Source organism: Microlunatus elymi, from assembly GCF_007362775.1.
Classification (GTDB): Bacteria; Actinomycetota; Actinomycetes; order Propionibacteriales; family Propionibacteriaceae; genus Microlunatus; species Microlunatus elymi.
Genome location: NZ_CP041692.1, coordinates 519,045 through 576,715 on the forward strand (window position 1 = coordinate 519,045; position 57,671 = coordinate 576,715).

Below are 57,671 nucleotides of genomic sequence, written 5' to 3' on the forward strand. Positions count from 1 at the left end.
CCGCCGGCGACCCGGTCGCCGGCGAGACTCGGCCCGGAATCGACGACGCCATCGATGCCTTGGCGGGCATCGAGTTCGACGAACGGGCCACGGCGTGGCGCTGAGTCTGTTCGCCCGATCACGATGAACTTCTTGGTCGACACCAGCGTCCTGACTCGGATGCGCGTCGAGCCGGTTCAGACCGCTCTGCGCGAGCTATCCGTCGCCGGGCGACTGGGGCGCTGCGCGATGACCGACCTCGAGTTGGGGTTCTCCGCCCGAAATGGCCACGAGTGGGACACGATTGTCCGTGCACTCGCCGCGTTCACCCGCGTCGAGGTGGCGGCCAGAGACTTTCGGCGGGCCGAGCAGGTCCAGCGGTCGTTGGCCGATGCCGGATTGAAGGGCCGCAAGGTGCCCGACCTGATCAGCGCCGCCGTCGCCGAGCGGCGCGGCTGGGAACTGGTCCACTACGACCATGACTTCGAACACATCACAGGGGCGACTGGGCAGCCACATCGTTGGATCGTCGCGGCCGGATCGATCGATTGAACCGTCGAGACGGCAGCTGCGAAGTCGCTGCCACGGCGTCCGCGTTCCGTCACCCGGTCGGGCCTTGACACAATCGCGCCATGCGAATGCGGTTCGACCCCAGCACCGGCGCAGACGAGGCCGCGTTCTACGCCGCCAGGGACGCACTGCTGGACGAGTTCGAAGGATGGCGAGCCGGACGGGGCGATCCCGACAGCGGGATGGTGGTGTCCGACGCGGCCCTGTTCCTGGACTGGCGGTACAACTATTCGACCGGCGTGCTCGACGACTACGACGGGCAGGATCTCGACGAATTCCTGCTCGGCTGGTGCCCGCGGAAGTTGACCGCGCCGCCCGACATGGCGCCCCAACTGTGTCGCGACGTGGGCCAGTTGATCAACTTCCTGGCCGCAACCGGCAGGCTCGTGGGTGGAAGTCGTCGGGCCACCGCGCTGACTGCGTACGCCAATGAGCTCGCCCCTCGGGTCCGCCGGGCCATGGACGATCCGTCCAACTTCGGGATGGCGAAGTCGATCTTCGCCGGCGTCGATCTCGATGCCATGCCGAGCGTCGACGACCCGGAGGCGATGCAGCAGTTCCTCGATCAGAAGATGGCCGAGTTGAACGCGCTACCGTACGAGGAGCGAAAGGCGCTCACCGATCCGGATATCTCGGATGATCTTGGAACCGCGCCGGCGCCGTATCTGCACATCTCGCCAACGACTGCCGAGCTCGAGCGGGCCGCCGTTGCCGCGCCGATCACGGGCAAGATCGAGGCGCTGCGGGACTATCTCGGAGCCGAGGGCAAGGCGCTGACCAATACCGGCAATCTCAAACTGGTAGACGGCAAGGCGCTGGTCGACCTGCTGGACACCGGTGATCAGGTCGACCCGGCGATCGGTGACCGGACCTTCAAGACAACCTCGTCTGCCGACCTGCGCCGGTTGCGGTTGATCGTCGAACTCGCCAAGTCCGCGGGAGCGGTACGGGTGTACCGGCGACGACTCGTGCCCGTCAAAGGGTGGTCCAGGCGGGATCCGACCGATCGGGCTTCCGGCGTCGTCACCGCAGCGGCGGTGGAAGGCCCGTTATGGCTGTCGTTCGGCGGCGCGCGCGTTGAGAGTCTGTTGATGGAGTACGTCGATGACGCTCTGCCGCATTGGCTCACCATGCTGCTCCCGAGCGACGTGCTGCCGTTTGACGAGGTCGCCGACGTTCTCGGCAACCTGATCTCCGACGAGGTTGAACCCAGGCCGCCGTATTGGACGGCGGAGCGGATCGTCCAATCAGTCGCCGACAATCTTGCTCGCTCGATCGAGGTGCTGGAACTGGTCGGCGCGATCCGCTGGAACGATCGCGAACAGGTCACCTCCGAGTTCGGACAGATCCGCCAACGTGGCGGGGCCTTGTCGCTGACCGCTCTCGGACGACACGTCGTCTCCAGGATCGCGAGCGAGGTCGGATATCCGATTCAGAGAGTTGATCTTGCTGATGCGGAGCCGAGTGAGCTGTTTGCCGCCATCGAACAGGTGAATGAAGCGGACCTGCCGGGCTTGATTGCTTCCTGGCAACCGAACCTGGCGCCGAAGGATCGTGCTCGGCGAATTGCCGAGGCGGTCGCTCGCGCCGCGATGCCGCGGGAGCGGCTGGCTGGAATGGCTGTGCTGGATGAGATCGGGACCGAGGCATCCGAACCGTACGTGCGTCAACTACTTGACGGTCCGCTGGCGGGCCACGCGGCATCGTGGTTGCTGGCCCACGATCTTGCAGACGTGGACGAGGTCGGCGACTACATCGACGCCGGCTTCGTCATCGACCTCTTGGCGACCTGCCAGGACGACCCTGAAGAGCTGTGCGCACTCTTCCTGCACGAGTCGCCGGCCGGCGGGCCGGACGAGTTGCTGGACCAGATGTGGCAACACGACGCACCGGAGACGGAAGTCGTGCTGGAGGTGCTAGGGCAGCACCTCACCGATCGGCGACTGGCCAAGGCGGCCCGCAAGGCGCTGTTCAAGCACCGCAGCCGGGCCGCCCAACACTGACCTCGTTCTGTGACGGTCGGTCATTTGCTTAGCTGTGAACCAGGTCCGCCCAGGCGATCACGTTGGCGTCGTAGTAGTGCGCTGCGGCGGAGTAGTTGCCGCCGCAGGTGATCAACACCAGTTCCGGTTGATCACTGTGCCGATACACCTGTTCGGTGGGGAAGTGGTTCTTCGGAAAGGTCGCCAGACGGCGTACGGCAAAGACCGCGGTGCTGCCGTCCTTTCGGTTGATCTTGATCCGGTCACCGTGCTTCAGATCGGCGAGTTCGAAGAACGCGCCCTCGGCACCGTTCCAGGTGACGTGCCCGGCCACCACGGCAACTCCGGGCCCGCCGGGCGGGTAGCCGCCGGTGAACCAGCCGACCTGATCCGGATCGGACGGGGTCGCCAGCTCTCCCTTGCTGGTCAGGCCTAGCGGTACGAAGTCCGCATGCACGCCGATCGCCGGGATGTTGATCTTGGTCGGTTCGGAGTCGGTTGCTCGGCTTGGGGACAACGAGCTTCTGTTCGGCTGCTTGTCCGGGCCGACGGAGCTACGAGCAGAAGTGTGCGGACGGGCCGAAGCTCGCGTCGAGCGGCCGGGAGTGGCCGGACGCACGGACGAAGCTGCTGCCGTTGGGGTGGAGTCGCCGAATCCGGCTGCCTGCGGTGGTGCAGGGCGATCGGTGAGTACGGCCGCGGTCACCGCGGTTCCGCCGCCGAGCGCGCAGACGACGGCCGCGATGCCGAGCGCGAGACGCCGTCGGACGAGTGCTCCGCGGACCGACTGGTCGTCGGATCGTCGATCGGTCATCGGTGCCTCACTTGGTTGGATGGTGATCACGGGGTCGGAACTGACGGGTGCCGGTCGCGACGTTCCGCCGGACGATGGCGTTCCTGATCGAAGGCCGTGAGCCGATACGCGCCCGCCCTGAATTTCGGTGTGGTGAGTGCGTATCGGCTCGGCCGTCACCAGGGCCCGGACCCGCGCGCGGTCACCCCGGTCGCCGCGCAGCCGTCCGAACCCCCGCAGATTTCACCGGACGGCCCGGTCCTGGTGCGTCGATGGCGACGTTCAGCGGTTGCTGGACGTCGTGCTGCGGCGGCGGATGACCAGCAGGCCGCCGGCGGCTATCAAGCCGGCGATCCCGGCACCGATGACGAACGGATGATCAACTCCGGCGGTGCTGGCACCACCGGTGTCCACGCTGCCGACCGGCATGATCATTCCGCAGGTGGCGCCGTCGGTGGCCTCCTCCGGAATGCCCTTCAGCCCGGCGGACTTGGCGAAGGTCGACTCGCCCAGTCCCTTCAGGTCGTACTTGTCGTTCCCGTTGGCGTCCACACCGTGCTGCACGATGTGCAGGTCGGTGAGATGGGACAGTGTGCCCGGGGGCAGCTGGGACGGCTTCAACGTGCGCTGATAGTTGAGATCGCCGTTCGCGTCGGCGACGGGCATCCGGTCCACCGCCAGCGCACTCTTCATTGAGGTATCTCCCTTGGTGGTCAGGGAAATGTGGATGTTGCCGTACATCGGAAGGCCCTCTTCGATGCTGATGAAACCGTCGCCGTTCTTGTCAGCGGCGTCCGTCGGGCAGGTGAAGTGCTTTCCGCTGGTGTCGCCGTGGATGTGCTGCGCGTGCGGCATGTTGGGCACCAGGCCGGTGTCGTGGATGGAGACCTTGAGGCCGCCGTTGCCGGTCGGTGTCAGCGTCGCGGTGCCCGAGGCATCGCTGCCCTTGAGCGGATCGAGCCGGACCGACAGGGGGCCGCTGACGGGCTGAGCGCTGGCCGGAGCCGTACCGGCCGCGAGGGCCAGTGGTACCGACAGCGCTGCTGCGGCGGCGATCCGGCGCGTGATGGGATGACGCATGATTCTCCTCTTCGAGGCGGTTGTCGTCCTCGATTCGGAGTCGGCGTACAGATCGGATTGGTGCCGATCAAGATCAATTCCAGACTGGTTGTTCAGAGCGTCTGGACCGCGAACGGATCGGTGGTCGGTTTCGGCGAACCGCCGTCGGGTTCGACGGTGACGCCCAGCGCGGCCGCCGACCGGACGTCGCCGGTCAACACGATCGGCCCGTCCGCCTGATCAAAAGTGCGATCGGGTACGAAATCCTTCGCACCGGCAGACACCCGTACCGTCCACAACTGATAGGTGTGGTCACGGCCCGGCCCCGGTACGTCTTCGGGCACCGCAAGCGCCCCGTTGCGTTTCTCCGAGACGACATAGGTCACCTGCATGCCGTTGGGCGCGACCTGATGATAGATCTTGGCGTCCGGGGCGCCGAGCACTCGAGATATCGCGGCATGGTAGTCCTGTTGTTCCCGATCCAGCTGATGACGCCCGTATGCCCAGCCGCCGAGCGCGACCGCGGCAACCAGGGCAGCGGCGCCGATCACCGCCGCGGCGACCTGGACGACCCGTCGACGGCGGGCCGGCATCCGCACGACGGTGGCATCGGGCGCGTCCTGGCGGACCCGGCCGATCGCGGCCATGACGTGGCCGCGCAACTGCGGCGGCGGAGGTGTTGCGTCGGGCGCGGACAGTTCGGCCACGGTAGGCGCGAAGTCGGTCAGGTCCCGTCGGCAATCCGCACAGGTCTCCAGGTGTGCCTCGAACTGCGCCCGCTCGTCGGCATCCAAAGCATCCAGGGCGTAGGCGGCCAGCAACTGATGCGGATCACTCATCGCTGCACCCCCAACGCGTCCCGGAGCTTGATCAAACCGTCCCTCATTCTCGTCTTCACCGTGCCCAGCGGAATCTGCAACAGGCCGGCGATCTGGGATTGGGTGTAGCCGCCGAAGTAGGCCAGGGTCACCGTTTCACGCTGCAACTCGGTCAGCTGGGCCAACCCGGCGTGCACCCGATCGGCATCCCACTTCCGCTCGGCCGACTCGGCGACCTCGTCGTGCGGCCGCTCGACCTCGCGCCGGCCATAGCGCTGCTCCCGATCCGTCCGGCTCTGCACGGACCGGACCCGATCCACCGCGCGGCGGTGGGCGATAGTCACCATCCAGGCGAGCACGCCACCGCGGTCCTCCCGATAGCGGGTGCAGGTCCGCCAGATCTCGACAAACACCTCTTGGGTCACCTCGGCAGCCAGGTCTGCCGACCGCAGGACCCGCAGGACAATGCCGTACAGCCGCGGCGAGGTGAGGTCGTACAGCTCGGCAAAGGCGTCCTCGTGTCCCAGGCCGCAGCGACGGACCAGCTCATGGAGCCGGTCCTCATCCATACGACCTCCCGATCCCGGCGGACCCGAGCTTTGGCTAGCAGCGTCGTCGGGCACCACGAACAGATTCATCGCCGCCACGTCCCGCTCGGGCCGGGCGGCGGCGTCCACGCACGGGCCGACTCCACCGCGGTGCTGTCCGCAGCCACGATCCAGCACGGTGGGTACCCGGTTGAGGGCTCAGCCGAACGCTGCGATGGTACGCAACGACAGCCGGCCGCACCGGCATCCGATGCGGCGACGTACCACTTCGCAGCTGACACGGACTCCTCGTTCCGGTCGAAGTTGTAGCTGCGATTCGTCGCGGCGACCGGATCGGATTGGTACGTCCGGTCCGCGGTTCCAACTTCACGGGTCAGAACTTGTAGCTGTCCCGACCGGGCACGTACTCGGCGACGGCGAGGGTGGTGTCGCTCTGGCCGTAGTAGGCCAGCCAGCGATCCTTGAACCAGACCAGGCCTTCGACGAAGGTGACGTTGGAGACGAGACCCTCGAGTTCCTCGTCGGTCTGCGGGCGCAGCCACGGCCGGGTCATCTTCGCGATCACTTGGGTCGGCTCGTTCAGGGCGACGGCGATCTGGCCGCAGCGGTAATCCACCCGGGTCGTCTCGCCGGGCTGGGCGCCGTTGATCATGAAGATCATCAGGCCGTCGTCGCTGAGCACCGGCGGTGCGCCGATCTCGACCAGCGACTGATCCCATTCGCCCGGGGTGGGGGCGTGGATCGGTTGATCATTCGGGCACGGCGTCCAGTGGATCAGATCGTCGGAGGTGGCGTAGAAGATCGCGCCCTCGCCGAAATACATGAAGTACGTGCCGTTGATCTTCTCCGGGTAGATCACCCCGGCCTTGCTCCAGGTCCGGCCGGTGTGCCCGGTCACCGGGCCGAACGTGTCGAAACCCTGCGGCAGGATCGGCCCGTACTTGGTCCAGGTGTGCAGATCGGTCGAGGTGGCCAGGCACAGCTGCGCGGTGACCCCGTCGTAGCCGGTGTAGGTGAGGTAGTAGGTCCCGTTGATCTTGGTCACCCGCGGGTCCTCGCAGCCGTGACTCTCGTAGTCATGCTCGGGCGACAGGATCGGCTGATCCTCCCGCTCGAAGTGGTAGCCGTCGCTGCTGGACGCCAAGCCGACGTGGGACACGATGTCGTCGGCGTGCGCCCGGTACAGCAGCAGCACCCGGTCGTCCTCGACGATCGCCGCCGGGTTGTAGAGATTGCCCGACTCCCAACTCTCGCCACGCGGGCGCAGGATCGGGTTTTCCGCGTACGGGGTGAACGGGCCGAGCGGGAACCGCGGAGCTGACACGGAGGGGCCTCACTACGTGCGTGGTCATGATCAACTGGTCCGCGGAATCTTATCGCTGCCGCCCGCGCCGGGATACCGTGAAAATCGAAACATGAGAGTTGCAATTTTCAAGGTATTGTAGGCGAATGATCGGCAGACCCGAGGACGAAGCTCGGCTCCAATCGGCCCTTGGTCGGTCGCCTGTCGTTGTGCTCTCTGGCCCACGGCAAGTCGGAAAGTCAACGCTGGCACGGATGGTCGTCGATCCGCCACGAGCAAACACCTTTGATCTCGAGGACCCGCGAGATCTGTCTCGCCTGGGCGATCCGACGCTTACTCTCAGCGGCCTCGAAGGCACGGTCGTGATCGACGAGGCGCAGCACAGGGGCGATCTGTTCCCGATATTGCGAGTGTTGGTTGACGAGGACCGTCGTCCCGGCCGGTTTCTGGTGCTGGGAAGCGCGTCCCCAGATCTGATTGGCCTGGCTTCGGAGTCGCTTGCGGGCAGGGTGACTGTGCTGGAGCTACCCGGGCTCCGGCTCGACGACGTCGGGGTGTCCCACCTTGATCAGTTGTGGCTTCGCGGCGGTTTGCCGCTGTCCTATCTGGCCGCTTCCGATCAGTTGTCCGCTCAGTGGCGTGATGATTACGTTGCGACGTTCCTGGAACGCGACCTCGGGAACCTCGGCGTTCGAGTGCCGGCAACCACGATGCGCAGGTTCTGGACGATGATCGCGCACTACCACGGACAGTACTGGAATGCCTCCGAACTGGCCCGCTCGCTGGGTGTCAGTCGTCCGACAATCGATCGCTACCTGGATGCACTGACAGATGCCCTGGTGGTTCGGCAACTGCAACCCTGGTACGCAAACCTTGCCAAGCGACAGGTCCGGGCTCCGAAGGTGTACGTCCGTGATCCCGGCTTGCTGCACAGGTTGCTGCAGATCACGGATCGAGAGGATCTGCTCGGTCACCCCAAAGCCGGCGCCAGTTGGGAAGGCTTCATTATCGAGCAGTTCCTCGCTGCCGCTGGCGTAGCCGATCCCCACTTCTGGGCAACCCACAGTGGTGCCGAGATCGATCTTGTCTTCAGCCGGAAGCATCAACGGATCGGGCTCGAGGTAAAGCTCAGTGACCATCCGCGGATGACGCCGTCGATCCGCAACGCGATCGCAGACCTCGAACTGGACCTGGTGCTCGTTGTGCATGCCGGCGCTGACACCTATCCGCTGGCCGATCGTGTCACGGCTGTTGCCGCTGCAGATCTGCTGTCCGGCTCGATGGCTGACTTCTGACCCGCCGCCGTCTGGGATCAGCTCGGTCTTGATCATTCCGTGCTGGTCATCGCCTCCGCTCGGGTCTGGATCTCTTGTACGACCGAAGGATCGGCCAGGGTGGTGGTGTCGCCCAGCTCGCGGTTCTCGGCGACGTCGCGCAGCAGCCGGCGCATGATCTTGCCCGACCTGGTCTTCGGCAGCTCCGGAGTGAACACGATGTTGGCGGGCTTGGCGATCGCGCCGATCACCTTGGCCACGTGATCACGCAGCTCGGTCGCCTTCTGCTGCGAACCTTCCGCGCCGCCCTTCAGCGTCACGTAGGCGACGACGGCCTGCCCGGTCAGCGCATCCTGCCGGCTGGTCACCGCCGCCTCGGCCACCTCGGGATGATCAACCAGCGCACTCTCGATCTCGATCGTGGACAGTCGGTGCCCGGACACGTTCATCACGTCGTCGATCCGGCCCATCAGCCAGTAGTCGCCGTCGGCGTCCACCCGGCAGCCGTCGCCGGCCAGATACACCCCCGGGAATTTGCTCCAGTAGACCTGCCGATATCGGTCGTCGTCGTGATACAGCCCGCGCAGCATCGCCGGCCACGGGTTCTTGATCACCAAGTAGCCGGCCGTGGTGCCCGGTTCGATCTCGGTCCCGTTCTCGTCCACCACCGCTGCTCGGATTCCCGGGAACGGCCGGGAAGCCGAACCGGGCTTGAGAGTTGACACTCCGGGCAGCGGAGTGATCAACACCATCCCGGTCTCGGTCTGCCACCAGGTGTCGACCACCGGCGTCTTTCCGCCACCGATGTGATCGCGATACCAGATCCATGCCTCCGGGTTGATCGGCTCGCCCACCGAACCGAGCAGACGCAGCGACGACAGGTCGTGCCGTTCGGCATACTCCGGGCCCCACTTCATGTGCGAGCGCACCGCGGTCGGTGCGGTGTAGAGCACCGACACCCGGTAGCGCTCGACGATGTCCCACCAGCGATCCTTGTCCGGGAAGTCCGGCGTGCCCTCGTACATCACCGAGGTGGTGCCGTTCACCAGCGGGCCGAACACGATGTAGCTGTGCCCGGTGATCCAGCCGATGTCGGCCGCGCACCAGTACACCGTGTCCGGTTTGAGGTCGAAGATGTAGTAGTGCGTTGCCGCGGTCCCGGTCAGGTAGCCGGCCGTCGTGTGCACGACGCCCTTCGGTTTGCCGGTGGTCCCGCTGGAGTACATCAGGAACAGCAGGTCCTCGGAATCCATTGCCTCACAAGGACATTGGGCCGGATCTCCCGGCTGGTTGTCGGTCACGTCGTGCCACCAGACGTCGCGGCCCTCGGTCATGGTGACCTCGTTGCCGCCGCGCTTGAGCACGACGCAGGTGCGTACCGACGGTGCCTGTGCCATCGCGGTGTCCGCGGTGGACTTGAGGTCGATGATCTTGCCTCTTCGCCAGGCGCTGTCCTGGGTGATCAAATACTCGCACTGCATGTCGACCAGCCGGCCGGACAACGAGTCCGCGCTGAATCCGCCGAACACCAACGTGAACGGCGCCCCGATCCGTGCCAGGGCGAGCATGGTCACGACCGCCTCGGGCACCATGCCGAGGTAGACCCCGACATGGCTGCCCTTGGCGATCCCCAGCTCGCGGAACCCGTTCGCTGCCTGCACCACCAGACGTTGCAGCTCGGCGTACGTGATCACGCGGCGTTCCCCGACCGGCTCACCTTCCCAGTAGTAGGCGACCTTGTCGCCGTGACCGGACTCGACGTGGCGATCAACGCAGTTGTAGCAGGCGTTCAGCTGCCCGCCGACGTACCACTTCGCGTACGGGAGGTCCCACTCGCGCAGGCTGCTGAATGGTGTCGACCAGCTCAGCCGTTCCCGCCCTTCTCTTTCCCAGAAGGCATCCGGGTCCAGCTGGTAGATGTCGGGCTGGGCGTTCGCGTCCTTGATCAACTTCTCGGGCGGCGGATAGCGGCGGTCCTCGGTGAGCAGCGCATCGATGTTCTGGTTGTTCTGGTCGGGCATGGTGTCTTCCTGTGTGAAAGATGATCTTGGAACGGGATCGGGCACAGCACGAGGGTCAGGTCGCGTGCGCCTCGCGACCGGGCGCTGCGGTTGCGCCGGGGGAGTGCGGATGGTCGGTCCACAACGGTTTGCCCACCGGCAGCACGGTGTGGTCGGTCATGGTTCCGATCACCACGGCCGCCGACGCGTACCAGGCGATCAGCGCATCGAGGATCCCTGCGTAGCCGCCGATCTTGGTGATCAACGCGATGCCGGTGAAGTAGCCGATCGCCAACAGGATCTCGGTGATCTCCAGCACCAGGAAGACACCGAAGACCGCGACGTTGACCCGCAGACTCCAGAACATCATGTACGTGTTGAAGATTGCGAACGCGACCACGTACCAGCCGAGGTCGGTGGTGACATCCCCGGCCGGGATCTTGCCGAACAGATCCAGCAGCACGAAGAACGCCAGACTCATCCAGAACGCGCCGTAACTGCCGAAGGCAGCCGCGCCGAAGGTGTTCCGATTGCGGAATTCCCACATGCCGGCGGTGAACTGGGCGATCCCGCCGTAGAAGAACGCCAGCCCGAGCCAGGTGAGATCGGGTGCCCAGCCGGCGTTGTGCACACTCAGGACGAACGTGGTCAGGGCGAAACCGCCCAGACCCAGGGCGGCCGGATCAGCCGGCGCCGGCAGACGGACCAACGTGCCTTCGGTGTCTGCAGCCATGATGCAAACTTCCCTCCGTGGCTCGGCGCAATCCCTCGCAGCCGTGATCGGGCACGGACTGCACCGAATGTGGACAGCTGGACAGGTGACCTCCCCCCTGCGGCTCGCGTCCGACGGGGGCAATCGGTGGCAGGGGGCGCGGCGCGGAAGTCACCGCAGGGCGTCGATGCCTGTCGCTGTGCTCTCGCAAGACGTGCGAGTGCTCGCTCTTCTCGTTATAGATCGGTCCGGTTGGGTTTGCAACCTCGGCCGACGCGTCGGCGGGCTGTTCACAGCCTCGCTGCGGTGACGATCGACCGGTACGTCAGCACAAGCCTGCCCGGTGCGCAAGGATGAGCCCAGGAGGGATCTCGTGACCGACTACTTCGACCTCGGCAGCTACTCGCGTCCGGTCTCGACCCGGTCGCCGGCCGCGCAGACCTGGTTCGATCGCGGCCTGATGTGGATCTACGCGTTCAACCACGGCGAGGCGATCAAGTGCTTTCAGCGAGCCCTCCAGGAAGATCGGCGGCTGGCGATGGCGTGGTGGGGCATCGCGTACGCGCTGGGTCCGAACTACAACAAGCCGTGGGAAGCATTCGGTGACGATGAACTCGACGGCACCGTCCGCGAGGTGTTCTCCGCCACCGCTTCGGCGGTCGAGTTGGCCGACGGTGCGAGTCCGGTGGAGCGGGCGTTGATCGAGGCCCTGCGTACCCGGTATCCGTCACCGGCGGTGATTGATGATCTTGCTGCGTGGAACGCCGGTTTCGCCGAGGCGATGGCAGCGGTGTACGAGCGGTTCGGTGATGATCTCGAGGTGGCGGTGCTGTACGCCGATGCGCTGATGAACCTGACCCCGTGGGCGCTGTGGGATGTCTGCAGCGGCCGGCCGGCCCCGGGATCGCAAGCCCTGTTGATCAAACAGGTGCTGGATCGGGCGCTGACGCTGCCTGGCGGCCAAGATCATCCCGGCGTGTTGCATCTCTACATCCATCTGATGGAGATGTCCGGTTCGCCGGAGTCGGCGTTGCCGGTGGCCGATCGGCTGCGCGGACTGGTGCCGGACGCCGGCCACCTGGAGCACATGCCGACCCATCTGGACGTGCTGGTCGGCGACTACCGCAGGGTGATCAGCTCGAACACCGACGCGATCGCCGCCGATGATCGTTTCGTCGCCCGCGAGGGAGCGATGAACTTCTACACCCTCTACCGCTGTCACGATCTGCACTTCCGGCTCTACGGCGCGCTCTTCGCCGGCAAGAGCGAGGTGGCGTTGCAGACCGCGGCCGCGATCGAGCGCGCGGTGCCGGAAGACCTGCTCCGGCAGCAGAATCCGCCGATGGCCGACTGGGCCGAGGGACTGTTGGCGATGCGGGTGCATGTGCTGGTCCGGTTCGGTCGCTGGCCGGAGATCCTGGCGCTGCCGTTCCCCGACGATCAAGATCTCTACTGCACCAGCACGGCGATGCTGCACTACGCCCGCGGCATCTCGTACGCGATCACCAGCGATCATGATCATGCACTGATCGAGCAACAACGCTTCGGTGATGCGGTCGCCCGCGTGCCCGAAACCCGTACCTTGTTCAACAACACCTGCCAGGACATCCTGGCCATCGCCTCGGCCATGCTGGACGGAGAGATCGCCTACCGCTCCGGTGACATCGAGTCCGGATTTTCTCACCTGCGCAGGGCGATCGAGCTCGACGACACCTTGCCCTACGACGAACCCTGGGGCTGGATGCAGCCCACCCGGCATGCCTACGGTGCGCTGCTGCTGGAACAGGATCGAGTCGCCGAAGCCGAGGCGGTCTACCGTGCTGATCTTGGTTTCGACCCGTCGGTTCCGCGGTCGCAGCAGCATCCCAACAACGTCTGGGCGCTGCACGGCTACCACGAATGTCTGCAACGGCTGGGCAAACACGAACAGGCCATGATCATCAAGCAACAACTCGACTTCGCCCTGGCGCAGGCCGACGTACCGATCGCATCGTCCTGCTTCTGCCGGCTCGACGTCGGTGATCACTGCGCGCCCGGTTGTACGTGTCGGCACTGCGCCGCCGAGTAACCGGAGCCTCACCGAACACCCGCACCACCTGCAGCCAGCCGCACCGGGTGCAGCCGGTGCGGCTGGCGGTAGGTGGTGCGGGAGTGGGGTAGGCGACCTACACGCGCAGCACGCGGGGGCCTTCGGCGCTGTAACGCTGGGCGGTGGTGCGGGAGAGCCGGGTGCCGGTGACGATCCAGGTCAGCTCGGACACATCGGCGAACTTCGCGAACGCGGTGACGCCGAAGCGGGTGTGCTCGCACAGCAGCGCCGACTGCCGGGCCGCAACCATGGCGGCCGCCTTCGCCTGGGCGACCGCCGGATCCGGCGTGGTCAGCCCGCGCTCCAGGGAGACGCCGTTCGCGCCCATGATCGCCAGATCGACGTTCAACTCGGCGAGCATGTCGGTGGCCCACCGGTCGACCGTGCCCATCGTCGTCGGGCGGAGCCGTCCGCCGACAACGATCACATCGTGATCAGTCTGCCGACCGAGTTCGGCAGCAACGGTCAACGATCTGGTCACCACCGTGAGCCGCTGCAGCTTGCCCATCGGCGCGACCAGATCCTCCGGCAACGCTCCCTCGTCGAGGAACACCGTCTCGACGTCGGCCATCAAGGAGACAGCGGCCTCGGCGATCGCCAACCGCTCCTCGGTTCTCGCCTTGCGCCGATGAATCACCGGTGTCTCGTGACGGCCGATGTCGGTCGGGTAGAACGCGCCGTAGGAGCGAACGATCAGCCGCTGCGCCTCGAGCGTGCGAAGATCACGCCGCAGCGTCGCCGGTGAGATGGCGAACAGGTCGGCGATCTCCGAGACGACGGCGCGACCCTCACTGCGTACGTGATGGAGGATCCGCTGCTGCCGGTCGAACGCACGACCCCGATACGAGCTGGACATCTTCGGTGATTTTTCCACAGGGTGGCCAAGCGTGCGAGAAATGATCACCGTTTGGCCGGTCTCTGACCATCGTCCGATCTCAGAACGCCCCTAGATTGATCCGCGTCCTCGTCATCTTGATGCAGATGGGTGGTAGCCGGTGAGCAGCGGAGCAACCGACCTCGGATCGATCACAGCGACAGCCGGCGACCCGGCGAGGGGAACCGACCAGCTCGCCACCACCAGCGCCGATCGGCGCCCGGGTGCCATCCGCCGGAGGCGCCGCAGCTACCTGCTGTTCGCCGCGTTCGCCTTCCCGAATCTGATCCTGATCGCGGTCTTCGCCTACTGGCCGATCATCGAGAACATCTACCTCAGCTTCACCAGCTGGGACTTCATCTCCCCCAAGGCCGAATGGGTCGGCCTGCTGAACTACACCGGTCTGTTCACCAGTTGGTCCTTCCCGGCGACCCTGCTGCGGACGCTGATCTGGGTTGTCGCCGTGGTGGTCATCACCATGGTCATCGGACTGGCACTGGCGCTGCTGTTCTCCTTGCGGATCCGCGGCACGACGGCGGTTCAGACCCTGGCGTTCTCGCCGCACGTGCTGTCCGGCGCGGCGATCGCCACCATCTGGCTGTTGATCTTCGATCCGAACACCGGGCTCAGCCGGCTGATCTTCAACGCCTTCGGCGCCGACTCGCCGGCCTGGATCACCGACTCCTCCTGGGCGTTACCCGCCTTGATCATCGTGTCGATCTGGAAGGGCCTGGGTTTCGTTGCGATCGTCTACCTGGTTGGCATCCAGCAGATCCCTAACGAGGTTCTGGAGGCGGCCCGGATCGACGGAGCCGGTCGATGGTCGACGCTGACGCAGGTCATCTTCCCGCTGTTGTCGCCGACCACCTTCTTCTTGATCATCACGCAGACGATCTCGGCCTTCCAGGCCTTCGACGTGATCGCGATGATGACCAGCGGTGGACCGGCCGGCGCGACCACCACGCTGAGCTGGTTCATCTACGACGAGGCGTTCAACCGGACCAACGTCGGTGTCTCCAGCGCCGCTTCCATGATCATGTTCGTGATTCTGATGGCGATCACCGCGCTGCAATTTCGATTCGTCGAGCGGAGGGTGCACTACTGATGACTGCGATGCCGACGACGGCGATGACGCCCACCAAGCAGACTCAGGACGCGCAAGTGCGGTCGTCAACCCGGCGGCGTACTCCGTGGTGGGGTGTGGTTGCCCTGGTGGTCGGGGCCTTGGTCTTCTTGATTCCGCTGTACCTCTTCGTCAGTACGGCGTTCAAGACGAACGCCGACATCAACAGTTGGCCGCTACGGCTGATCCCCAGATCACTCACCCTGGAGAACTTCGTCAACGCCTGGGAGCTGGCGCCGTTCGGCCAGTTCTTGATCAACTCGGTGGTGGTCGCGGTGATCGGGATGGCGCTGAAGGTGTTGCTGGCGATCTTCACCGCGTACGCGTTCGCCTACCTGCCGTTCCCGAAGAAGAACTGGCTCTTCCTCTTCATGCTGGGCGCACTGATGGTGCCCGGCCACGTCACCCTGCTGGTCAACTACATCACCGTCGGTCACCTGCACCTGGTCAACACCTACGCCGGTTTGATCCTGCCCGGCATCGCCTCCGCGTTCGGCACCTTCCTGCTCCGGCAGTACTTCCTGTCGATTCCGGCGGAGGTGCTGGAGGCAGCACAGTTGGACGGCGCCGGACATCTGCGCACAATCGGCTCGTTTATCGTGCCGATGGCGCGGCCGGCGATCATCACCGTCGGGCTGATCGCGTTGATCGACGAGTGGAACGGATTCGTCTGGCCGTTGATCGTGACCAACTCGGTGAACATGCGGACGTTGCCGATCGGATTGCTGTACCTGAAGGAGAACGACGGCATCAACGACTGGGGTGCGCTGATGGCCGGCACGCTCTTCGTGGTGCTGCCGATGGCGATCGTGCTGCTGCTGGCTCAGCGCTACATCGTGGCCGGACTGGCCGGAAGTGCGGTCCGCCGATGATCACCGCGTGCCGCCGACTCGAACCGATCCGAAGGGAGTCCGTGTGAACGGCATCAAGCTGAACCGTCGCCGGTTGCTGACCGGCGCGGCCGCGGCAACCGCAGGACTGGCGCTGTCCGGCTGCGTCGGCCGCAGTCTCGGCGACTACTCCCAGGTCAGCGGCCAGGTGCCGCCGAAGTTCGCCCGCCGCGATCGGGTGGTGGTGTGGAGCGCCTTCACCTCGCACAACGCAGAGATCCTGCAGGCCATCGTCGACGGCTTCAACGCTTCCCAGCAAGACATCTTCTGCGAGATCCAACTCTTCCCCGGCTACGACGCCCTGGACTCCAAGCTTGCGGCGAGCCTGACCTCGGAGCAGATCCCCGACATCGTCACGTTGAGCGACGTCTCCTGGAATCGCTACTTCCTGGCCGAGACGCTGGAGCCGTTGAGCGGCTACTTCGACGCAGCGTTCACGCCCGACGAGTTTCATCCGCGGTTCCTGGCCGAAGGCACGATCCGGGATGAGATCTACTGGCTGCCGTGGGCCCGTTCGACGCCACTCTTCTATTACAACAAGGACATCTTCGCCGCGGCCGGACTGCCCGATCGCGGCCCGGAGACCTTCACCGAACTGCGCGAGTGGGGCAAGCAACTCAAGGGCTTCACGTACAAGGGCGCCAAGGTCAAGATGCGCGGCTACACCGGGGCCGACGACTGGTACTTCCAGGGTTCGTCCTGGGCGTTCGGCGGTGGCTACTCCGACGGCATGATTCCGAAGCTCGATTCGGAGGAGACCATCTCCTCGCTCGAATTCGATCGTGCCTTCATCCACGATGATCAGATGGCCTACCTGGCCAGCAGCATCAACGGCGACTTCGCCGCCGGAGTGACGGCGACGATCTGCAACTCCACCGGCGCCCTGACCTCACTGCTGGCCGCGGCCGAGTTCGACGTCGGTGCTGCTTTCCTGCCCGTACAGGAAAAACCGGGCGTGCCGACCGGCGGCAGCGGTCTGGCGGTGCTGCGTAACTCCACCAGCGCTCGGAAGAAGACTGCCTGGGAAGTGATCAAATACCTCGCGGACAAGGGTGCACCGGACTGGAGCCTCGGAACCGGCTATCTGCCCGTCACCAAGAGCGCGATCAACTCGCCCAAGATCAAAGCCCGCAACGCCAAGACCCCCGCCTATCAAGTGGCCCAAGATCAACTCGACCGGGCCCGTACACCCGACATCATGCGCCGCTACGTGAACGAGACGATTGCCGAGATGCAGATCGCCCTGCAGAAGGTGTACGCGTCCGATGCCGACCCGGGTGACGTGCTGCATGAAGTCGTACGAGTATTGGAACCGGCGATCAAGCAGACGCTGCCGAAGTATCAACGACTCGTCGCCGGCTGACGCGTCGAACCAGGATTGTCGAGAACCGAGTCCCCACCAGCAGGGCCCCTTGAGGAAAGGATGATTGTGACGTTCGCCGTCGTCGGGCACCGAGGCGCCATGGCCGAAGCCCCCGAGAACACCGTTGCCTCCTACCGCCGCGCCGAGGACATCGGCGTCGAGGAGGTGGAAACCGATGTGCGGATCAGCGCCGACGGACAACTCTTCATGCTGCACGACGCGACGTTGGACCGGGTCGCGGCAACACCCGCCGGGCGTGATCTTGGTCCGGTCGCCGACCTGGAGTGGTCGGTGATTCGCTCGGTCGATGTCGGCGACGGTGAGCGGGTGCCAACCCTGGAAGAGATGTATCAGGTCACCACCCGGACGATCCAGCTCGAGATCAAGGCACTGGAAGCGATCGACGCGCTGCCGGACTTCTTCGGTGAACATCGGGACTACGCCGCGCGGACGATCTTGACCGGCTTCTCGATCGAGGCGATGGCAGCGGTCGCCGAGAAGTTGCCGGAGATTCCACGCGGCATCATCACCTTCAGTTGGAACGAGGCCGACCAGCATCCTGGCGGCTACCAGGCGCTGATCAAGGAAACCGGATCAAGCCGGATCCATTGCGGTTGGGAAGGACTGACTGCGGAGGTCGTCGAAAGGCTGCACGAGGAGGGCTTCCCGGTGCATGTCTGGCCGACCCGCGAGCAGGACGACCTGCGCCGTGCGTTGGAGCTGGGAGTTGACGGGACGACCAGCGACGATCCCCGTACGTTGTTGAGCTGGCTCGCCGCCCTGCAAGAGAGCTGACGTGAGTCGGCCCCAGGTCGAGGCTTCGCAGCAGCAGGCGCCGGAAGCGGTTCTGTTCGACATGGACGGGACGTTGTTCGACAGCGAACGACTGTGGGACGTGAGCCTGGACGAGTTGGCGATCATGCTCGGTGGAACTCTGTCGGGCCGGACGCGCCGGCAGGTGGTCGGCGGCGACCTGCTGGACACCGTTCGGATCATTCACCGAGACCTCGGCGTCGAGGCCGACGAAGATCATTCCGCCCGCTGGCTGTTGGAGCGGACCCGGCAGCTGTTCGCCGGCGGCGTCCGGTGGCGTCCTGGTGCCCGGGCCGTGGTGGAAGCAGTCAAGGCGGCGGGCATTCCGCGGGCGCTGGTCACCTCCAGCCGGCGTGTGCTGGTCGATGCGGTGCTGGCCCAGCTGGAGCCCGGCCTGTTCGAGGTCGTGGTCTGCGGCGACGAGGTGACCCGGCCGAAACCCGATCCGGAGGGCTACCTGACCGCTGCGTCCCGGCTCGGCGTGGAGGCAGCGAACTGTGTCGTGCTGGAGGATTCGCCACGTGGCATCGCCGCCGCTCGCGCCGCCGGCTGCGTGGTGGTGGCGGTCCCCGAAAGCGGGCAGACTTGCCCCACAGCTGATTGCACGGATGCCGATCGAACCGGCGATCATCAAATGATCATCACCTCGATCGAAACGATCACTGTTGACCAACTGGCGGCTTGGGTGAGGAGCAGGACGTGAGCGAGGACCCGGCCAACGGTGCTGCCGCAGATCCGACGTTCCCGCTGCTGCATCCCCGGCCCGAGCACGGCTGGCTGAATGATCCCAACGGGGTCTGCAAGTTCGACGGTCGCTGGCATCTGTTCTTCCAGTGGAATCCCGAGTCGACCCGGCACGAGCGGATCCATTGGGGACATATCTCGTCGGCGGACCTGCTCACCTGGCGGGTCGAGCCGGTGGCGCTCGTGCCGCGTCCGGGACAGCCCGACTCCGCCGGCTGCTGGACCGGCTGTGTGGTCGACGATGCGGGCACTCCGACCTCCGTCTACTCCGCGGTCAGCGACCACTCCGGACGGGCCGACGTGCTGCTGGCGCGCAGCGACCGCCGGCTGCTGCAGTGGGAGCAGACCGAGCATCCGGTGCTGCCGATGCCGGACGATCCTCGCTTCACCGACGTACGCGATCCGTACCTGTTCGAGCATGCGGGACATCGGTGGGCGGTGATCGGCGCCGGCCATCGGGACGGCGACCCGGCGGTGCTGGTCTATCGGGTCGATGAGCTGACCGACTGGATCCCCGCTGGAACCTTGTTCGACCACAGCGATCCGGTAGCGGCCGAACTCTCGGCTGCGAACGTGTGGGAGTGCCCCAACCTGTTCCGGCTGGGCGATCGGTGGGTCTTGATCATTTCGCTGTGGACGGCCGGTGCCGGGAGCCATCCGGAGGTCAGTTGTCTGGTCGGTGATCTCGAGCTGTCCGACGACCTGCAGTTGCGTTTCCGTCCGCGGTCGGCCGGCCGGCTCGACGACGGACCGGCGTTCTACGCACCGCAGGCGATGACCGACGGCGACCGGGTCCTGCTCTGGGGTTGGGTCTGCGAACAACGCGACCAAGATCAACTCGCCGCGGCCGGCTGGGCCGGCTGCCTGACCCTGCCGCGCGAACTGGCGTTGGCCGGTGATCGGGTGAGCAGCCGACCGGCGGCTGAGCTGTCGGCGGCCATCGGGAACGAGATCGCGGCCGATCGGCCGATCACCGCGTCGGCCTTTGTGGCCCGATTCGATCGCCCGGGATCGCTGTCGCTGGACGGTGTCGATGTGATCGCGCTGGATCGATCCGGCGAGATCTGGGTCGACGGGTCGGTTGTCGAGGTGTACCCGGCCGGCGCGGCCCCGTACACCACCCGGGCGTATCCCGGCGCCGGTTCGGCCTGGACCGTCGACGGACCGGCCCGGGTGTACGCGATGACGATTTCGGCGACTGCGTCGTCGGCTCTATAGAGTCGGGCGAGCTCCGCGCCCGCTGCCTCCGCGCCGGCGTCGTCGGCACCCGCCAGTTCGACGGTTGATCGGCTCGCACGTATCCCGCCCCGGGCGGTAAGAATGTCGGAGCAGATGCGTCGAACCCCCGGATTCGCCGGGGTTGGTGCCGTCTGCTCCGACGTTTTACCCGGTCTGTTCGAAGGAGTGGCTCCATGCGCGCAGCGTTTCTGCCCGGCAATCGGCAGGTGCAACTGAAGGACATCGACGATCCGCGGCCCGGCCACGGCCAGGTGGTGGTGGCGATGCGGGCCTCGACGATCTGCGGCAGCGATCTACGTGCGATCTATCGCGAGCATCTCGGGGAGGGGCCGGAGGCCTACCAGGACGTGGTGGCCGGTCACGAGCCCGCCGGCCGCGTGGTCGAGGTCGGCGACGGCGTCGATCGGATCAAGGTTGGCGACCGGGTGGTGGTCTATCACATCAGCGGGTGCGGACAGTGCGACGACTGTCGGCGCGGCTATCAGATCAGCTGCACGTCGCCGAAGCGGGCGGCGTACGGCTGGCAGCGCAACGGCGGGCACGCCGACCTGCTGCTGGCAGAGGAACGCGACCTGCTGGTGCTCCCCGACGAGCTCAGCTTTGTCGACGGCGCCTGCGTCGCTTGCGGATTCGGTACGGCCTACGAGGCGCTGTGCCGGGTGGATGTCTCCGGCCGAGATCGGGTGCTGATCGTCGGGCTCGGCCCGGTCGGCAACGCCGCCGGACTGATGGCCAAGGCGATGGGCGCCAGCACCGTGGTCGGCGTCGACGTCAGCGGCGACCGCCGCCGCCTTGCTGTTGATCTTGGTGCGGTGGACCTGACGGTGCCGGCCGGCGACGATGATCAACTCCGCGAGATCCTTGGTGACGGTGCCGAGGTGTCGATCGACTGCAGCGGCAACGGCATCGGGCAGCTGGCGGCACTCAAACACACCCGCCGCTGGGGTAGGGCAGCGTTGGTGGGTGAGGGCGGACAGCTCAGCGTCGATGTCAGTGAGGTGCTGATTCATCGGCAGCTGACCGTGCACGGATCCTGGGTGACCTCGACGGTCCGGATGGCCGAGTTGCTGGAGCGCCTCGTCCGTTGGGACCTGCACCCCGAGCGTGTGGTCAGCGACACCTTTGCGCTGGCCGACGCGGCAACCGCGTACGAGGTTGCCGACGCCGGCGCCAGCGGAAAGATCGGCATCGTCTGGGACGATTGATTCGATCCGTGTGACGCCGCTGCCCATGTCTTGGGGCCGGAGCGCCACAACCGGGACTTTGGTCCTGACCTGCTCGTGATTCCTCAGGGCTGCTCCGGTGGGGCAGATCGTGGCCCTGCCCGCGGCCTATCGTGATCGGATGGATTCGCCGTTCGTCGGGCGCGAGTCCGAACTCCAGCGCATGCAGGATTTGTTGAGTCCTGCGATGCTGCAGCGCGGCCATGTGCTGATCGTTCGCGGTGAGGCGGGCATCGGCAAGACCAGGCTGACCGAGGAGTTCGCCCGTCTCGCTGCCGGTTCCGGAGTGCAGGTGATCCGCGGGCAGGCGTTGGACGACCCGGGGATGCCGGTGCTGTGGCCGTGGCGGCAACCGCTCTCCGATCTGGGCGGTGCCGAACTGATCGAGGACGCGCCGTCGATCGAACTGACCGACTCCTCGGACGCGGCGAACGCCCGCTTCCGGTTCTTCTCCCGGATCACCGATCTGCTCTTGCGGAGGGCGCAAGCGCCGCGGCTGCTGGTGATGGAGGATCTGCACTGGGCCGACGAACTCAGCCTCGCGTTGCTGCGGCATGTGGTCGCCGCGGTCCGCAACTCGCCGATGATCTTGGTGCTGACCGTACGAGATCTCGGACCCCGGCCGTGGGCGCAGCCCGTCGAGCAGACCCTGACCGATCTGCTGGCGCTCCCGGCAACCCACGTCATCCGGCTGCCCGGGTTGCCCCGTGATCAGGTACGACGCTGGCTGGCCGGACTGCACGGCGTCCCGGCCGAGGTGGCCGGTCGGGTCGCCGAGAGCATCACCGATGCCGACGGCGCCAATCCGCTGCATGTCCGGCTGCTGAGCGAAGCGCTGATCCGCCGACCGGACGCAAGTGAGCCGGACGCGCCAGACCTGCGCCGACTCGTCCTGGCGCAGCTGGCGGACCTGCCGGTACGGGTGCAACGAACGATCCGCGCCGCGTCCATCTTCAACGACCGCGTCCGGCCGGACCTGTTGGCCAAGATCGTCCAGCTGCCGCTGGCAGACGTGCTCGATGATCTTGATCACGCGGTCCGTGCCGGAGTGCTCCGCCGGAACCGCGATGACCTCAATTGCGAATTCATGCACGTGCTGGTGCGTGACGCCGTACGAGTTGATCTTGGTCCGGACGAGCGGGAACAACTGCATCACCGGACCGCCATGACGCTTGCGGAGTTGACCTGCGCGGACAAGTTCGCCGGCCTGATCGCTCGGCACTGGTTGCTGAGCGGACGGCGCGAGGCCGATCGGGAGGCGCTGCACTGGTTGCGCCGGGCAGCGACCGTTGCCTCGGCCGGCCAGGATCTGATCACAGCGGTCGATGTCTGGGGTCAGGCGCTGGCCGCCGCCGAACGACTCGGCTGGGACGAGGTCCGCGGCTGGCTGCACATCGACCGGGCGCGAGCGCGTTACTGTGCCGGCCGGATCAACGAGTCGTTGGCCGACTGCGCCGCGGCGGTTGATCTTGCCGGCACTGTGAAAAGCCCGGAGATGGCGGCGCGGGCCGCGCTGGTGGTGGCGGGCGTGGGCAGCGAAACCACCGCCGCGACGATCGAATCCCTGTGTACACAGGCATTGTCGATGATGCCGCAGCAGCCCGACCGGACGCAGCGGCTGCTCACGGCCCGGACGCTCGCGCGTCGAGCTCACGCCCTCGCGTATCGAGACCTGCCCGCCGCCCGCGGTCTGAGCAGAACGGCGGTGGAACTGGTCGATGACGGCTGCGCGGACGCGGTGCTGGATGCGGTGGCGGCGCGCCACCTGACCCTGTGCGACGCGCAGCACGTGGAGCCGCGGATCGCGCTGGCCGAGCGCGCCATCGCCGTCGGGCCGGCGGCTCATCAGCCGCTCGGCCGGGCCTGGGGCCACATCTGGATGTACGAGGCCGCCATGCAACGCGGTGACCTCGGTCGCGTCGACGGCGAGTTGGCGGCGCTGAGTCGTGTGGTGAACGCGGACGGCTGGCCGATGACGCGCTGGCATCTGCTGCGCGCGACGGTCTGTCGAGCAGTGTTGGTCGGTGATTTCGGCACCGCCGAACGGGTGGCGGCCGACGCCGGACGGCTCGCGATCGAACTGGGCGACCCGAGTATTCCCAACCTGCCCGGGGAAATCAGCGCGGAGCTGGGCATCCTCCGCGGCGGCATGTCGGCCCAAACGCTGGGCCGGACACTGGAGCAGCTCGGCGCCAGGAGGTCCGACGGACCGGCCGCCGAACTGCTGATGGTGCGGCTGCTGCTCGCTGCGGCCGACCATGATCAAGCGATCGCCGCCTATCGTGGCTGGCGCCAGTTGATCATGAACGACGTCGAGCCGGCGGACCGGCCGGGTCGCCAGGGCCAGCTGCTGGCGCATGCGCAGATCGCCACCGAGCTGGGCGATCAACGGCTGGCGCAGCGGCTGTATCCGTTGGTCTTGGCCGAGCGGGGCCCGTATCGCGGTGACGGTTCGCCGCTGATCTTCTCGACCGGGTCGCTGGCTCGGCACGCGGCTGAGCTGGCGGCCGTACTGGGCCGCACGGATGAGGCGATTTCCCTGCACCAGCAGGGAATCCGGGAGAACCTGCTGATCGGCGCGACCCCGTTCGTCGCCCTCGGCCGACTCGGGCTGGCCCGCGTGCTGCTGTCGGCACCGGGACGGGAACGACCCGACAACGGTGAAGTACGCGGGCTGCTGGCCGCGGCCGCTGCGACCTTCGACGAGCTGGGAATGACCGGCCGGCTGGACGAGATCCGTCGCCTGCAAGGGCATCCGCTGCCCAGGACCGTGATCGGTTTGACCCCGCGTGAAGTGGAGGTGGCGCGCATGGTGGCCGAGGCACAGACCAATCGCGACATCGCCCAGCGCCTGGTGTTGTCGGAGCGAACGGTGGAAAGTCACGTCCGCAATGCGCTGGCCAAGATCGGTGCGGACAGCCGAACCGGTCTGGCCACCTGGATGCTTCGGCACCACTCCTGACCTTCGCATCCGTTCCCGCGCACCGCCGGCACTCCCGCGCACCGCCGGCACTCCCGCGCGCCGCCGGCACTCCCGCGCAGGTACGTCACCTTCGGTCGCGCTCCCGCGCACCCTCGGTACTCCCGCGTAGGTACGAACTTGCGCTGGAGCACCGCGGGTGCGCGGGAACGTAGTGCCGACCGAGCGGGAAGTGCGGCGGGCGGGAAGTGCGGCGGGCGGGAAGTGCGGCCGGAGAGGCTGGCGGGCGAGCGATCGCGAGCGATCGGAGCGGCGTCAGGTTCCGTACTAGCACTGAGGATTCCCGTTGCCGAGCGCATTAGCGTGAGATCACGACCGGGTGGGGGACCCGGCGTTGGGGGAAGGAACGCATCATGCGAATGGTGTATCGGGTGCTGGCCCTTGTGGTCTGCGCCGTTGTTGCCTTTCAGGCCGCGGTGATCGTGTGGGCGGTCGCCGGGCTGGGCAGCTATCTCGACGGGGGAGGGGTGCTGGACAAGGCCAAGACCGAGTCGGCGATCGAGACCGGCACGAATCTGCCGTTTCCCGAAATGCAGGGCCTGCTGCTGCACGGGATGACCGGGATGATGATCGTGCCGATCATCGCCTTGTTGTTCTTGATCAGCTCGTTCTTCGCCAAGGCCGCTCATGCGCGGGTGATGGCGCTGATCGTGGTCGGATTGGTCGCGCTGCAGATGTATCTCGGGCTCGAGCTGCATGAGGTCGCCGGGGTCGGCGTCCTGCACGGCGTCAACGCGCTGCTCTTGTTCGCCGCCGCGTTGGTCGCCTTCCGCTTCGGTGGCGAGCCGATCGTCAAGTCGTCGGAGCCGATCGAGCGGATCGGTCAGCCGGACTCGAACGTCGCCAGCGAGGTCTGAGCAGCTGGTCAGGGCGTGACGATGCGTGTGAGGGCAGTGCTCGCGCTGCTCGGCACCGGGATCCTGCTGGCCGTCATCGGCTGGTTCTGGGCAGGCAGCTTCGCACCGGACGATCTGTCGGCCGCCGACATGGGGGACGTCGACGGTGGCGGCGGTACTGTCCGTGCCGAACGCGACCGCTCCGGGTCGACGGGGATGACCGGCGGCGGTGATCACCACGATCATCACGGCGGAAATGGTAGGGACGCCGGCGGGCACAACGCAGGTGGCGTGGTGTCCGTCGACCGTCTCGTCGCTCGGTCGGGGCCGGCCGACCGACACTTCGTCCTGCGCGCACAGCAGGCCGGCCCACATCGCTACCTGATCAACGGCCGTACGCCCGGTCCGGTGCTGCGGGTGCGACAAGGTGATCTTGTCGAAGTGAAGTTGATCAACGAGTCGGTGCCGAACGGCGTGACCCTGCACTGGCACGGTGTCGACGTGCCGAATGCGGCCGACGGTGTCGCCGGGGTGACCCAGGACGCGGTCAAGATCGGGCAGGAGTACGTCTACCGCTTCGTAGCCGACCGCGCAGGCACCTTCTGGTATCACTCGCATCAGCTGTCTCATGAACAGGTGCTGGGCGGGCTGTTGGGTGCGTTGGTGGTCGAACCACGCAGGTCGACAGCCGAGTCCGATGCAGTGGCCCTGATCCACCTCTATCAAGGCAAACGCACCGTGAACGGATCAGCGGCCCGGCTCAAGATCAACATTCGCGACGGGCAGCGGCTGCGGGTGATCAACACCGACAACGGGCCGGTGACGCTGCAGGTCGCCGGCGCCGGCTACCGGGTGCTCGCCACCGACGGCAGCGACGTCGTCGGACCCACCGAGGTCAGGGACCGCGAAGTGACGGTCACCGCCGGCGGCCGAGTTGATCTTGGATTGGACGCGATCCCTGCCACGGTGGAGATTTCCGGCGTCGGCTGGGTGGACGTCAACGGCGGTGCGCCGACAACCGCAGGTACGCAGCCGGAGCTCGATCTGCTGCGCTACGGACGGCACGTGCCGGTGGATCTGCAAACGGCCACACCGGATCGCACGTTCCGCTACGACCTCGGCCGGCGACCCGGCTTCGTACGAGGAAAGCCCGGGCTGTGGTGGACGATCAACGGCAAGATGTGGCCGAAGGTGCCGATGTTCATGGTCAGCGAAGGCGACGTGGTCCGGATGACGATCACCAACCACAGCGGCGATGTGCACCCGATGCATCTGCACGGGCACCGGGTGCTGATCTTGTCCCGCAACGGTGAGCCGTCGACCGGCAGTCCGTGGTGGCTGGACTCGATCAACGTCCGCGACGGTGACACGTACGTGATCGCGTTCCGAGCCGACAATCCGGGCATCTGGATGGATCACTGCCACAACCTGCCGCACGCCGCGCAGGGCCTGATCGCCCACCTGATGTATCAGGGCGTCACCACCCCGTACCGACTGAACGACACCAACGAACCCGAGTGATCACATCCAGGCTCAGTCAGGAGGTGCGGGACTGCAGGCGTTTCAAGATCGTCTGGGTGAGCTCGCGATCGTACGGAAGGTCGGTGCCGTCGAGGTTGATCACCGGGGTGATCTGCTGGCCGCTGGACACCGACCACAGTCCGTCGACCTGGTCGAGCTCGGACCGCCGTACGTAGCGGTAGTCGGTGCCGAAGCCGAGCGACGCGACGATGCCGAACAGCGCCGCCTGAGTGGTGCCCTCGAGGATGCCTTGATCGGTACGCGGCGTGACGAAGACGTCGCCGACCTTCATGATCACGGTCGAGGTCGGACCCTCCAGCACGTAGCCGTCGGTGCTGACGAAGATCACGTCCTCGGCGCCGCGCCGATGCGCCTCCCGCAACGCCGCCTTGTTGACCGCGTAGGAAAGGGTCTTGGCTCCCTGCAGCAACCAGGGCGAGGTCTTGGCGATGTCCCGCGGATAACCGCGATCCAGCGTGACCACCTTCATCCCGTGATGCTGGCGGTGGCTGTAGTCGTCGCCGACGAACGCGTACGCCCAGGCCGTCGGCTGCTCGAGGCCCTCGATGCCGCGGGTGATGATCAACTTCACCAGCACGTCGTCGCGTTCGTGCAGCCGAGCGGCCAGTCGGACCGCCTGTTCGATCGCGTCAAGATCAAGTTCCGGCAGCTCCAGCATCCGCGCCGAGCGCTGCAACCGCTGCAGATGCGGCTGCACCGCCTGCACGTCGCCACCGACCACGCCGAAGGTCTCGAAGATCCCATCACCGCGGGTCACCCCGAGGTCGGTGACGTTGATCTGCGGCTGCTGCGGATCCAGCACCCGCAGCCGATCCTCGGGGGCAGCGGTGCCGGCCGGCAGCGGGGTCGCCGGGTCAATGATCACCAAGGTTGCGTCGGTCACCGGTCGTTCCTTCTCGCTGGGCACACCCGGGAGGGCGTGTCTGTTGAATGGCGCGGGGCTGCGCGGCACGCCCCAGCGATTGAATCACGCCGTCACCTCAACTTCGCAACCGCGCAGGACCATCCCACGCGACCGCCCGAGCTCAGCGTCGGCGCTTACTGGCCAGGTGGTCCTGCCAGCGATCCAGCATTCCGTCCAGCTCGCGGTTCATGAACGCGAGGAACTCTGCCGTCTCGGCCAAGCGCCGCCCGGCCTCGGTGTCCTCGCCGGCAGCCGCGACACCGGCCTCCAGTTCTCGTTGCCAGTGGCTCAGATAGGTGTCCCGCCTGGTGATGGACTCGTAGAGGGCGTTGTGCTGAATGCGGTAGCGGTCGCGACGGGTGCCCGGCTCGCGTTCCCGGCTGATCATCCGCACCTGCGCCAGATAGCGGATCGCCCCGGACACCGCGGCCGGACTGATCTGCAGCCGGCGGGACAGCTCGGCCGCGGTCATGGTGCCGGTCTGGGTGGTCATCAGACACGCCATTACCCGAGAGGCCATCCGCGGCATGCCGGCCTCGACCATCGCCGAGGCGAACTGCTCGATGAAGCGCTCGACGCCGGCCGGGTCGTGGTAGGCCGCGGGCTCGTCGGGCGGGGAGGTCGCCTTGCCGCGGTGGTCAACTGTGGTCATCGGCACCGATCCTAGCGGACTGCGTTTTAACACTTCCTTAACTTTACAAGATTGTGAAGATTGCGTACGTTGGTTGGCATGTCAACAGCGATTGCAGCCGATCAGCTGCGCAAGTCGTTCGGGCGCACCGTCGCCCTCAATGGTCTCGACCTACAGGTGGAGACCGGGGAAGTGCACGGCTTCCTCGGACCCAACGGAGCCGGCAAGTCGACCACGATCCGGATCCTGCTCGGACTGCTCCGGTCGGACTCCGGCACCGTGGAGCTGCTGGGGCAGGATCCCTGGCGTCACGCCGTCACGTTGCACCGCCGGCTGGCCTACGTACCCGGCGACGTGGAGTTGTGGCCGAACCTGACCGGCGGGGAGGCGATCGACCTGCTCGGTCGGTTGCGCGGTGGCATCGATCCGGCCCGCCGGGCCGACCTGATCGAGCGATTTGATCTTGATCCGACGAAGAAGGGCCGGGCCTACTCCAAGGGCAACCGGCAGAAGGTGGCGATCGTGGCCGCGCTGGCCTCCGACGCCGAGCTGCTGCTGCTGGACGAGCCGACCGCCGGCCTGGACCCGCTGATGGAGGTCGTCTTCTCCGACGTGATCTTTGCGGCCAAGGATGCCGGCAAGACCGTCCTGCTGTCCTCCCACATCCTTGCCCAGGTTGAGAAGTTGGCCGATCGGGTCAGCATTATCCGGCAGGGCGAGATCGTTCAGACCGGCAGCCTGAGCCAGATGCGGCACCTGACCCGGACCGAGATCAACGCCGAGTTGGCCGAGGCGCCGACCGGTCTGGATCAGCTGCCCGGAGTCCACGATCTGCAGACCGATCGGGCCGATGGCCTGATCAAGATCAAACTCAACGCCGACGGTGAGCACCTGGACACCATCTTCGATCAACTGGCCCGACACCGGATCCGTAGCCTGATCAGCCATCCGCCGACCCTGGAGGAGTTGATGCTGCGGCACTACGAGGCGGAGCTGAAGGGCAACGGCGGCGCTGCCGACGAGCCTCGTTCCGAGGGACGGCACGTGAAGGCGGTTCGGCGATGAGCGCGCTGGCGACGTCGCGGCTGTCCGCGGCCACACCTCGTACCGACGCCGGCAATCACCCACTCGGCGGCGCCGGGATCATGATCAGATTCGCGTTGCGACGGGAGCGGATCCGTACGCCGGCCTGGCTGGTGATCATCGTCGGCAGCACCATGATGGTGGCCGCCGCATTCACCAACCTGTACGGCGATGCAGCCGAACGCGCACGCACGGCGGCCTCGCTCGGCACACCCGCCGGACTGGCGATGACCGGACCGCGTGAGTACATGAAGAACTACACCCTCGGCGCGATGATGAGCCAGCAGATGATCGGCTGGGTCGCGGTCGTGGTCGCGCTGCTCAGCATCCTGATCGTCGTCCGCAACACCCGGACCGAGGAGGAGACCGGGCGAGCCGAGCTGGTCCGTTCGATGCCGGTCGGCCGGCATGCCCAGTTGTTTGCGGCGATCGTGGTTGCGGTGCTGGCCAATGTCGTACTGGCGCTGGCGCTCGGTTTCGGGCTGGCGGCGTTGAAGATCGACTCGATGGATCTGGCCGGTTCTCTGCTCTACGGGTTCGCCCATGCCGCGGTCGGCATCGTGTTCGTCGGGATCACCGCGATCACCGTGCAGATCACCGCCCATGCGCGCGGTGCGATCGGCATGTCGCTGGCGATCGTCGGTCTGGCGTACGTGTTGCGCGCGGCCGGCGACAGTGGTGATCATGACGTGCTGTCCTGGTTGTCGCCGATCGGCTGGGCGCAGCGCACCTACGCCTACGTGGACGATCGCTGGTGGCCGTTGCTGCTGGCACTCGGTCTCGCGGTGATCACGGCAGCGATCGGTTTCTGGCTGAGCACTCGTCGCGACGTCGGCGCCGGCCTGCGGGCTGCCCGGTTGGGCCGAGGGACCGCGTCGGCCTTCCTGCAGACGCCAATCGGTGCTGCGGTCCGGTTGCATCGCGGCATGATCATCGGCTTCGCCATCGGCGCGTTCGTGCTCGGCGCGATGTACGGTTCGGTGCTCGGATCGATCAAGGGCATGCTGTCCGGCGTCGAGCCACTTGATCAAGCCCTGAAGGAAACCGGCGGTTCGTTGACCGACGCATTCGCCGCGATGATCTTGGTCGTGCTGGCCATGATCGCAGCGGTGTTCGCGGTGATCGCAGCCCTGCGACCGCGGGCCGAGGAGTCCGGCGGACGCGCCGAAGGACTGCTGGCAACGGGCTTGTCCCGGGCCGGCTGGCTGCTCAGCCACGTGGTGGTGGCGATGCTCGGCGGGGCTGTGGTGCTGGCGGCCGCCGGCTTCGGCTTCGGTGTCGCCGGTGCCGGTGCGACCGGTGATCAAGGTCTGATCGGCACCCTCACCCTGTCGGCGTTGGCCTACGCGCCGGCCGTCTGGGTGACCGCGGGCGTTGCGGTTGCCCTGTACGGCTGGCTGCCGCGGTTGGCGCCGGTGGCCTGGGCGCTGGTGGTCTACTCGTTCTTCGTCGGCTACCTCGGCCAGATCCTGCAACTGCCCGATTGGATGAACAAGCTGCAGCCCTTCGGCTACGTCGCCAAGGTGCCGGTGCACGACGTCACCTGGTTGCCCGAGATCGTGCTGACCGCGATCGCGGCGGCGTTGGTGATCATCGGCATCGCCGGCCTGCGCCGCCGTGATCTTGACCTGAAGTAGCGCTCACGGGGTGGCTCGCCCGACTCCCGGGACGGGACTTTCCGACTCGTGCTGGATTTCTGGGCCCGGGATTGGTGGGAATAGGAAATCTCCAACTCGTGCTGAGTTTTCCGGGCCCGGGTCGGCGCGGATTTTCCAGCACGTGTGGGATTTTCGGGGCTCGCAGCGGCTTGGAGTGCGGATTTTCCAGCACGTGTGGGGTTCTCGGGAGTCTCGGGCTGCGTGGGGTTCGATTTTCCGGCACGTGCTGGATTTTCGGCGCGTCCGAACCCAACTCCGGGTGGATAACGAACGCCCCGGGAACAGGTGGGCCGACGGAACTCAGCTCTGGGTGGAAAACGAACGGTCCTGGCGCCCGACGGCCCGACCGAACCCATCCCCGGGTGGGAAACGAACGCCCGGGACGTGAACGGTCCGCCCGAACCCAACACCGGGTGGAAAAGGTGAGCGGGGACCTGGAATTTCCGGCACGTGCGGGATTTTCGGGCATGGACTCCGGCGATGGGAAGGCGCCGGGCGACTGCAGTCATCGCGGCCGTTCGGGTGGGGCGACGGTCACGCCAGACCGGTACGCATCCAGCGGTCGGTCCGAGCCCGCAGCACCAACGTGATCATCCGGGCCAGGATGAACACCCCGTACGCGATCCACAGCCAGACCAAACCGGCGCCGAAACCGTGCACCAGCAGGGCAAGCGGCACGTACGACGCCATCGCGATCAGGCCGGCGAGGGCGAGATAGCGGCCGTCGCCGGCACCGATCAGCACCCCGTCCAGGACGAACACCACACCCGCCAGCGGGGTGATGCAGGCGATCACCAGCAACACCTGGCGAAGCAGCTCCTGCACCGCCGGATCCGGTGAGAAGAGTTGATCAACCCACGGCCGGGCGAGGGTGACGACCAGCCCGAAGATCACCCCGGCCAGCACGCCCCAGCCGATCATCCGCCGGGTCAATCGACGCACCAGGTCGACGTCTCCGGCCCCCAGATAGCGGCCGATCACTGCCTGGGCAGCGATGGCCAGCGCATCCAGCGCGAAGGCGAGAAACGTCCACAGGCTGTTGGCAACCTGGTGGGTGGCCAACGCGATCGCACCCATGCCGGCCGCAACCGCGGTGGTGACGGTGATCGACAACTGCAGCGTGGCGGTCCGGATCACCAGCCAGAAGCCGGATCGGGCTGCCGCGAGGACGCCCCGCGGATGGAAGCTGATCTTGGTGTGATTGCGTCGGGCGCCGCGCAACACCACGGTGGCCAGCAGCACCGCGCTGCCGGTCTGCGCGATCAGGCTGCCGGTGGCTGAGCCGGCGATGCCAAGCCCGAACCCGTACACGAAAAGGAAGTTCAGCCCGATGTTGATCACGTTGCAGCTGATCGCCACGAACAACGGAGTCCTGGTGTCCTGCAGGCCGCGCAGCACCCCGGTGGAGGCCAAGATCAACAACAGCGACGGCAGCCCGCAGGCCGCGATCCGCAGGTAGGACCGAGCTGCAGACGCCACCTCCGGCCCGACTCCGTACCAGCCGATCACCGTCGGCATCAGCAGTTGCAACAGCCCGCACAGGACGGCGCCCAGCAGCACGGCCAGCACCATCCCGTCGAGTCCGCCGGCCAACGCGAAGCGAAGATCGCCGGCGCCGAGCCGACGGGCCACCGTGCCCGTGGTTCCGTAAGCCAGGAAGATGCTCAGCCCGGTCAGGATGCCGAGCAGGTTGCCGGCGATGCCCAGCCCGGCCAGCTCGGTGGTGCCGAGGTGTCCGATGATCGCCGAATCGGCCAGCAGCAGCGCCGGTTCGGAGACCAGCGTCGCGAAGGTCGGCACCGCGAGCAGGAAGATCTCGCGGTCCAGGGCACGAACCGAGGCGCGGGAGGACGAGGTGGCGGACATCGCCGCCTATCCTGCACTGTCGGTGGGCAGCGGCAGGATTCGGCTATGACAGCTCGACCGGATCCCGATCGGCCCCATGATCACGAGATTCCGCTCGCCGGCGGGTTCGTGAACGACGTCGTTCGCGTCGGCGACACCGTACGGCGCACGAGCGGGCCCTGGACCCCGGCCGTGCACGCTTTGCTGCGTCACCTGGAAGAGGTCGGCTTCGCCGAGTCGCCGCGAGTCCTCGGCATCGACGATCTCGGCCGGGAGGTGCTCAGCTATTTGCCGGGCGAAACGATGCCGTGGACCAACTGGCCGCGAGTGCTTTGCGACGACGACGGCGTCGCGCAGCTCGGCCGGCTGTTGCGCCGCTACCACGACGCGGTCAGCGACTTCCGGCCGCCGCCGGGCGCGGTGTGGCGCAACCCGTTGGCCGGTCCGGGCGAGATCATCCGGCACGGCGACTTCAGCCCGTTCAACACGACCTGGGTCGACGACACGGTGGTCGGGCTGATCGACTGGGACTTCGCCCGGCCGGGCCGTCGCATCGACGACCTCGCCTACCTGGCCTGGCAGCTCGTACCGCTGCAGCCCGAGGGCCGGCGCAAGGAGTACGGCCTGGATTCGCGGCTCGATCTACCTGGGCGACTGAGCGTGCTCTGCGACGCGTACGGAGGTGACTACTCGCCCGCCGAAGTGGTCGCAGCAGCAATCGACGTCATCGAAGCCGAGCGCGGGGACACCGCTGAACTCGCCACTTGGGGCCTGCAACCGTGGGTCAGATTCGCCGACGACGGAAGCCTGCAAGCCTTCGCCGCCGAAGCCCGATGGCTTCGCCGAACGCGGGATTTCTGGGCCGGCAACGGCGGTGAGGTGCCTTGCCCGGATTGACCAGACGCTTCCGCGGAAGCGTCCCCAGGAAGGTTCCCTGCCGATCAGGACATCCCGGCAGCCACTACGTTGTCGTTCGTGACGTCAGACGACTCTGCGATGACGGTGACTACACCCGGCGGCGACTCGAGCCAGCCATGGGCCGGACTCGCTTCCGGCTACGAGCGGGCGCGCGCCAGGGAGGATTCGCTGGATCGGATCGTCGAATGGCCGGCGCAGAGGGAGCTGTTGGGTGAGGTCACGGGGCGATCGGTGCTCGACCTGGGCTGCGGCAACGGCGGCAAGCTTGCGGCGTTGATCCGAGACGGAGCGGCCAGCGGCGTGGGCGTCGACATCAGCGGCAACTTCATCGTCGATCCGCCGCCCGGGTTGGAGCTCATCCGCGCCGATATCTCGGGCCTGGAATCGGTGCCCGGACTCGCCGGTCGCAGGTTCGACCGAATCCTGTTCCTGCAGTCCTTCGGCTATGCGGAGGATCCGGTCCGCACCCTGCAGTCGGCGCGGGCGATGCTGGCCGAGGACGGCTTCATCCTGTTGACCCGGACTCAGCCGATCCGGTACGCCGTCGAACGGGCCGAACAGAACGGCACTTCGCTGGGCGAGGAGTACTTCGCCACGGACTCGTTCTCCTATCGCCACGGCAGCTGGAACGATCAGATCAGTCTGACCAAACGGCCCTACACGATGGCCGACCTGCTGAACGTGTTCAGCGCGGCCGGGCTGTGGATCGAGACCACGGTCGAGCCGCAGCTGTCCGAGGAAGCCCGGCAACGCTTCCCACACAAACAGGCGTGGATGAACAAGTATCTGGGCATTCTGATGTTCAAGCTCCGGCCGTTACCCGGTGCTTCCGCGGCGGGGCGCTGACCGGGATCCTCAGCGCGGCGCCATCCGAATCGCGCCGTCCAGCCTGATGGTTTCGCCGTTCAGCATCGGGTTGCGAATGATCGACTCGGCCAGCTGGGCGTACTCCTCCGGACGGCCGAGCCGACTCGGATGCGGCACCTGGTGTCCGAGCGACTCCTGCGCCTCGGCAGGCAGTCCGGCCATCATCGGGGTGTTGAAGATGCCGGGCGCGATCGACATCACCCGGATCTGGTGTTGAGCAAGATCACGAGCGATCGGCAGGGTCATGCCGACAATGCCGCCCTTCGACGCGGAGTACGCGGCCTGCCCGATCTGGCCGTCGAAGGCGGCGACCGAGGCGGTGTTGATGATCACGCCGCGCTCCTCACCGATCGGCTCCGCCTGCAGCATCCGTTCGGCGGCCAGCCGGATCACGTTGAACGTGCCGATCAGGTTGACCTCGACGGTGCGGCGGAATTTGTCGTACGGGAACGGGCCCTTCTTGCCCACCACCCGGAACACGTCGGCGGCGATGCCAGCGCAGTTGATCACGAACCGAAGCTCACCCAGCTCCGCCGCAACGTCCAACGCGGCAGTGACCTGTTCGGCGTCGGTCACATCCGCGGGGACGAATCGGGCTGTGCCGTTGATCTTGTCGGCCGCGGAATCCCCTGGCGAGGAAGGAAGATCGACCAGTACGACCGGTGCTCCCGCGGCCGCCAGCCGGGTCGCGGTGGCGAAGCCGAGCCCGGACGCACCGCCGGTGATCAGTGCGACGCTGCGATCATTGATGTCCATGACTTCCTCTCGACGGCGTGAGAATGCCCTTGCAGGGTGGCGAATCCGGAATGACGAAGGCGTCAGTCGAGGCGCTCGATGATCATGGCGTTGGCCATTCCGCCGCCCTCGCACATGGTCTGCAGGCCGTAGCGGCCACCGGTCCGATCAAGGTAGCTGACCAGGCTGGTCAGCAGCTTGGCTCCGGTGGCGCCGAGTGGATGGCCGAGTGCGATCGCGCCGCCGCGCGGATTCAGCTTCTGCGGGTCGGCGTTGAATTCGCGCTGCCAGGCCAACGGGACCGGTGCGAACGCCTCGTTGACCTCGTACGCGTCAAGATCATCAATGCTCAAACCCGAACGCTCCAACAGTTTTCGGGTCGCCGGGATGATGCCGGTCAACATCAACAACGGGTCGCTGCCGGTGACGGCGAAGGACACGAATCGCGCACGCGGGGTCAGCCCGAGCTGGGCAGCGCGTTCCTCGCTCATGATCAACACGGCGGCGGCGCCGTCGGTCAGCGGGGAGGAGTTGCCGGCGGTGATCGTCCAGTCGATCTCGTCGAACCGTTCACCGATCGCCGGATCGTAGAAGGCAGGCTTCAGCTGGGCGAGCCCCTCGGCGGTGGTGCCGGGCCGGATGGTCTCATCGGTTTCATGATCATCAATGGCGATGATCTCGTCGGCGAAGGTGCCGTCCTGCGTCGCCTGCGCGGCGCGGCGATGAGATTCGGCGGCGAACGCGTCCAGGGTCGGCCGATCGAGTTTCCAGTGCGCACTGATCAGCTCCGCGCTGATTCCTTGCTGCACCAGCCCGTCCGGGTAGCGGGACTGCAGCGGTTCGTACGGGTTCTTGCCGGCAAAGGTGGAGAACATCGGCACCCGGCTCATCGACTCGACGCCGCAGGCAAGCACCACGTCGTACGCCCCGGCGATCACACCCTGGGCGGCGAAGTGAGCGGCCTGTTGGCTGGATCCACACTGCCGGTCGATCGTGGTGCCCGGTACCGATTCGGGAAGCCCGGCTGCTAACGCCGCGGTGCGTCCGATGTTCATCGCCTGTTCGCCGCCCTGGCTGACGCAGCCGCAGAGCACGTCCTCGATCAGTTCCGGGTCGATTCCGGTGCGCTCGACCAGGCCGCGGATCACCCGGGCCAACAGGTCGGCGGGGTGGATGTCGGACAGCGCACCGCCCGGTTTCCCCTTGCCGGTCGGAGTGCGCAGGACGTCGACGATGACCGCGGTTCGCATGCCGGACACGTTACTCGCCGGTAGCCATCCGCAGTGTGGGCCCTGAGCTTGTCGAAGGACCGGGAAATCGACCCTTCGACAGGCTCAGGGATCCGTGGCGGGTGTGCTCAGGCGGCGCGGCCGGCCTTCAGGGCGCCCGCAATCTCGACGGCGCGACGAGCCTGGTAGCGCAGGCCGTCCAGGGTGACCTCGCTCGGCTCGCTGACGGCGATGTGCGAGGTGCCGTACGGGTTGCCGGTCTGGAACTGGATCGGGTCGGTGTAGCCAGGGGCAACCACGATTCCGCCCCAGTGGTAGAGCGTGGTGTAGAGCGACAGCAGCGTGGACTCCTGGCCACCGTGCGCGGTCTGGGTGCTGGTGAAGGCGGTGTAGACCTTGTCGGCCAGCTTGCCCTGCAGCCACAGCGGGTTCGTGGTGTCGATGAACTGCTGCAGCTGGCTGGGGATGTTGCCGTAGCGGGTGGGGGCGCCGAAGATCACGACGTCGGCCCAGTCCAGGTCGTCGAGCTCGGCCACCGGGATGTCGGCCGTCGCGGCGGCGTGGGCGGCCCATGCCTCGTTGCTGGCGATGGCGGCCTGCGGTGCGTTCTCCCGGATCCGGCGCAGTCGCACCTCGGAGCCGGCCTTCTCCGCACCCTCGACGGCCGCTTCGGCCAGCCGATGGATGTTGCCGGTGGAGCTGTAGTAGATGACGGCGGTCTTGACGCTCTCGCTCATGGGGGTTCTCCTCGTACTGCCGAACGTAAACGGATTGCTATCCGGTTACGCAGCATAGGCCCGTTGGGTTGATTGTTCAAGTTCGGAAAGCGGCTGCGATCTGAGAGTCGTTCCTGCCCGCCCACCCCGGGTGCCGCAGCGGCTCAGCTGGGGAACTGTGCAGAAGCTGATGAGCGTCCGACGCGTTCGAGGTCTCGTCACCGAGGTGTACGGCGATTCGTCCGCGGATCCCGCAGGCCGATTGGCCAGACTGGTCGCGGGTCTCCTGCTCAGCTCGGGGCGTGGCCACTTCCCGCCTCTGCTGCCGCCCTCTCGCCTGAGCAGGAGATCGCGGGCGGGTCGGCAGTGGGTTGGCGCCGATCCACAGCCCGTTGTCCACAGGAGTTATCCCCACTGTGGAGAAACAACATTGATGTGATTCACCACGGCGTCCGCCTCGCAGCAGGACCCCGAAGGCTCGGCACGCTTCCCGCGCACCTGCGGTACTCCCGCGCAGGTTCCGACATCCGCGGCTGCACCGCAGGTGCGCGGGAACCAAGCCGAGCAGCAGAGGGCGGGGTGGTGGGGTGCGAGCGCACCGGGAGCCGGACGAGTGCACCTGGTGCCGGAGGATGCCGGGCAGGAGGAGTATTCCGACGCGTACCGAATCCGGAATCCGATCCGGTTAGTCTCGATGCTGGCCGCCGATCGCGGCGGTCCGTCGGACAAGCACTTCGGGGGTGCCAGGGTGAACGCTGGGCGGTCGGTCGACCGGGATCGGCCCGTACTCGGTGATCTGACGCTGCTGCAGTCGCCTCCGCCGGAGCGTTCGGACGCGGCCCGTAACCGGCAGCGGATCCTGCAGGCTGCCCGGGAGCTGATCGACGAGCGCGGTCCGCAGGAACTGACCATGAACGAGGTCGCAGCGCACGCCGGCGTCGGGGTCGGCACGGTGTATCGCCGGTTCGGCGATCAGGCCGGTCTGGTGGACGCGTTGATGGATGAGCACGAGCGGGAACTGCAGGAGCAGATGATTTCCGGGCCGCCTCCGCTCGGGCCGGGTGCGGAGCCGGTGGAGCGAATCAAGGCGTTCCTGCACGCCTTCGTCGATCTGCTGGAGTTGTACGCACCGGTGATGGCCACGGTGCGTGACGATCCGCGAACCCGGGGCGGCGGGGCGTACAACGCTCATCATCAGCATCTGGCGATCTTGATCCGGCAGGTCCGGCCGGGCCTCGACGCGACCTATCTCGCCGGCGCCTTGCTGACCAATCTGGAGGCGCGGCGCTTCCTGGCGCAGCGCAACGACCTCGGCTACGGAGTCGATCAGATCAAGGCAGGGCTCGATCAGCTGGTCACCGGCCTGGGGTAGTGCGGTCGGACTACTTCCAGAGGGTGGCGATGATGAAGGCGGCAGCCATCCCGGCCATGCCGATCAGGATGTTCCAGTTGCCGAGCGCGCTCATGAACGGGACCGCCGTGCCGGCCACGTAGTAGACGATCAGCCAGGCGACGCCGAACAAGCCGACGGCGATGAAGGTCGGTGGCACCCAGCGGCGGCTGCCCGGTGCGTACGGGGTGCCGGTGCGCGGACGCAGCACCAGGAACAGGACGACTGCCAGCACCACCAGGGCCGCGGCGATGGCGATGTTCAGCTTGCCCAGCGGCTTCATGAAGCCGATCAGCGAGTCGTCGACGAAATACAGCACACCCCAGGCGACGCCGACCACCGCGATCGCGATCGTCACCGGCAACAGCCAGGGGCGCTTCACCGGCTCCGGCTCCACGATCCGGCGGGAGGCGCGGCTGGTCGGGGTGCCGGACTTGGTCGCGGAGGACGCCTTGCCGGTCGCGTCGGACTTCGACGACTCCGGCCGCTTCCGCTTGTCAGCGGCGGCCTTGCGAACTTTCGACTCAGGCAACGTCTCTCCTCGACGATCTCACCCCGGGCAATCTGAACCCGGACGATCCCACCCCGGACGAGCTGACTTGACCAGGGGGTTGTGGGTAGCGTAGTCAATCCCTACCCGCGAGGCACATTCTCTGCGGCCGGGGGAGCAGATGACGGCAACGAGGTGGAGCGGGTGGCTGAACGTCCGATCGGCGAGCGGGTCCGGCGCGCGCTGGTCCGTGCGCGGGTTCGGCAGCGGCTGCGCAATCGGCGCCGACTGGCCGGCCGGGTGCTGACCGGGGTGGTGTGTCTGGCGGCCGGTCTGATGATCACCATCAGCGCCGTCAACGCCCGCGGCATCGACCTGCGCCCGGCCCGCAACACCGACCTGATCAGCCTGGTTCGTTCTGAATCCCGGCGCAACGCCGATCTCGCCGACCAGGCGGCGACGCTGCGCAGTGAGGTCGACCAGCTCGCGGCCAACGGCAGCCGGACCGAGCAGGATTCCGAGCTGAACGCCCGCTCGCTGGCGGCCGGGCTGCGGCCGGTCACCGGGCCGTCGCTGACGGTGACGCTCGATGATGCGCCGGCCGATGTGGTCGCGAACGGCATCGATCAGGACCTGTTGGTGGTCCATCAGCAGGACATCCAGTCGATCGTCAACCTGCTCTGGGCCGGCGGCGCGGAGGCGATGACGATCCAGGGGCAGCGGGTGATCTCCACCACCGGCATCAAGTGCGTCGGCAACACGGTCGTCCTGCACGGCGTCCCGTACGCACCGCCGTACCGGATCAGCGCGATCGGCAACCAGGCCCAGCTGCGGCGGACCCTGGACAACTCCGAGTTCGTCCGGATCTACCAGCAGTACGTGGACCGGTTCCGGCTGGGCTACCAGGTCGACACCAAGGCGCATGATCGCTTCCCCGCCTACCGCGGTTCACTGGACCTGAAATACGCCCAGGTGCCGTCCACCTCACCCTCCCCACACCGCTGACCGCCGACTTGTCAGGACGTAGTTGGGTTATCGGCCAACCAGCTTCTGACAAGTCGGTGGAAGAATGACCGCGTGCCAGACATCAATCAGCCGAGCTTCGCAACCGGACCGGGCCTGCGAATCCTCGTCGTGGACAACTACGACTCCTTCGTCTTCAACCTGGCGCACTACCTGGCCCAGGTCGGCGCGGTGGTCGACGTCTGGCGCAACGACGACGAACGCTTCCGGCAACCCGGCTACGCCGACGACTACGCCGGGATCCTGCTCTCGCCCGGGCCCGGTACGCCCGAGCACGCCGGCGTCTGCATCGACCTGATCAAGGAACAGGCCGGGCAGCGGCCGATCTTCGGAGTCTGCCTGGGGCTGCAGGCGATCGGCGTCGCGTACGGAGGTTTCGTCGGCCGGTCGCCGGAGCTGTTGCACGGCAAGACCTCGCTGGTGCAGCACGCAGGTGTCGGTGTCTTCGCCGGACTGCCGAGCCCGTTCACCGCGACCCGGTATCACTCGCTGGCGATTCAGCCCGACAGTGTGCCGGCCGCGCTCGAGGTGACTGCGCAGACCGACAGCGGCGTGATCATGGGCGTACGGCACCGGGAGCTGCCGGTCGAGGCGGTCCAGTTCCACCCCGAATCGGTGCTCACCGAACACGGCTATCAGCTGCTGGCCAACTGGCTGCGGATCTGCGGCGACGAGGACGCCCCGGAACGCGCCGCCGGCCTCGCCCCGCTGATGTCCGCTAAGTAGGTCGCGCGTCCCGGTCAAGACCAACAGCCGCGCGGGCACCAGTACTCCCGCACCCGAAAACTGCCGCCGCACCCGAAATTTCGCGTGCGGCGGCAGGTTTTGCGCGCGGCTGTGGACCTCGGGGGGTGCGGCCGGCGTCTCGGAGGAGAGGGTCAGAGCAGGTCGGCGTAGCCGATCTTGATCAGGTGCTCGCGGGACTCGGCGAGGCAGTCGAAGATGTCGCGGCCGTACTGATCGTCCTGCTCGATCAGCAGGTATTCCGCCCCGCCGTCGATGCCGGCCTCGATCACGCCGGAGAAGTCGAGGTTGCCCTGGCCGACCTCGGCGAACTGAACGATCTTGGACCAGTGCTCCGACCACGTCTTGTGATCGCCGGACTCGAGCGCGGCGAACGCCTCGGCCGGCGGCAGCGCGATCCGGAAGTCCTTCAGGTGAACAAGATCAACATCGCCGGCGAACGCCTTCAGCACGGTGACCGGGTCCATCCCGCCGCGTTGGATCCAGTGCACGTCGAGCTCGAAACGCAGATCCGGAGCTTCGGTGCGAATGATGTCCAGGATGTGCTCGCCGTCCATCCGGGCGAACTCAATGTGATGGTTGTGGTAGCTCAGGATGATGCCGTGGTCGGCCAGCCGACGCGCCATCTCACCCGCGTCGTGGGCGAAGGAGACCAGCGACTCCTTGGACTTCAGGGCAAGCGTCGGCAGCATGCCGATCCGGACCCGGCTGGATCCGAGCGCGTGGCAATCGGCGACGATCTTGTCGAATGACTCGCGCAGGGAGTCGTTGCCGCCACCGCCGGTCTCGCCCATCCCTGCCGAGATCGCGGCCACGCTCATGCCGAGCTCGTCGTTGGCCCGCGCGATCTCATCGCGGGTCTGGGGGGTCAGTGCGATCTGGGACACCTCGACCACGCTGAAGCCGATCCGGGACAGCTGGGCCCAGACGTCGTAGGCGCCGCGATCGGCCACCTGCTGCTTCAGCATCATTGCCTGTACGCCGATCTTGGCCACGGCGGAACTCCTTTGCTCTACTCACCTGTGCCCTGCAACTTATGCCGTCATAGGTCGCGGTGGCCACCGGTTGCCATCCGGTTGCCATCCTGGTTGCGGAGTGGTCGGGAGCGCTGTGGTCAGCGGACGCCGGCAGGGCGAAATTGGATGCTGATCCGGGGACCGACCGGCTTCGCGGTCTTGGTGATCGCGTGCTCCCAGGTGCGTTGGCAGGAGCCGCCCATCACGATCAGGTCTCCGTGCCCGAGCGGGAACTTCGCCCAGGTGGTCGAGCTGCCTCGCGGTCGCAGGGAGAGCGCCCGAGCCGAGCCGATGGACAGGATCGCCACCATCGTGTCCTCGCTCTTGCCGCGGCCGATGGTGTCGCCGTGCCATGCCACCGAATCCCGGCCGTCGCGATACAGGCACATCCCGGCGGTGACGAACGGCTCGCCGAGCTCGGCACCGTACTGCTCGTTGAGTTGCCGTTTCGCCTGGTCCAACACCGGATGTGGCAGCGGATCGTCCTCACCGTAGAAGCACAGCATCCGCGGCACGTCGACCACCCGCTCGTACATCTGGCGCCGCTCGGCGTGCCAAGGCACGGTGTGCAGCAACTCCCGCATCAGCGCGTCCGCACCCTGCAGCCAACCCGGCCGCAAGTCCACCCATGCCCGCGGGTCAGGGTGCGCCGCTCCACCGTGCCGGACAGCGAACCGAGCTCGATCTCGTCCACCAGATCGAGCAGTGAATCCTGTAGAACGGACTCGTAGCTGGTGGCCGTGTCCGGGGTCGTCGTTGTCGTCGCGTGCTGAGCCGATCCTCGGCGGACCGACTGCCGCGTCGTGTGCATCGTCAACGTGCTCATGCCAGCAGGCTAGCACCGATATCGGACAAATGTTCGAAAAACTGCGGAACCGGCGCACGCCCGCTCCGCCCCGGACGGTCGGGGATGGCACACAGTCCAGGTATGCGGCCGCTCCGCGATGGTGCGAAAATCCCGCCACGGTTGAGAACGAACGCCGTCGGGCGCGAGCGCTCGGTTCGAACTCGGCTCCGATTGGGAAACGAACGCTGTCCGGCGCAGAGATGCGGTTCGAACTCGGCTCTGGTGGGAAACGCACGAGGTAGCGCCGGGCTGGCGCTGCTGGCGGCGTACGGATTCCGGGTCTGGTTGGGAAACGAACGCTGTCCGGCCCAGAGGTGCCGTTCGAACCCGGCTCTGGTGGGGGACGAACACCGGTGGGCGCCGACTGTGCGGGCACCCACCGGTGTGGTCAAACAAGTGCGACCCGAAAGGGGCCCCGATCGACTACCCGCCCTTACTGGGGCTGGTGGTGTCGGACGGGCTCGGCGAACCGGAATCCGAGGGTGTGCTCTTCGCGGTGGCCGTGTTGGTCGGCGATGAAGAGGTCGGTGGCGGGGTCGGACGCTCGTCCACCACGCTGATCGTGATCGTGGTGCCGCGCGGAGCCAGTTCGCCGGCGTCGATGCTCTGCGCAACCACCGAACCGACCGGGTTGTTCTCGTCCTGGACCAGCTTGGTCTTGGTCTTGAAGCCGGCGTCCTCGGCGTCCCGAGCGGCCACGTCCTCCAGTTTGCCGGTCAGCCGCGGCACCTGGGACTCACCGGTCGCGACGGTGAGCGTGACCTCGGTGTCGACCGGCACTGTTGCGCCCTCGTCCGGATCGACCGCGAGCACCTCGTTCTTCTTCGCGTCCAGCGGTTCGGGCTGGGTAGCCTTCACCTTCTTGATGTTGTCGGCGGAGAAGCCGGCGTCCTCCAGTGCGGCGGTCGCCTTCTTCGCCGACATGCTGACCAGATCGTCCGGCAGGGTCGCCGTCTTCGGCCCGACGTTGATCTTGACTTTCACCGTCGAACCCGGGTCCACCTTGGTCTGCGCCGCCGGGGACTGCTCGACTGCGGTGTTCACGGTCGCGTCGTCGGCGCCGTTCACGTTGCTGATGCTGGCCTTCAGACCCTTGGACTCGATCTCGGACTCGGCCCGGGTGCGATCCATCCCCTTGACCGACGGGACGGCCACCTTCGGCGGCGGCGGTGCGGCCTGCGGATGCTGGCTGTTCCACCAGTACCAGCCGCCGGCACCGAGCGCGGCCAGCACCACCACGATCGCGATGATCAGGCCGACGACCAGACCGGTGCGCTTCTTCTTCGGCTCCTCGTCCTCCTCGTCCAGATCCTCCGGACCGGAGCCGGGCAGTGTGGCCGGCACCACCCGGGTCGCATCCGCATCCTCTGCGGCCACCGCCGCTGCACCGACCGGTGCCAGCGCGACCGTGGCCTGCTCACCGGCGAGGACGCGGTTGATGTCGGACTTCATCTCCCGGGCCGACTGATAGCGGTCGTCGGGCTCCTTGGCCAGCGCCTTCAGCGCGATCGCGTCGATCTCCGGGCTGATCGAGGGATCCAGCTGGCTCGGTGGGACCGGCGCCTCGCGGACGTGCTGATAGGCAACGCTGACCGGCGACTCGCCGGTGAACGGCGGCCGGCCGAGCAGCAACTCGTACATCAGACAGCCGGCGGAGTAGAGGTCGCTGCGGGCGTCGACCGTCTCGCCGCGAGCCTGCTCCGGCGACAGGTACTGCGCGGTGCCGATCACCGCGGCGGTCTGGGTCATGGTGGCCGAGGTGTCGGCGACCGCGCGAGCGATGCCGAAGTCCATCACCTTGACGTTGCCGGATTGGGTCAGCATCACGTTGGCCGGCTTGATGTCGCGGTGCACGATCCCGGCGCGATGGCTGTAGGTCAGCGCATCCAGCACGCCGACGGTCAGTTCCAGCGCGCGTTCGGGCAGGATCTTGCGGCCCTCACGCAGGATGTCGCGCAGCGTCGGACCCTCGACCAGCTCCATCACGATGTACGGGATCTGCACGCCGGTGGCGGAATCGGTCTCCTCGCCGGTGTCGTAGACGGCGACGATGTTGGGATGATTCAGGCCGGCGGCCGATTGTGCCTCCCGCCGGAACCGTGCCTGGAAGGTCGGGTCGGTGGCCAGGTCGGTGCGGAGTTCCTTGACCGCCACCGGGCGGCCGAGACGGTTGTCGACGGCACGGCGTACCTCCGCCATGCCGCCACGACCGAGGAGTTCCCCCAGCTCGTATCGGCCACCCACGACTCGGTGCGCCGGTGTCTCGGGCTGTGTCATCTACCGACTTCCTTTCGCCGGGCACATCGTTGCATGACGCGTACCCGGATCATTTCTTCACCGCCGCCTCGATCATCGCCTTGGCGATCGGCGCCGCCAGGGCACCACCGGCGATGTCCTGGCGGGGGATGTCTGCGTCCTCCACCATCACCGCCACCGCGACCTGCGGGTCGTCCGCCGGGGCGAACGCGGTGAACCAGGCGTACGGTTTGCGGTCCGGCGCCGACTGCGCCGTGCCGGTCTTACCCGCGACCAACATCTGGGGGATCTGTGCCGCGGTGCCGGTGCCGTTCTGCACCACGTCGACCATCATGTCGGACAGCTCCTTGGCATTCTGCGGGCTCATCGCCTCGGAGATCTCCTTGGGCTTGGTCGTGGACAGCACCTGCAGGTCGGGCGAGCGGACCGAGGAGACCAGGTACGGCTCCATCACCTTGCCCTGGTTGGCGATCGCGGCCGACACCATCGCCATCTGCAACGGGGTTGCGGCGACCTCGTACTGACCGATCGCCGACTGCGCCAGCTCGGACTGATTCAGGGTGTCGGGGAAGACGCTGGCTACGCCGCCGACCTCGTCCAGGTGCCGGGCGTCGAAGCCGAACTTGACCGCCTGCTCGCGCAGCTTGTCCTCGCCCAGGTCGAGTCCGAGCTGGGCGAAGGCGGTGTTGCAGGAGACGTCCAGCGCACGGGTCAGGGTGATCTTGGCCCCACCGCAGGAGGACTTGTTTTCGTTGTAGAGATAGGTGGTCGTGCCCGGCAGCAGCAGCCGATCGGGTGAGGCGACCATGGTGTCGGGCTTGGCACCCTGCTCCAGCGCGGCCGCCGCGGTCACCAGCTTGAACGTCGACCCGGGCGGATAGATCTCCCGCGCGACCCGATTGCGCATCGGCCCGGATGGATCGTTGATCAACTTCGTGTACGCCTTGTCGGCGGCGCTGATGTCGTGGGAGGCGATCTTGTTCGGATCGAAGCTCGGACTGGTCACCATCGCCAGTACGGCGCCGGTCTTCGGATTGATCGCGACCGCAGCACCCTTCTGCTTGCCCAGCGCGTCCGCTGCGGCCTTCTGCACGTCCGGGTCGATGGTGGTCTGCACACTGGCACCCTGCGGCGCCTGGTTGGTGACCATGTCGATGATCCGGCGGACGAACAGGCTGTCGTCGGTGCCCGCCAGCTGAGTGTTGTACGAGTCCTCCAGCGCGGTGTTGGCGTGGTCGTAGGAGAAGAAGCCGGTGATCGGGGCGTACAACTTGCCGTGCGGGTAGATCCGCTGGTACTTGAACCGATCGTCGGACGGCTTGCTGTAGGCGATCGGGGTGTCGCCGGCCAGGATCGAACCGCGATTCTGGGCGAAGTCCTCGTCCCGGGCGCGCCGGTTCAGCGGGTTGGCGTTCAGTGACGACTGCTGGAAGACCATCAGGTACGTGCCATTGGCGAACAGCAGTCCGAACAGCACCATGATCAACACGGTGACCCGGCGGATCGGTCGGTTCACGGCTGCCTCCTCTCACCCGGCCGGACGCCGCCCGGCGCGGTGTCGCCCTGCCGCAGGTCGGTCGCGGTGTCGTCGGCGGTGTCGAAGTGTTGGGTCACCTCGGTGTCGTCCGGGCTGAGCTGCGCGGGTTCGTTCGGCGTCCGCTGCTGATGATCAACCCGCTGCTGATGATCAACTCCGTAGTGCTCACCCGGTCGCTCGACGATCAACTGACCCTCACCGATCACCTCGGTGGTGGCGACCGGTTTGCGGACCTGGTGACTGATCACCAGCAGCAGTCCCATCACCGTCCAGTTGGCGATCAGCGACGAGCCGCCCTGGGACATGAACGGGGTGGTCAGGCCGGTCAGCGGCAACAGCCTGGTGACACCGCCGATGATCAGGAACACCTGCAGGGCAAAGGAGAACGACAGACCGGCCGCGAGCAGTTTGCCGAACGGCTCCCGGCAGGCCAGCGCGGTCCGCAGGCCGCGGGCGATGATCAAACCGTAGATCAGGATCACGGCGAACAACCCGGCCATGCCGAGCTCCTCGCCGATCGAGGTGGCGATGAAATCGCTGCGGGCCAACGGGGTCAGGCCCGGCCGGCCCTCGCCCAGGCCTCGTCCCAGCAGGCCGCCCCAGGCCAGCCCGAACTGGGCCTGGATCAGCTGCCAGGACTGATCCGGATCGCTGAACGGATGCAGCCAGGCCGACACCCGAACCCGTACGTGAGCCCGCAGCAGGTAGCCGCCGACGGCACCGATCGCGAACAGTACGGTGCCGATCACCGCCCAGCCGGGCCGCTGGGTGGACACGTACAACATCATCACGAACATGCCGAAGAACAGCAACGAGGTGCCGAGATCGTTCTGGAACACCAGCACCAGCAGGGTGGCTACCCAGACCAGCAGGATCGGACCAAGATCACGAGCTCGGGGCAGATCGATGCCGAGCACCCGCCAGCCCGCCAACGCCAGCACATCCCGCTTCTCCACCAGATAGGAGGCGAACGCGACCGCCAGCAACACCTTGGCGACCTCGGCCGGCTGGAAGCTGAACGGACCGATCTGGATCCAGATCTGGGCGCCGCCGATGTTGCCCCGGCCGAGCCCCGGAACCAGCGGCAGCAGCAACAGCACCAGGCCGATCAATCCCAACGTGTACGGGAATCCCTGCAGTGGCCGATGGTCCCGCAGCACCACCGCGGCGGTGATCAACAAGGCGATGCCGAGCGCGGTCCAGATCAGCTGGGACGAGGCACCGTTGGTCGGCGGATCGTTGATCAAATCGATCCGGTGGATCATCGCCAGCCCGAGCCCGTTCAACAGTACGGCGCAGGGCAGGATCACCGGATCCGCATACGGCAGTCGCCAACGGATCGCGGCGTGCGCCAGCAGGGGCAGCAGGAATCCGATCACCGCGACGGTGGTCAGGTTGTCCGGCAACTTGCCGAGCACGTTGATGTCCACCTGCACGTAAGCGGCCAGGCCCAGAGCACTGGCGAAGATCACCAGCAACATCTCGACGTTGCGGCGTTTGCGGGGAAGCACGGTCACCGTGCCGGCGGCTGCGGTGCTCATCTCAACACTTGTCCCCGCCGGGCAACTGCCCCTGTGTGGTCGAACTCGATGTGCTGCTCGGCGACGCGGGAGCCGAGCTGGTCTTCGGCGCCGACGACGTCTTGGTGGTCGCCGACTCGCTCGGGGAGGACGTCTTCCCGCCGGGTTTCGGTTTGCTCGACGTTTCCTTGCCGGACGGGGATTTCGACGAGGTCGGACTGGACTTCGTGCTCGGACTGGTCGAGCTGCCCGGCGTGGTCTGACTCGCGGCGCAGCGATCCGCGGTGTCCTGCAGTTGCTGCACGGTCGCCCGGGCCGAGTCCAGCGTGCCGGTGTCGATGGTCTGGCGGACCATGTCCTGGTAGTACGGCGGCAGATCGTCCAGGGGAAGGTCCTGCACCTCGTACACCCGCGACAGCTGGACGCCGAGCACGGATTCGTTCAGGCCTTGATAGATCGCCACGTTGCTGGTGATCGCGCCGACGTAGTACTGGGTTCGGATCCAGCCCAACCCTGCCGCGGCTGCGGCGGCGATGATCAAGATCACTGCCAGGGTGAGAATCAGCGGACGACGCCAGCGGCGCTTGCTCGGCGGCTGCGGGTCGTAGCGGTCCTCGTCGTCGCCGTCGTAGCCCTCGTCGTCGTCGTAATCGTCGTCATCATCACCGTCGTCGCCGGCGTCGACCGAACGCTGGGCTACCCGTTCGCGGATTTCGCTTTCGTAGGCAGGGATGTCGCGTTCGGCGGCCGCGCCGATGATCTGCAACGCGTCGATCGGTCCGGCGACCCGATGGGTGGTGCCCCCTGACTGATCAACATCGGCCTGATCAGAATCGGACTGATCAACATCGGACTGATCAAGTTCGATCCGCGGGTGGATCGCGGTGGCTTCCGCATCATCGCCGAGGGCCTCGATCACGTCGGCGATGATGATCGTGATGTTGTCCAGGCCGCCGGCTCGGTGCGCGGCCGCGACCAGCCGGTCCATCGCCTCATCCCGGCTGGTGCCGGCCAACGCTTCGGCGATCAGGTCGTCCTCGACGAATCCGCACAGTCCGTCGCTGCACAGCAGCAGCCGATCGCCGGGCTGCACCGGCACCGTACTGAGGTCGGGTTCGTTGGCCGGCTGCCCGTTCAGCACCTTCAGCAGCAGCGAACGATGCGGATGGGTGGCAGCCTCCTCCTCGTTGATCTTGCCGTCGTCGATCAGTGACTGGACCCAGGAGTGATCATGGGTCAACCGGCTCAATTCGCCGTGGTGGAAGAGATATCCGCGGCTGTCGCCGATGTGCGCGACGCCGACACTGCTGCCGTCGAGCACCGCAGCGGTGACCGTGGTGCCCATGCCCTCCAGGGCGTAGTCGGTGGCCACCAGATCGGCGATCCGGGTGTTGGCGGCCGAGATCGCCGCCGACAGCCGGCCCAGCCGGTCCGGTCCGTCGCCGGCTTCGACGGCTGGATCGGTCGCCTGCTCGGACTGAGCGCCGGCAGCTGCGGAGTCGGCCTCGGCGAGAGCCTCTCGCTCGGAGGCGGCGACACACTCGACCGCAACCGCCGACGCAAGATCACCGGCGGCGGCGCCGCCCATCCCGTCGGCGACCATCAACAACCGAGCCGAGACCAGGCCGGAGTCCTGATTGTTCTTGCGGACCAGGCCGATCTCGGAGTGCGCGAGATACTCCCACGCCAGGGGCTGGGCCCCTGAGCTGCGCTCCGTCATCCGCCTACGTCTCCAACTTCAGGACGGTCTTGCCGATCCGTACGGTGTCCTGAAGCGTGATCGTGGTGGGCGCGGTGATCCGCATGCCGTTGACGTAGCTGCCGTTCGTTGAGCCGAGATCCTCGATGTAGATGCCGTTCTCGCCGGCCACCACCCGCGCGTGCCGGGTCGAGACGTAGTCGTCGTCCAAGATCAACTGGCAGTCCGCCCCGCGGCCGATCATGATCATCCCACCGGCCAGTTCGGCCTGGATGCCGGCGTTGGGCCCGTTGGTGATCGACATCACCCGCGGCTGACCCTTGCTCTTGCGGGACTTGCGGGGCCGTTCCGGATTCTGCAGCTGCTGACCGGGCCCGGTCGGCACGGCTCGGCCGAACAGATCGTTGCGGATCACCGATGCGACGAACAGGATGAACAGCCAGAGCAGGGCCAGGAAGAGCACCTTGACCACGGTGAGGGTGATTTCGGACATGGTCGTTCAGCCCTCGATCGGAGCGTGCGGCTCGACCGGGGTGTGCACGAGCATGCGGGTGTTGCCGAGCTCGATCCGAGAACCCTCGCCGACGGGCGCCTGCTGCACCCGGCGCCCGTCAACCACCACGCCGTTGGTCGAACCGAGGTCGATGATGTCCATGTCCAGCCGGCCGCCGCGGTCGAACACCCGCAGCTGGGCATGCCGACGGGAGACGCCCGGATCGTTGATCCGCAGGTCCGCCTCGGTGCCGCGACCGATCACCAGCCCCGGCGGCTGCAGCGGATGCCGCATGCCGTTGACCTCCAGCACCATCCGGGAGCGAGTCAGGGTGGATACCGGCGCGGGTTGCGCGACCGCGGGCCGGTCCTGGCCGGCCGGCTCGCCGACCGCCGAGGAATTCACCGTGAAGCGGCCGGTCGGCAGCGATTCGTCCAGCTCCAGGTGGATCATGATCGGTCCGTTGAAGATGTAGCCCATGTCGGCGGCGTGCTGCTTCAGTTCGGGCAGCAACTCGTTCATCAGGGTCTTGCCGTACGGGGCCAGCCGGTCGTAGTCGTGCCGGGACAGCCGGACCACGAACTCGTTGGGCACCAGCCGCCGGTCGCGGGACATGAGCTTGGCCTCGGCGTCGAGCTCGCGTTGCAGACGGGCGGCGATCTCCACGGGTTGCACGTCGCCCTTGAAGGCGCGGGCGAAGACGCCGTTCACCGCGCCCTCGATGCGCCGTTCGAACCGGTCGAAGACTCCCATGCCCCTCCCTTCCTGCTCCCTGTCCTGGTGCCTGGTACTCGCTGTTCTGGTCTCGTGCGCGCCCCGCCCCCGCCGTCCTCGGGCGGCTGATTCGGTCCGCGGTCGACTCGGGAATCTATCCGCACCGGGAGTACTTGTGATCACAACCCGCCCGGCGCCAACGTTGATCGTAACCGTGCCGACGGACGGGTCCTGAATCTATGAGATGTCCCTGTGTCGCCGCATCGGCCCAGCGGTGTCGGCGCGTCGGACCACGGTCGGTGACTTCGCCGTAGGGTTCGGAGCGGCGTGGCAGCGGCTGCACAGTCCGGCTGGGATGGCGCGAAAGTCCCGCTCGTGCTGGAAGTTCGGCAGGTTCTGGGCGGGGCGGCAGCTCGATGCGACACCGACCGGCATGGCGTGTTAACCTTCTGCGGCGGTTCGCGTGGAGTTCCACGCGGCGCAGGCGCGAGTGGCGGAACGGCAGACGCGCTGGCTTCAGGTGCCAGTGCCCGAAAGGGTGTGAGGGTTCAAATCCCTCCTCGCGCACAACTCAGCATCACTGACCAACAGGCCCGAACCCCGTACAAGGGTTCGGGCCTCTTGCCAGCCGCACCCGAAATCTCCGGACGGCACCACAGCCGCGCGCAGAACCTGCCGCCGCACCCGAAATTTCGGGTGCGGCGGTCGATCTTGGGTGCGGCTGTTCCCGATCGGGCGGTTTGGGGTGCGGCGGATGCGGCAGGATGAGCGATCTGAGTGAATCGTCGCCGCAGTCAGGCACCGAAGGGCAGGAATGTGACCGAGATCGACTTCCAGGACGAGGCGCGGGCCATCCATCCGGAGCTGGTCGCGCTGCGACGGCTGCTGCACCGCAATCCCGAGCGCGGCAATCAGCTGCCGCAGACCCAGGCTGCGGTGCTCCGGGCGCTCGACGGATTGCCGCTGGACGTCACCACCGGCACGTCCCTGACCTCGGTGGTTGCTGTGTTGCACGGCACAAGCCACGTCGGCTCGGTCGAGGCGCACGGTACGCGGCCGACCGTGTTGTTGCGGGCCGACATGGACGGGCTGCCGGTGGTCGAGGAGACTGGCCTGGACTACGCGTCGGTGAACGGGTCGATGCACGCCTGCGGGCACGATCTGCACACCGCCGGCCTGGTCGGCGCCGCCCGGCTGCTCAGCGCCCACGTCGATCAGCTCCCCGGCGACGTCGTCTTCATGTTCCAGCCCGGTGAGGAGAACCCGGGCGGTGCCGAGCCGATGATCGCCGAGGGCCTGCTGACGATCACCGGACGCAAACCCGACGCGGCCTACGGCATCCACGTTTTCACCAGCGAGCCCGCCGGCCAGTGGATGCTCCGGCCGAACACGCTGATGGCCGGCTGCCTGGAGTTGATCATCACCGTGCACGGTCGCGGCGGCCACGGCTCCACCCCGTACGCCACCGTCGACCCGGTGCCGGTCGCCGCCGAGATCGTGTTGGCGTTGCAGAGTTACGTCACCCGGCGGGTGAACGTCTTCGACCCGGTGGTGATCACCGTCGGCGAGATCCATGCCGGTACGGCGATGAACATCATCCCGGACGTGGCGACGTTGACGGCCTCGGTGCGGGTGCTGTCCAAGGCGTCGGCTGCCCAACTGGACAAGGATCTTCCACGGCTGGCCGAGGGCATTTCCGGCGCGCACGGCTGCACCGCCGACGTGACGCTGCGTACCGTCTATCCGGCCACCGTCAACGATCCAGCCGAGACGGCTTTCGTGGTTGATGAATTGAGCCGGCTGCATGGCACGGATCGAGTCGTGATCATGGATGAGCCGCGGATGGGCTCGGAGGATTTCTCCTTCGTGCTGGACGAGGTGCCGGGCGCCTATTTCTTCCTCGGTGCGCATCCGGATCCGCTGCCCGAGGTGCCGCCGACCAATCATTCGGCCAAGGCGCTCTTCGACGACGCGGTGTTGGCCGATCAGTCCGCCACCCTGGCCCAGCTGGCCTTCACCAAGATCGATCTGCTGGCGCGCGCAAGCCTTGCTTGACTCCGTACCAGGTTCAATCCCGGTCCTCACGGCGGGGAATACCCCGTCGGGCGCCACGGACGGTTACCCTGAGGCCGTCGAACGCCAGCACGTAGAGAGAAATCGTCAGCCATGCCGCGCATCCTGATCCGATCCGCCAAGGACCCGTTCCTGGCTCTGTCGCCCGAGGCGTCGTTGGCTCGCAACGTTTTTGCCAGCAACTCGGGCAACATGCTGTTCGCCGAGGCGGTGCACAAGCTGCTGTCGGTGCCGGGCACCGAGGTGATCTCCAGCGGGTACGTCACGGATCGGGTCGAACTCTCTCAACTGCCGGAGACGATCGAGAAGATCAACTCCGAGTACGACGCGTTCGTGATCCCGCTGGCCAACGCCTTCCGGCCGTCCTTCCGCGGCCAGCTGCAGCGGCTGACCCGGCTGATCCGGCGACTCGACATACCGGTCGTGGTGGTCGGGGTCGGCGCCCAGGCCGGATCCGGCGCGGTGGAGCTGCCGGAGTCAGAGCGAGACATCGCCACGAAGTTCCTGTCGGCGGTGCTGGACAAGTCGGCGAAGGTCGGCGTACGAGGTGAGATCACCAGGCGTTGCCTTGCCTCGTTGGGATTCGGCGACGAGCACATCGAGGTGATCGGCTGTCCGTCGCTGTTTGCGCACGGCCGGGACCTGACGGTGACCAAGAAGGCCGCGGGCCTCACCGAGGACAGCCCGATCGCCGCCAACCTGACCCTGTCCCAGGTGAGGGTGGCCAAGATCATCAACCGGGCCACCGAGCGCTATCCGAATCTGATCTACGTCCCGCAGACCATCGACGAACTGCGGATGCTGTTGTGGGGTGTGCCGCACAGCAAACTACTGGATCCCGAGATGCCGGCCCGCCTTGATCATCCGCTCTACCGGCAGAATCGGATGCGGTTCTTCCTCGATCCGATCGTCTGGCACCGATTCCTCGCGGAGCGCGAATTCGCTTTCGGGACAAGGATTCACGGCAACATCGCGGCCTTGTCGGTCGGCACGCCGGCCTATCTGCTGGCCTTCGATTCACGTACCACCGAGCTGGCCGACTACCACGCCATCCCGTACGCGTCGGCTCGGAAGATCGCACCCGACACCGATCCGGCCGAGCTCTACGAGCGGGCGGATTTCGGTGCCTTCAACAGTCGCCAGCCGGAGGCGTTCGATCACTACCTGCGGTTCCTGGAGAAGAACGATCTGCAGCACATTCACCAACCGGGCAACGAGAATCCGGACTTCGGTGAGCGGCTGGCGGAGATCAACTTCCCGGCCGGCGTCGGCAGTCCGTACGTCACCGGAGCCGAGCAGACCGAGCAACTGCTGGGCCGGCTGCGCTGGCTGTACGGCGGTCCGGACGCGGACCGCGAACGTAGCTTCGGCGCGTATCAGCCGGAGCCGTTCGGTCCGCTGCCCGCACCCGGCATCGCACCCGTTGTTTCTGCGCCAGCGGCGAAGCCGGCGGCTGCGGCTCCGGTCGGCCTGGGCGGCAGGGTCAAGCGACACCTACGTCGTACGCTGCACCGATTCCGTGGCTGAGAGCAGGGCTTCGCGGCCAGAAATCGGGTTGTCCCCGGGGGCAGAATCATAGGTGTGAGTACCTACCGCCGCTATGTGGCGATCGGTGACTCAGCTACCGAAGGTCTCCAAGACTTCGACCAGAACGGGGCCTATCGGGGCTGGGCCGATCGCCTTGCCGAACACATCGCAGCCGCTCAGGACGAGCCGTTCGAGTATGCGAATCTGGCCATCCGCAGCTTGCGTGTGCACGAGATTCGGCAAACCCAGTACGAGGCCGCGTTGAGCCTCGAACCCGACCTGCTCAGCATCACGGGCGGAGTCAACGATGTGATCGGTCCATGCCCCGACTACGGGCAGTTGGCCGCGGACTTCGACGTCATGTTCGGCACCGCCGCGGACCGTGGCATCACCGTCTTCACCTTCGTGATGCCCGACCCGACCTTCCTGAATCCGTTGGGCCGCTACGCCCGTCGTCGGGTGATGATCTTGAACGACATCGTCCGTGCGGCTGCCGCGAACACCGGTGCGCTGCTGCTCGACCTCTCCCAGTTCGAACTGGCGACCGATCCACGGCTCTGGTACGAGGACGGTCTGCACGGCAACTGGCTCGGGCACACCAAGATGGCGGAAGCCTTTGCGCACCTGCTCGGCATCGACGGCTTCGACCACTGGGCCGACCCGCTGCCCGGACCGCCGCGTCGCCCGCACGCGCTGGAGAAGATCGGCGCCGACCTGGACTGGGCCGTGCGCTGGTTCGGCCCGTGGCTGGGACGCGGCATGGTGCACGTCCCGCACGGCAAGGGTGTGCTGCCCAAGCGTCCACTCCCCGAACTGGTGCAACGAACGCACTGACGGTCCAAGCCCCTGAGCTTGTCGAAGGGCCGGCAACCCGATCACCGAACCCGGCTCACAACCGCCGCAGCTGCTCGATCAGATGATCATGAAACCCGGCGGCGTCGACGGCAACCGCGACCTCGGCGTTCGCGACCGGCGCGTTTTCCTTGTCCACAACGTCTTTCCCGACGTATTCGGTGAGCATCGCCCCGCGCATCCGATCGCCGGTCTCGACCTGGACGAACGCGGGCTGGAACGTCAACAGCTCCGGACGGGTGACCGTAGCGACCGCCAGCGGATCGTGCATGGCACAGGAGTTGCCGGACGCCTGATCCTGATGCAGGTGGTCGATCCAGGCCACGGTGTATTCGCCGGCGAACGCGGCGAACGGCCGTTTGTCGGCAGCCAGGCTCAGCGCTTCCTCGCGGGTGAACAGCACCTGCAGCGTCACGTCCAGACCGACCCAGCGTGTCGGGACCTCGGCGTCCAGCACGATCGCCGCCGCCTCGGGATCGTTCCAGATGTTGAATTCGCCCGGCATCGACGCGCTGTGGGTGTGGCCGTCGAAGACGCCGCCCATGATCACCAACGACTTCAGCGAACGCGCGAAGTCGCGATGCAGCCGCAGCGCCAACGCCACGTTGGTCAACGGGCCGACGGCGACCAGGGTGATCTCGCCCGGATGGGCCAGCACATGATCGACCATCGCGGCCGCGGCCGGTTGCGGCCGCGGTTCACGTACGACGACACCTTCCGGGAGGGAGCCGACCCGGGCTCGTGGCCGAAGCAAGGGCCGGTCCGCGCCCCGATACACCGGCAGGTCCGGATGACCCAGCCGGTCCAGCAACTCCAGTGTCAGCGCGGTTGCCGTGGCCGCGTCGGTGTTGCCGTTGACGGTGGTCACCAGGTCGACCTGGATGCCCGGGTCGGCCAGCGCCAACGCGAGCGCGAACCCGTCGTCGATGTCGCTGCCGGGGGCGCCCATCGCCAGGTCCACGTCGAGCATGATCCGTTCCACCATGGGCTCCACCCTCTCAGCCTCCTCCGAGTTGTCAGCATCACAACGCGCTATAGCGCCCCGTAACGCTGACAGGTCGGGGTCAGGTGAAGAGGGACTGGCCGACGTATTGTCCGGGTTGGGTGCCGGGTGGGATGGCGAAGATCGCCGAGCCGGTGTGCTGCAGATACTCGGCCATCGCGTCGCGTGCGACCTTGTTCTGAATCGGGATGTAGTGCGTACGAGGATCGGTCACGTAGGCCATGAAGAACAGCCCGGCATCCATCCGGCCCAGCCGGGTGCTGCCGTCGAAGAAGTTGTAGCCGCGGCGGAGCATCTGCGCGCCGTTGTTCTGGCTCGGGTGGGCGACGCGGACGTGGGAGTCGGTGGCGATCATCGGACCGCTGCGGCCCTTGAGCTCGAAGTCGGGTCTGCTGAATTCGGTGCCACCCGACAGCGGCGCCCCCTCGGCCTTGGTCCGGCCGATCACGGTTTCCTGCTCCCGCAGGGATTGCCGGTCCCAGGTCTCCACACTCATGTTGATCTTGCGCGTGATCAGATAGCTGCCGCCGGCCAGCCAGTTGGCACGCGGGTCGGCGCCGCGACGTACCCAGACATGATCATCGACGTCCTGACGATGTTCGGCCTTCAGGTTGGCGGTACCGTCCTTGAAACCGAACAGGTTGCGCGGGGTCTGCTGGCTGGTGCTGGTGGAGGAGGTACGTCCGAAGCCGAGCTGGGACCAGCGCAGCGCCACCGTACCGAAGCCGATCCGGGCCAGGTTGCGGATCGCGTGCACCGCCACCTGCGGATCGTCGGCGCAGGCCTGGATGCAGAGGTCGCCGTCGCTCTGCTCGGCCACCAGTTGATCACCGGGGAAGTGCGGCAACCGCTGCAGGGCAACCGGCCTGCGTTTGTTGATCTTGAACCGATCCCGGCCGCGATCATCGAGGAAGAGTGACGGTCCGAAGCCGAAGGTGATGGTCAAACCGGACGGCGGCAGACCGATCGCCTCGCCGGTGTCGTCCGGCGGCGCGTCGTAGTCGCCGGAGGTGGCACCGATGCTGCCGGCGCCCTGTCCCTGCGTCATCCGTGCGGCGGCCAGCGTCCACGCCTGGAGCAGGGCGATCAACTCCGTACGGGAGGCGGTGGTCACGTCGAAGGCGGCGAAGTGCAACCGATCCTGCGC

49 protein-coding genes, 1 tRNA gene and 2 pseudogenes (2 of these 52 cut by a window edge) are annotated in these 57,671 nt (G+C 66.8%); 26 read left to right on the plus strand and 26 right to left on the minus strand.

Annotated features, from left to right (window positions below; genetic code table 11):
* The 3 genes from FOE78_RS02230 to FOE78_RS02240 all read left to right on the plus strand — a co-directional run.
* Positions 1–104: the 3' portion of a type II toxin-antitoxin system VapB family antitoxin gene (locus tag FOE78_RS02230; RefSeq protein ID WP_143984875.1), read on the plus strand. Its footprint begins 103 nt before the window's first position; only the last 104 of its 207 coding nucleotides appear in the window; its start codon lies off the left edge, out of view; its stop codon occupies positions 102–104.
* Positions 105–132: 28 nt separating this feature from the next.
* The gene (locus FOE78_RS02235) at positions 133–531 is read left to right on the plus strand and encodes a PIN domain-containing protein (protein WP_168207332.1); all 399 of its coding nucleotides are present in this window, start codon (positions 133–135) and stop codon (positions 529–531) included.
* An 80-nt stretch (positions 532–611) separates the two neighbouring features.
* Entirely contained in the window at positions 612–2,552 is a 1,941-nt protein-coding gene (locus tag FOE78_RS02240) for a hypothetical protein (RefSeq protein ID WP_143984877.1), read from the plus strand.
* A gap of 28 nt (positions 2,553–2,580) precedes the next feature.
* Here FOE78_RS02240 and FOE78_RS02245 read toward each other — a convergent pair whose 3' ends face one another.
* The 5 genes from FOE78_RS02245 to FOE78_RS02265 all read right to left on the minus strand — a co-directional run bounded on the left by FOE78_RS02245 (position 2,581) and on the right by FOE78_RS02265 (position 7,073).
* Positions 2,581–3,345 (minus strand): class F sortase, encoded by a 765-nt coding sequence (locus tag FOE78_RS02245; protein ID WP_143984878.1) that lies wholly within the window; start codon positions 3,343–3,345, stop codon positions 2,581–2,583.
* 261 nt (positions 3,346–3,606) lie between these two features.
* The gene (locus FOE78_RS02250; protein WP_143984879.1) at positions 3,607–4,404 is read right to left on the minus strand and encodes a hypothetical protein; all 798 of its coding nucleotides are present in this window, start codon (positions 4,402–4,404) and stop codon (positions 3,607–3,609) included.
* A 92-nt stretch (positions 4,405–4,496) separates the two neighbouring features.
* Positions 4,497–5,222, minus strand: coding sequence for an anti-sigma factor (locus FOE78_RS02255; RefSeq protein ID WP_143984880.1), 726 nt, complete (start codon positions 5,220–5,222; stop codon positions 4,497–4,499).
* Positions 5,219–5,770 carry an ECF RNA polymerase sigma factor SigK gene (sigK, locus tag FOE78_RS02260; protein ID WP_210414764.1) on the minus strand — a complete coding sequence of 184 codons (552 nt, stop codon included), beginning with the start codon at positions 5,768–5,770 and terminating at the stop codon, positions 5,219–5,221. Before sigK ends, FOE78_RS02255 begins: the two co-directional genes overlap by 4 nt.
* Before the next feature lie 352 nt (positions 5,771–6,122).
* A complete protein-coding gene (locus FOE78_RS02265; RefSeq protein ID WP_143984881.1) occupies positions 6,123–7,073 on the minus strand; it encodes a glycoside hydrolase family 130 protein in 951 nt (316 codons plus the stop codon).
* A gap of 98 nt (positions 7,074–7,171) precedes the next feature.
* Here FOE78_RS02265 and FOE78_RS02270 point away from each other — a divergent pair, with 98 nt between their 5' ends.
* Positions 7,172–8,347 carry an ATP-binding protein gene (locus FOE78_RS02270; protein ID WP_210414765.1) on the plus strand — a complete coding sequence of 392 codons (1,176 nt, stop codon included), beginning with the start codon at positions 7,172–7,174 and terminating at the stop codon, positions 8,345–8,347.
* Between the two features lie 32 nt (positions 8,348–8,379).
* On the opposite strand, the gene acs is transcribed toward FOE78_RS02270, so the two are convergent.
* Both acs and FOE78_RS02280 read right to left on the minus strand, forming a co-directional pair.
* Positions 8,380–10,347: an acetate--CoA ligase gene (acs, locus tag FOE78_RS02275; protein ID WP_143984883.1), complete on the minus strand. Its 1,968-nt coding sequence runs from the start codon at positions 10,345–10,347 to the stop codon at positions 8,380–8,382.
* A gap of 55 nt (positions 10,348–10,402) precedes the next feature.
* On the minus strand, positions 10,403–11,059 hold the full coding sequence (locus FOE78_RS02280; RefSeq protein WP_143984884.1) for an acetate uptake transporter: 657 nt from the start codon (positions 11,057–11,059) through the stop codon (positions 10,403–10,405).
* A 352-nt stretch (positions 11,060–11,411) separates the two neighbouring features.
* Here FOE78_RS02280 and FOE78_RS02285 point away from each other — a divergent pair, with 352 nt between their 5' ends.
* Positions 11,412–13,106 (plus strand): tetratricopeptide repeat protein, encoded by a 1,695-nt coding sequence (locus FOE78_RS02285; RefSeq protein ID WP_143984885.1) that lies wholly within the window; start codon positions 11,412–11,414, stop codon positions 13,104–13,106.
* Between the two features lie 97 nt (positions 13,107–13,203).
* Here the strand turns inward: FOE78_RS02285 and FOE78_RS02290 are convergent, their stop codons facing one another.
* The gene (locus tag FOE78_RS02290; protein WP_143984886.1) at positions 13,204–14,031 is read right to left on the minus strand and encodes a DeoR/GlpR family DNA-binding transcription regulator; all 828 of its coding nucleotides are present in this window, start codon (positions 14,029–14,031) and stop codon (positions 13,204–13,206) included.
* Positions 14,032–14,122: 91 nt separating this feature from the next.
* Between FOE78_RS02290 and FOE78_RS02295 the strand changes: the two genes are divergently transcribed.
* The 10 genes from FOE78_RS02295 (at position 14,123) to FOE78_RS02340 (ending at position 26,733) form a co-directional block, all read left to right on the plus strand.
* The gene (locus FOE78_RS02295) at positions 14,123–15,106 is read left to right on the plus strand and encodes a carbohydrate ABC transporter permease (RefSeq protein ID WP_228266007.1); all 984 of its coding nucleotides are present in this window, start codon (positions 14,123–14,125) and stop codon (positions 15,104–15,106) included.
* A complete protein-coding gene (locus FOE78_RS02300; RefSeq protein WP_228266008.1) occupies positions 15,106–15,996 on the plus strand; it encodes a carbohydrate ABC transporter permease in 891 nt (296 codons plus the stop codon). The genes FOE78_RS02295 and FOE78_RS02300 overlap by 1 nt, the downstream gene beginning before the upstream one ends.
* Positions 15,997–16,003: 7 nt before the next feature.
* Complete coding sequence (locus FOE78_RS02305; protein ID WP_168207333.1) at positions 16,004–17,377, plus strand: ABC transporter substrate-binding protein; 1,374 nt, start codon at positions 16,004–16,006, stop codon at positions 17,375–17,377.
* Positions 17,378–17,443: 66 nt separating this feature from the next.
* A complete protein-coding gene (locus FOE78_RS02310) occupies positions 17,444–18,172 on the plus strand; it encodes a glycerophosphodiester phosphodiesterase (RefSeq protein WP_168207334.1) in 729 nt (242 codons plus the stop codon).
* A gap of 1 nt (position 18,173) precedes the next feature.
* Complete coding sequence (locus FOE78_RS02315; protein ID WP_210414767.1) at positions 18,174–18,893, plus strand: HAD family hydrolase; 720 nt, start codon at positions 18,174–18,176, stop codon at positions 18,891–18,893.
* Complete coding sequence (locus FOE78_RS02320; RefSeq protein ID WP_168207335.1) at positions 18,890–20,152, plus strand: glycoside hydrolase family 32 protein; 1,263 nt, start codon at positions 18,890–18,892, stop codon at positions 20,150–20,152. The genes FOE78_RS02315 and FOE78_RS02320 overlap by 4 nt, the downstream gene beginning before the upstream one ends.
* Positions 20,153–20,346: 194 nt before the next feature.
* On the plus strand, positions 20,347–21,378 hold the full coding sequence (locus FOE78_RS02325; RefSeq protein WP_143984890.1) for a zinc-dependent alcohol dehydrogenase family protein: 1,032 nt from the start codon (positions 20,347–20,349) through the stop codon (positions 21,376–21,378).
* Between the two features lie 97 nt (positions 21,379–21,475).
* Entirely contained in the window at positions 21,476–24,358 is a 2,883-nt protein-coding gene (locus FOE78_RS02330) for a helix-turn-helix transcriptional regulator (protein ID WP_143984891.1), read from the plus strand.
* Positions 24,359–24,729: 371 nt separating this feature from the next.
* Positions 24,730–25,233: a hypothetical protein gene (locus FOE78_RS02335; protein ID WP_143984892.1), complete on the plus strand. Its 504-nt coding sequence runs from the start codon at positions 24,730–24,732 to the stop codon at positions 25,231–25,233.
* A 21-nt stretch (positions 25,234–25,254) separates the two neighbouring features.
* Entirely contained in the window at positions 25,255–26,733 is a 1,479-nt protein-coding gene (locus FOE78_RS02340; protein WP_143984893.1) for a multicopper oxidase family protein, read from the plus strand.
* A gap of 16 nt (positions 26,734–26,749) precedes the next feature.
* Here the strand turns inward: FOE78_RS02340 and FOE78_RS02345 are convergent, their stop codons facing one another.
* Positions 26,750–27,637, minus strand: a complete 888-nt coding sequence (locus FOE78_RS02345; protein WP_168207336.1) for an aminodeoxychorismate lyase — start codon at positions 27,635–27,637, stop codon at positions 26,750–26,752.
* Positions 27,638–27,779: 142 nt separating this feature from the next.
* Positions 27,780–28,310, minus strand: coding sequence for a GbsR/MarR family transcriptional regulator (locus FOE78_RS02350; protein WP_143984895.1), 531 nt, complete (start codon positions 28,308–28,310; stop codon positions 27,780–27,782).
* 78 nt (positions 28,311–28,388) lie between these two features.
* Between FOE78_RS02350 and FOE78_RS02355 the strand changes: the two genes are divergently transcribed.
* Both FOE78_RS02355 and FOE78_RS02360 read left to right on the plus strand, forming a co-directional pair.
* The gene (locus tag FOE78_RS02355; protein ID WP_143984896.1) at positions 28,389–29,354 is read left to right on the plus strand and encodes an ABC transporter ATP-binding protein; all 966 of its coding nucleotides are present in this window, start codon (positions 28,389–28,391) and stop codon (positions 29,352–29,354) included.
* Positions 29,351–31,009, plus strand: coding sequence for an ABC transporter permease (locus FOE78_RS02360; RefSeq protein WP_143984897.1), 1,659 nt, complete (start codon positions 29,351–29,353; stop codon positions 31,007–31,009). Before FOE78_RS02355 ends, FOE78_RS02360 begins: the two co-directional genes overlap by 4 nt.
* 555 nt (positions 31,010–31,564) lie before the next feature.
* Here the strand turns inward: FOE78_RS02360 and FOE78_RS02365 are convergent.
* The gene (locus FOE78_RS02365) at positions 31,565–32,896 is read right to left on the minus strand and encodes an MATE family efflux transporter (protein ID WP_143984898.1); all 1,332 of its coding nucleotides are present in this window, start codon (positions 32,894–32,896) and stop codon (positions 31,565–31,567) included.
* A gap of 45 nt (positions 32,897–32,941) precedes the next feature.
* On the opposite strand from FOE78_RS02365, the gene FOE78_RS02370 reads away from it, so the two are divergent.
* Both FOE78_RS02370 and FOE78_RS02375 read left to right on the plus strand, forming a co-directional pair.
* A complete protein-coding gene (locus FOE78_RS02370) occupies positions 32,942–33,772 on the plus strand; it encodes an aminoglycoside phosphotransferase family protein (RefSeq protein ID WP_143984899.1) in 831 nt (276 codons plus the stop codon).
* Between the two features lie 99 nt (positions 33,773–33,871).
* Positions 33,872–34,639 (plus strand): class I SAM-dependent methyltransferase, encoded by a 768-nt coding sequence (locus FOE78_RS02375; protein WP_143984900.1) that lies wholly within the window; start codon positions 33,872–33,874, stop codon positions 34,637–34,639.
* Between the two features lie 9 nt (positions 34,640–34,648).
* On the opposite strand, the gene FOE78_RS02380 is transcribed toward FOE78_RS02375, so the two are convergent.
* From FOE78_RS02380 to wrbA, 3 genes are all read right to left on the minus strand, one after another.
* The gene (locus FOE78_RS02380; protein ID WP_143984901.1) at positions 34,649–35,416 is read right to left on the minus strand and encodes a 3-hydroxyacyl-CoA dehydrogenase; all 768 of its coding nucleotides are present in this window, start codon (positions 35,414–35,416) and stop codon (positions 34,649–34,651) included.
* Positions 35,417–35,478: 62 nt separating this feature from the next.
* Complete coding sequence (locus FOE78_RS02385) at positions 35,479–36,645, minus strand: thiolase family protein (RefSeq protein WP_143984902.1); 1,167 nt, start codon at positions 36,643–36,645, stop codon at positions 35,479–35,481.
* Positions 36,646–36,752: 107 nt separating this feature from the next.
* Positions 36,753–37,361, minus strand: a complete 609-nt coding sequence (wrbA, locus tag FOE78_RS02390) for an NAD(P)H:quinone oxidoreductase (protein ID WP_143984903.1) — start codon at positions 37,359–37,361, stop codon at positions 36,753–36,755.
* Positions 37,362–37,962: 601 nt separating this feature from the next.
* Here wrbA and FOE78_RS02395 point away from each other — a divergent pair.
* The gene (locus FOE78_RS02395; RefSeq protein WP_228266009.1) at positions 37,963–38,712 is read left to right on the plus strand and encodes a TetR/AcrR family transcriptional regulator; all 750 of its coding nucleotides are present in this window, start codon (positions 37,963–37,965) and stop codon (positions 38,710–38,712) included.
* A 10-nt stretch (positions 38,713–38,722) separates the two neighbouring features.
* Here the strand turns inward: FOE78_RS02395 and FOE78_RS23975 are convergent, their stop codons facing one another.
* Positions 38,723–38,971: a cell division protein CrgA gene (locus tag FOE78_RS23975; protein WP_407662640.1), complete on the minus strand. Its 249-nt coding sequence runs from the start codon at positions 38,969–38,971 to the stop codon at positions 38,723–38,725.
* A gap of 36 nt (positions 38,972–39,007) precedes the next feature.
* Positions 39,008–39,262: pseudogene (locus FOE78_RS23980) on the minus strand (hypothetical protein); the annotation flags it as partial.
* A gap of 162 nt (positions 39,263–39,424) precedes the next feature.
* Between FOE78_RS23980 and FOE78_RS02405 the strand changes: the two are divergent.
* Positions 39,425–40,225: a DUF881 domain-containing protein gene (locus FOE78_RS02405; protein WP_228266010.1), complete on the plus strand. Its 801-nt coding sequence runs from the start codon at positions 39,425–39,427 to the stop codon at positions 40,223–40,225.
* A 72-nt stretch (positions 40,226–40,297) separates the two neighbouring features.
* Positions 40,298–40,969 carry an aminodeoxychorismate/anthranilate synthase component II gene (locus FOE78_RS02410; protein WP_228266011.1) on the plus strand — a complete coding sequence of 224 codons (672 nt, stop codon included), beginning with the start codon at positions 40,298–40,300 and terminating at the stop codon, positions 40,967–40,969.
* A gap of 152 nt (positions 40,970–41,121) precedes the next feature.
* On the opposite strand, the gene FOE78_RS02415 is transcribed toward FOE78_RS02410, so the two are convergent.
* From FOE78_RS02415 to FOE78_RS02450, 8 genes and pseudogenes are all read right to left on the minus strand, one after another.
* The gene (locus tag FOE78_RS02415; protein WP_143984904.1) at positions 41,122–41,982 is read right to left on the minus strand and encodes a sugar phosphate isomerase/epimerase family protein; all 861 of its coding nucleotides are present in this window, start codon (positions 41,980–41,982) and stop codon (positions 41,122–41,124) included.
* A gap of 119 nt (positions 41,983–42,101) precedes the next feature.
* Entirely contained in the window at positions 42,102–42,629 is a 528-nt protein-coding gene (locus tag FOE78_RS02420) for an alpha-ketoglutarate-dependent dioxygenase AlkB (protein ID WP_228266012.1), read from the minus strand.
* Positions 42,630–43,273: 644 nt separating this feature from the next.
* A complete protein-coding gene (pknB, locus tag FOE78_RS02425; protein ID WP_143984905.1) occupies positions 43,274–45,127 on the minus strand; it encodes a Stk1 family PASTA domain-containing Ser/Thr kinase in 1,854 nt (617 codons plus the stop codon).
* A 49-nt stretch (positions 45,128–45,176) separates the two neighbouring features.
* On the minus strand, positions 45,177–46,622 hold the full coding sequence (locus tag FOE78_RS02430; protein ID WP_143984906.1) for a peptidoglycan D,D-transpeptidase FtsI family protein: 1,446 nt from the start codon (positions 46,620–46,622) through the stop codon (positions 45,177–45,179).
* A 242-nt stretch (positions 46,623–46,864) separates the two neighbouring features.
* Positions 46,865–48,184: pseudogene (locus tag FOE78_RS02435) on the minus strand (FtsW/RodA/SpoVE family cell cycle protein); the annotation flags it as partial.
* Between the two features lies 1 nt (position 48,185).
* On the minus strand, positions 48,186–49,883 hold the full coding sequence (locus FOE78_RS02440; protein WP_143984908.1) for a PP2C family protein-serine/threonine phosphatase: 1,698 nt from the start codon (positions 49,881–49,883) through the stop codon (positions 48,186–48,188).
* A gap of 4 nt (positions 49,884–49,887) precedes the next feature.
* Positions 49,888–50,355, minus strand: a complete 468-nt coding sequence (locus tag FOE78_RS02445) for an FHA domain-containing protein FhaB/FipA (RefSeq protein ID WP_143984909.1) — start codon at positions 50,353–50,355, stop codon at positions 49,888–49,890.
* A 6-nt stretch (positions 50,356–50,361) separates the two neighbouring features.
* Positions 50,362–51,108 (minus strand): FhaA domain-containing protein, encoded by a 747-nt coding sequence (locus tag FOE78_RS02450; RefSeq protein WP_143984910.1) that lies wholly within the window; start codon positions 51,106–51,108, stop codon positions 50,362–50,364.
* A 445-nt stretch (positions 51,109–51,553) separates the two neighbouring features.
* Between FOE78_RS02450 and FOE78_RS02455 the strand changes: the two genes are divergently transcribed.
* The 4 genes from FOE78_RS02455 to FOE78_RS02470 all read left to right on the plus strand — a co-directional run bounded on the left by FOE78_RS02455 (position 51,554) and on the right by FOE78_RS02470 (position 55,503).
* A tRNA-Leu gene (locus FOE78_RS02455) sits at positions 51,554–51,636 on the plus strand.
* Between the two features lie 249 nt (positions 51,637–51,885).
* The gene (locus FOE78_RS02460) at positions 51,886–53,124 is read left to right on the plus strand and encodes a M20 metallopeptidase family protein (RefSeq protein WP_228266013.1); all 1,239 of its coding nucleotides are present in this window, start codon (positions 51,886–51,888) and stop codon (positions 53,122–53,124) included.
* Between the two features lie 111 nt (positions 53,125–53,235).
* A complete protein-coding gene (locus FOE78_RS02465; protein WP_143984911.1) occupies positions 53,236–54,669 on the plus strand; it encodes a polysaccharide pyruvyl transferase family protein in 1,434 nt (477 codons plus the stop codon).
* A gap of 54 nt (positions 54,670–54,723) precedes the next feature.
* Positions 54,724–55,503: an SGNH/GDSL hydrolase family protein gene (locus FOE78_RS02470; RefSeq protein ID WP_168207337.1), complete on the plus strand. Its 780-nt coding sequence runs from the start codon at positions 54,724–54,726 to the stop codon at positions 55,501–55,503.
* Positions 55,504–55,558: 55 nt separating this feature from the next.
* Here the strand turns inward: FOE78_RS02470 and FOE78_RS02475 are convergent, their stop codons facing one another.
* Complete coding sequence (locus FOE78_RS02475; protein ID WP_143984913.1) at positions 55,559–56,506, minus strand: nucleoside hydrolase; 948 nt, start codon at positions 56,504–56,506, stop codon at positions 55,559–55,561.
* 79 nt (positions 56,507–56,585) lie between these two features.
* Positions 56,586–57,671, minus strand: partial view of an iron uptake transporter deferrochelatase/peroxidase subunit gene (efeB, locus tag FOE78_RS02480; RefSeq protein WP_143984914.1) — the 3' portion only. The gene runs 195 nt beyond the window's last position; the window shows 1,086 of its 1,281 coding nt (coding positions 196–1,281); the start codon falls outside the window, past its right edge; the stop codon is at positions 56,586–56,588.

Bases quoted from the DNA above. Each gene is read 5' to 3' on its own strand.
- FOE78_RS02240 (WP_143984877.1), top strand. From the start codon at position 612: ATGCGAATGCGGTTCGACCCCAGCACCGGCGCAGACGAGGCCGCGTTC.
- FOE78_RS02245 (WP_143984878.1), bottom strand. From the start codon at position 3,345: ATGACCGATCGACGATCCGACGACCAGTCGGTCCGCGGAGCACTCGTC.
- FOE78_RS02250 (WP_143984879.1), bottom strand. From the start codon at position 4,404: ATGCGTCATCCCATCACGCGCCGGATCGCCGCCGCAGCAGCGCTGTCG.
- FOE78_RS02255 (WP_143984880.1), bottom strand. From the start codon at position 5,222: ATGAGTGATCCGCATCAGTTGCTGGCCGCCTACGCCCTGGATGCTTTG.
- sigK (WP_210414764.1), bottom strand. From the start codon at position 5,770: ATGGATGAGGACCGGCTCCATGAGCTGGTCCGTCGCTGCGGCCTGGGA.
- acs (WP_143984883.1), bottom strand. From the start codon at position 10,347: ATGCCCGACCAGAACAACCAGAACATCGATGCGCTGCTCACCGAGGAC.
- FOE78_RS02280 (WP_143984884.1), bottom strand. From the start codon at position 11,059: ATGGCTGCAGACACCGAAGGCACGTTGGTCCGTCTGCCGGCGCCGGCT.
- FOE78_RS02300 (WP_228266008.1), top strand. From the start codon at position 15,106: ATGACTGCGATGCCGACGACGGCGATGACGCCCACCAAGCAGACTCAG.
- FOE78_RS02325 (WP_143984890.1), top strand. From the start codon at position 20,347: ATGCGCGCAGCGTTTCTGCCCGGCAATCGGCAGGTGCAACTGAAGGAC.
- FOE78_RS02335 (WP_143984892.1), top strand. From the start codon at position 24,730: ATGCGAATGGTGTATCGGGTGCTGGCCCTTGTGGTCTGCGCCGTTGTT.
- FOE78_RS02340 (WP_143984893.1), top strand. From the start codon at position 25,255: ATGCGTGTGAGGGCAGTGCTCGCGCTGCTCGGCACCGGGATCCTGCTG.
- FOE78_RS02350 (WP_143984895.1), bottom strand. From the start codon at position 28,310: ATGACCACAGTTGACCACCGCGGCAAGGCGACCTCCCCGCCCGACGAG.
- FOE78_RS02355 (WP_143984896.1), top strand. From the start codon at position 28,389: ATGTCAACAGCGATTGCAGCCGATCAGCTGCGCAAGTCGTTCGGGCGC.
- FOE78_RS02360 (WP_143984897.1), top strand. From the start codon at position 29,351: ATGAGCGCGCTGGCGACGTCGCGGCTGTCCGCGGCCACACCTCGTACC.
- FOE78_RS02365 (WP_143984898.1), bottom strand. From the start codon at position 32,896: ATGTCCGCCACCTCGTCCTCCCGCGCCTCGGTTCGTGCCCTGGACCGC.
- FOE78_RS02370 (WP_143984899.1), top strand. From the start codon at position 32,942: ATGACAGCTCGACCGGATCCCGATCGGCCCCATGATCACGAGATTCCG.
- FOE78_RS02375 (WP_143984900.1), top strand. From the start codon at position 33,872: ATGACGGTGACTACACCCGGCGGCGACTCGAGCCAGCCATGGGCCGGA.
- FOE78_RS02380 (WP_143984901.1), bottom strand. From the start codon at position 35,416: ATGGACATCAATGATCGCAGCGTCGCACTGATCACCGGCGGTGCGTCC.
- FOE78_RS02385 (WP_143984902.1), bottom strand. From the start codon at position 36,645: ATGCGAACCGCGGTCATCGTCGACGTCCTGCGCACTCCGACCGGCAAG.
- wrbA (WP_143984903.1), bottom strand. From the start codon at position 37,361: ATGAGCGAGAGCGTCAAGACCGCCGTCATCTACTACAGCTCCACCGGC.
- pknB (WP_143984905.1), bottom strand. From the start codon at position 45,127: ATGACACAGCCCGAGACACCGGCGCACCGAGTCGTGGGTGGCCGATAC.
- FOE78_RS02440 (WP_143984908.1), bottom strand. From the start codon at position 49,883: ATGACGGAGCGCAGCTCAGGGGCCCAGCCCCTGGCGTGGGAGTATCTC.
- FOE78_RS02445 (WP_143984909.1), bottom strand. From the start codon at position 50,355: ATGTCCGAAATCACCCTCACCGTGGTCAAGGTGCTCTTCCTGGCCCTG.
- FOE78_RS02450 (WP_143984910.1), bottom strand. From the start codon at position 51,108: ATGGGAGTCTTCGACCGGTTCGAACGGCGCATCGAGGGCGCGGTGAAC.
- FOE78_RS02465 (WP_143984911.1), top strand. From the start codon at position 53,236: ATGCCGCGCATCCTGATCCGATCCGCCAAGGACCCGTTCCTGGCTCTG.
- FOE78_RS02475 (WP_143984913.1), bottom strand. From the start codon at position 56,506: ATGGTGGAACGGATCATGCTCGACGTGGACCTGGCGATGGGCGCCCCC.